At 57.9% G+C, this 53613-nt stretch carries 64 protein-coding genes and 1 tRNA gene (2 of these 65 running past the window's edge); 23 read left to right on the forward strand and 42 right to left on the reverse strand.

Translation table 11 applies throughout. The features are described from left to right. Nucleotides 1-453 carry the 3' portion of a CobW family GTP-binding protein gene (locus tag DY251_RS10020; RefSeq protein ID WP_116623741.1) on the forward strand. It extends 648 nt beyond the left edge of the window, so only the last 453 of its 1101 coding nucleotides appear in the window; its start codon lies off the left edge, out of view; the stop codon is at nucleotides 451-453. Between the two features lie 165 nt (nucleotides 454-618). Here DY251_RS10020 and DY251_RS10025 read toward each other — a convergent pair whose 3' ends face one another. The 5 genes from DY251_RS10025 to DY251_RS10045 all read right to left on the reverse strand — a co-directional run bounded on the left by DY251_RS10025 (nucleotide 619) and on the right by DY251_RS10045 (nucleotide 4469). Then, the gene (locus tag DY251_RS10025) at nucleotides 619-849 is read right to left on the reverse strand and encodes a sulfurtransferase TusA family protein (RefSeq protein ID WP_116623838.1); all 231 of its coding nucleotides are present in this window, start codon (nucleotides 847-849) and stop codon (nucleotides 619-621) included. Between the two features lie 10 nt (nucleotides 850-859). Further along, nucleotides 860-2206 carry a L,D-transpeptidase family protein gene (locus tag DY251_RS10030; RefSeq protein ID WP_116623839.1) on the reverse strand — a complete coding sequence of 449 codons (1347 nt, stop codon included), beginning with the start codon at nucleotides 2204-2206 and terminating at the stop codon, nucleotides 860-862. 188 nt (nucleotides 2207-2394) lie between these two features. Beyond that, nucleotides 2395-3345, reverse strand: coding sequence for an acetyl-CoA carboxylase carboxyltransferase subunit alpha (locus tag DY251_RS10035; protein WP_116623742.1), 951 nt, complete (start codon nucleotides 3343-3345; stop codon nucleotides 2395-2397). Nucleotides 3346-3384: 39 nt separating this feature from the next. Next, nucleotides 3385-4308: a site-specific tyrosine recombinase XerD gene (locus DY251_RS10040; RefSeq protein WP_116623743.1), complete on the reverse strand. Its 924-nt coding sequence runs from the start codon at nucleotides 4306-4308 to the stop codon at nucleotides 3385-3387. Beyond that, nucleotides 4305-4469 carry a histidine kinase gene (locus DY251_RS10045; RefSeq protein WP_116623744.1) on the reverse strand — a complete coding sequence of 55 codons (165 nt, stop codon included), beginning with the start codon at nucleotides 4467-4469 and terminating at the stop codon, nucleotides 4305-4307. Before DY251_RS10045 ends, DY251_RS10040 begins: the two co-directional genes overlap by 4 nt. 134 nt (nucleotides 4470-4603) lie before the next feature. Between DY251_RS10045 and DY251_RS10050 the strand changes: the two genes are divergently transcribed. The 5 genes from DY251_RS10050 to DY251_RS10070 are packed head-to-tail and all read left to right on the forward strand — an operon-like array spanning nucleotide 4604 to nucleotide 8257. Beyond that, nucleotides 4604-5197, forward strand: a complete 594-nt coding sequence (locus DY251_RS10050; RefSeq protein ID WP_116623745.1) for a shikimate kinase — start codon at nucleotides 4604-4606, stop codon at nucleotides 5195-5197. Continuing rightward, a complete protein-coding gene (gene aroB, locus DY251_RS10055) occupies nucleotides 5190-6305 on the forward strand; it encodes a 3-dehydroquinate synthase (protein WP_116623746.1) in 1116 nt (371 codons plus the stop codon). Before DY251_RS10050 ends, aroB begins: the two co-directional genes overlap by 8 nt. Next, nucleotides 6302-7204 carry a transporter associated domain-containing protein gene (locus DY251_RS10060; RefSeq protein ID WP_116623747.1) on the forward strand — a complete coding sequence of 301 codons (903 nt, stop codon included), beginning with the start codon at nucleotides 6302-6304 and terminating at the stop codon, nucleotides 7202-7204. Before aroB ends, DY251_RS10060 begins: the two co-directional genes overlap by 4 nt. 46 nt (nucleotides 7205-7250) lie before the next feature. Further along, on the forward strand, nucleotides 7251-7616 hold the full coding sequence (locus DY251_RS10065; RefSeq protein WP_116623748.1) for a response regulator: 366 nt from the start codon (nucleotides 7251-7253) through the stop codon (nucleotides 7614-7616). 2 nt (nucleotides 7617-7618) lie between these two features. Then, a complete protein-coding gene (locus tag DY251_RS10070; protein ID WP_116623749.1) occupies nucleotides 7619-8257 on the forward strand; it encodes a glutathione S-transferase family protein in 639 nt (212 codons plus the stop codon). A 1-nt stretch (nucleotide 8258) separates the two neighbouring features. Here the strand turns inward: DY251_RS10070 and DY251_RS10075 are convergent, their stop codons facing one another. The 4 genes from DY251_RS10075 to argH all read right to left on the reverse strand — a co-directional run bounded on the left by DY251_RS10075 (nucleotide 8259) and on the right by argH (nucleotide 13855). After that, on the reverse strand, nucleotides 8259-10808 hold the full coding sequence (locus tag DY251_RS10075; protein WP_116623840.1) for a TIGR02302 family protein: 2550 nt from the start codon (nucleotides 10806-10808) through the stop codon (nucleotides 8259-8261). Between the two features lie 96 nt (nucleotides 10809-10904). Then, a complete protein-coding gene (lysA, locus tag DY251_RS10080) occupies nucleotides 10905-12173 on the reverse strand; it encodes a diaminopimelate decarboxylase (RefSeq protein ID WP_116623750.1) in 1269 nt (422 codons plus the stop codon). Between the two features lie 14 nt (nucleotides 12174-12187). Continuing rightward, a complete protein-coding gene (locus tag DY251_RS10085; RefSeq protein ID WP_116623751.1) occupies nucleotides 12188-12394 on the reverse strand; it encodes a lipoprotein in 207 nt (68 codons plus the stop codon). Between the two features lie 60 nt (nucleotides 12395-12454). Continuing rightward, nucleotides 12455-13855: an argininosuccinate lyase gene (argH, locus tag DY251_RS10090; protein WP_116623752.1), complete on the reverse strand. Its 1401-nt coding sequence runs from the start codon at nucleotides 13853-13855 to the stop codon at nucleotides 12455-12457. Nucleotides 13856-13886: 31 nt separating this feature from the next. On the opposite strand from argH, the gene tlpA reads away from it, so the two are divergent. The 5 genes from tlpA (at nucleotide 13887) to DY251_RS10115 (ending at nucleotide 19168) form a co-directional block, all read left to right on the forward strand. Continuing rightward, on the forward strand, nucleotides 13887-14582 hold the full coding sequence (gene tlpA, locus DY251_RS10095; protein ID WP_116623753.1) for a thiol:disulfide interchange protein TlpA: 696 nt from the start codon (nucleotides 13887-13889) through the stop codon (nucleotides 14580-14582). A gap of 175 nt (nucleotides 14583-14757) precedes the next feature. Beyond that, a complete protein-coding gene (ugpB, locus tag DY251_RS10100; RefSeq protein WP_116623754.1) occupies nucleotides 14758-16053 on the forward strand; it encodes a sn-glycerol-3-phosphate ABC transporter substrate-binding protein UgpB in 1296 nt (431 codons plus the stop codon). Between the two features lie 301 nt (nucleotides 16054-16354). Continuing rightward, nucleotides 16355-17239 (forward strand): sn-glycerol-3-phosphate ABC transporter permease UgpA, encoded by an 885-nt coding sequence (gene ugpA / locus DY251_RS10105; RefSeq protein WP_116623755.1) that lies wholly within the window; start codon nucleotides 16355-16357, stop codon nucleotides 17237-17239. A 25-nt stretch (nucleotides 17240-17264) separates the two neighbouring features. Next, on the forward strand, nucleotides 17265-18113 hold the full coding sequence (ugpE, locus tag DY251_RS10110) for a sn-glycerol-3-phosphate ABC transporter permease UgpE (RefSeq protein WP_116623841.1): 849 nt from the start codon (nucleotides 17265-17267) through the stop codon (nucleotides 18111-18113). Between the two features lie 8 nt (nucleotides 18114-18121). Then, complete coding sequence (locus DY251_RS10115; RefSeq protein WP_116623756.1) at nucleotides 18122-19168, forward strand: sn-glycerol-3-phosphate import ATP-binding protein UgpC; 1047 nt, start codon at nucleotides 18122-18124, stop codon at nucleotides 19166-19168. Here the strand turns inward: DY251_RS10115 and DY251_RS10120 are convergent. The 4 genes from DY251_RS10120 to DY251_RS10135 are packed head-to-tail and all read right to left on the reverse strand — an operon-like array spanning nucleotide 19165 to nucleotide 21594. Then, nucleotides 19165-19650 carry a DoxX family protein gene (locus tag DY251_RS10120; protein ID WP_116623757.1) on the reverse strand — a complete coding sequence of 162 codons (486 nt, stop codon included), beginning with the start codon at nucleotides 19648-19650 and terminating at the stop codon, nucleotides 19165-19167. The two genes, DY251_RS10115 and DY251_RS10120, sit on opposite strands and share 4 nt — an antisense overlap. Beyond that, nucleotides 19647-20405: an HvfC/BufC N-terminal domain-containing protein gene (locus DY251_RS10125; RefSeq protein ID WP_116623758.1), complete on the reverse strand. Its 759-nt coding sequence runs from the start codon at nucleotides 20403-20405 to the stop codon at nucleotides 19647-19649. The genes DY251_RS10120 and DY251_RS10125 overlap by 4 nt, the downstream gene beginning before the upstream one ends. 1 nt (nucleotide 20406) lies before the next feature. Then, on the reverse strand, nucleotides 20407-21261 hold the full coding sequence (bufB, locus tag DY251_RS10130; protein ID WP_116623759.1) for an MNIO family bufferin maturase: 855 nt from the start codon (nucleotides 21259-21261) through the stop codon (nucleotides 20407-20409). Nucleotides 21262-21318: 57 nt separating this feature from the next. After that, a complete protein-coding gene (locus tag DY251_RS10135) occupies nucleotides 21319-21594 on the reverse strand; it encodes a BufA1 family periplasmic bufferin-type metallophore (protein ID WP_116623760.1) in 276 nt (91 codons plus the stop codon). Between the two features lie 191 nt (nucleotides 21595-21785). On the opposite strand from DY251_RS10135, the gene DY251_RS10140 reads away from it, so the two are divergent. Next, nucleotides 21786-22301, forward strand: coding sequence for a sigma-70 family RNA polymerase sigma factor (locus tag DY251_RS10140; RefSeq protein WP_116623761.1), 516 nt, complete (start codon nucleotides 21786-21788; stop codon nucleotides 22299-22301). Beyond that, a complete protein-coding gene (locus DY251_RS10145; RefSeq protein WP_116623762.1) occupies nucleotides 22298-22930 on the forward strand; it encodes an NrsF family protein in 633 nt (210 codons plus the stop codon). Before DY251_RS10140 ends, DY251_RS10145 begins: the two co-directional genes overlap by 4 nt. A 64-nt stretch (nucleotides 22931-22994) precedes the next feature. Here DY251_RS10145 and DY251_RS10150 read toward each other — a convergent pair whose 3' ends face one another. Beyond that, nucleotides 22995-24185 carry a vWA domain-containing protein gene (locus DY251_RS10150; protein ID WP_116623763.1) on the reverse strand — a complete coding sequence of 397 codons (1191 nt, stop codon included), beginning with the start codon at nucleotides 24183-24185 and terminating at the stop codon, nucleotides 22995-22997. Between the two features lie 63 nt (nucleotides 24186-24248). On the opposite strand from DY251_RS10150, the gene DY251_RS10155 reads away from it, so the two are divergent. Beyond that, nucleotides 24249-24677, forward strand: a complete 429-nt coding sequence (locus DY251_RS10155) for an HNH endonuclease (protein ID WP_116623764.1) — start codon at nucleotides 24249-24251, stop codon at nucleotides 24675-24677. Here the strand turns inward: DY251_RS10155 and DY251_RS10160 are convergent. The 9 genes from DY251_RS10160 to DY251_RS10200 all read right to left on the reverse strand — a co-directional run bounded on the left by DY251_RS10160 (nucleotide 24655) and on the right by DY251_RS10200 (nucleotide 31251). Further along, nucleotides 24655-25098 carry a GNAT family N-acetyltransferase gene (locus DY251_RS10160; protein ID WP_116623765.1) on the reverse strand — a complete coding sequence of 148 codons (444 nt, stop codon included), beginning with the start codon at nucleotides 25096-25098 and terminating at the stop codon, nucleotides 24655-24657. The two genes, DY251_RS10155 and DY251_RS10160, sit on opposite strands and share 23 nt — an antisense overlap. Before the next feature lie 3 nt (nucleotides 25099-25101). Beyond that, the gene (locus DY251_RS10165; protein WP_116623766.1) at nucleotides 25102-25944 is read right to left on the reverse strand and encodes an AAA family ATPase; all 843 of its coding nucleotides are present in this window, start codon (nucleotides 25942-25944) and stop codon (nucleotides 25102-25104) included. A gap of 8 nt (nucleotides 25945-25952) precedes the next feature. Continuing rightward, nucleotides 25953-26831 carry a 3-hydroxybutyryl-CoA dehydrogenase gene (locus tag DY251_RS10170; protein WP_116623767.1) on the reverse strand — a complete coding sequence of 293 codons (879 nt, stop codon included), beginning with the start codon at nucleotides 26829-26831 and terminating at the stop codon, nucleotides 25953-25955. A gap of 108 nt (nucleotides 26832-26939) precedes the next feature. Continuing rightward, the gene (locus tag DY251_RS10175; RefSeq protein WP_116623768.1) at nucleotides 26940-27869 is read right to left on the reverse strand and encodes an electron transfer flavoprotein subunit alpha/FixB family protein; all 930 of its coding nucleotides are present in this window, start codon (nucleotides 27867-27869) and stop codon (nucleotides 26940-26942) included. Between the two features lie 24 nt (nucleotides 27870-27893). Then, on the reverse strand, nucleotides 27894-28640 hold the full coding sequence (locus DY251_RS10180) for an electron transfer flavoprotein subunit beta/FixA family protein (RefSeq protein WP_116623769.1): 747 nt from the start codon (nucleotides 28638-28640) through the stop codon (nucleotides 27894-27896). Nucleotides 28641-28863: 223 nt separating this feature from the next. Continuing rightward, the gene (locus tag DY251_RS10185; protein WP_116623842.1) at nucleotides 28864-30510 is read right to left on the reverse strand and encodes an AMP-binding protein; all 1647 of its coding nucleotides are present in this window, start codon (nucleotides 30508-30510) and stop codon (nucleotides 28864-28866) included. 14 nt (nucleotides 30511-30524) lie between these two features. Beyond that, complete coding sequence (locus tag DY251_RS10190) at nucleotides 30525-30815, reverse strand: addiction module antidote protein (protein ID WP_116623770.1); 291 nt, start codon at nucleotides 30813-30815, stop codon at nucleotides 30525-30527. Next, nucleotides 30808-31113 carry a type II toxin-antitoxin system RelE/ParE family toxin gene (locus DY251_RS10195; protein ID WP_116623771.1) on the reverse strand — a complete coding sequence of 102 codons (306 nt, stop codon included), beginning with the start codon at nucleotides 31111-31113 and terminating at the stop codon, nucleotides 30808-30810. The genes DY251_RS10190 and DY251_RS10195 overlap by 8 nt, the downstream gene beginning before the upstream one ends. Nucleotides 31114-31166: 53 nt before the next feature. Then, nucleotides 31167-31251, reverse strand: a tRNA-Leu gene (locus DY251_RS10200). Between the two features lie 173 nt (nucleotides 31252-31424). Here DY251_RS10200 and DY251_RS10205 point away from each other — a divergent pair. Both DY251_RS10205 and DY251_RS10210 read left to right on the forward strand, forming a co-directional pair. Next, the gene (locus tag DY251_RS10205; RefSeq protein WP_116623772.1) at nucleotides 31425-32012 is read left to right on the forward strand and encodes a YqaA family protein; all 588 of its coding nucleotides are present in this window, start codon (nucleotides 31425-31427) and stop codon (nucleotides 32010-32012) included. Between the two features lie 18 nt (nucleotides 32013-32030). Further along, nucleotides 32031-32537, forward strand: coding sequence for a disulfide bond formation protein B (locus DY251_RS10210; protein ID WP_116623773.1), 507 nt, complete (start codon nucleotides 32031-32033; stop codon nucleotides 32535-32537). Here DY251_RS10210 and DY251_RS10215 read toward each other — a convergent pair. Together DY251_RS10215 and DY251_RS10220 are read right to left on the reverse strand one after the other, a co-directional pair. Continuing rightward, the gene (locus DY251_RS10215; RefSeq protein ID WP_116623774.1) at nucleotides 32534-33091 is read right to left on the reverse strand and encodes an HNH endonuclease; all 558 of its coding nucleotides are present in this window, start codon (nucleotides 33089-33091) and stop codon (nucleotides 32534-32536) included. The two genes, DY251_RS10210 and DY251_RS10215, sit on opposite strands and share 4 nt — an antisense overlap. 105 nt (nucleotides 33092-33196) lie before the next feature. Beyond that, nucleotides 33197-33856: a DNA-3-methyladenine glycosylase family protein gene (locus DY251_RS10220; protein ID WP_116623775.1), complete on the reverse strand. Its 660-nt coding sequence runs from the start codon at nucleotides 33854-33856 to the stop codon at nucleotides 33197-33199. 71 nt (nucleotides 33857-33927) lie between these two features. On the opposite strand from DY251_RS10220, the gene gluQRS reads away from it, so the two are divergent. Together gluQRS and ubiG are read left to right on the forward strand one after the other, a co-directional pair. Then, complete coding sequence (gluQRS, locus tag DY251_RS10225; protein ID WP_116623843.1) at nucleotides 33928-34773, forward strand: tRNA glutamyl-Q(34) synthetase GluQRS; 846 nt, start codon at nucleotides 33928-33930, stop codon at nucleotides 34771-34773. A gap of 94 nt (nucleotides 34774-34867) precedes the next feature. After that, entirely contained in the window at nucleotides 34868-35614 is a 747-nt protein-coding gene (gene ubiG / locus DY251_RS10230; protein ID WP_116623776.1) for a bifunctional 2-polyprenyl-6-hydroxyphenol methylase/3-demethylubiquinol 3-O-methyltransferase UbiG, read from the forward strand. Here the strand turns inward: ubiG and DY251_RS10235 are convergent. From DY251_RS10235 to DY251_RS10255, 5 genes are all read right to left on the reverse strand, one after another. Continuing rightward, nucleotides 35584-36483, reverse strand: a complete 900-nt coding sequence (locus DY251_RS10235) for a DMT family transporter (protein WP_116623777.1) — start codon at nucleotides 36481-36483, stop codon at nucleotides 35584-35586. The genes ubiG and DY251_RS10235 overlap by 31 nt on opposite strands. Nucleotides 36484-36546: 63 nt before the next feature. Further along, complete coding sequence (locus tag DY251_RS10240) at nucleotides 36547-36972, reverse strand: DUF1178 family protein (RefSeq protein ID WP_116623778.1); 426 nt, start codon at nucleotides 36970-36972, stop codon at nucleotides 36547-36549. Then, nucleotides 36969-37829, reverse strand: a complete 861-nt coding sequence (locus DY251_RS10245) for a carbon-nitrogen hydrolase family protein (RefSeq protein ID WP_116623779.1) — start codon at nucleotides 37827-37829, stop codon at nucleotides 36969-36971. Before DY251_RS10245 ends, DY251_RS10240 begins: the two co-directional genes overlap by 4 nt. Before the next feature lie 5 nt (nucleotides 37830-37834). Then, on the reverse strand, nucleotides 37835-38101 hold the full coding sequence (grxC, locus tag DY251_RS10250; RefSeq protein ID WP_116623780.1) for a glutaredoxin 3: 267 nt from the start codon (nucleotides 38099-38101) through the stop codon (nucleotides 37835-37837). Nucleotides 38102-38124: 23 nt separating this feature from the next. Then, nucleotides 38125-38898 carry a ComF family protein gene (locus DY251_RS10255; protein ID WP_116623781.1) on the reverse strand — a complete coding sequence of 258 codons (774 nt, stop codon included), beginning with the start codon at nucleotides 38896-38898 and terminating at the stop codon, nucleotides 38125-38127. Between the two features lie 71 nt (nucleotides 38899-38969). On the opposite strand from DY251_RS10255, the gene DY251_RS10260 reads away from it, so the two are divergent. Further along, entirely contained in the window at nucleotides 38970-39827 is an 858-nt protein-coding gene (locus DY251_RS10260; protein WP_116623844.1) for a methyltransferase domain-containing protein, read from the forward strand. Nucleotides 39828-39832: 5 nt separating this feature from the next. On the opposite strand, the gene DY251_RS10265 is transcribed toward DY251_RS10260, so the two are convergent. The 7 genes from DY251_RS10265 to argJ form a co-directional block, all read right to left on the reverse strand. Next, nucleotides 39833-40033: a Flp family type IVb pilin gene (locus tag DY251_RS10265; RefSeq protein ID WP_245415914.1), complete on the reverse strand. Its 201-nt coding sequence runs from the start codon at nucleotides 40031-40033 to the stop codon at nucleotides 39833-39835. A gap of 82 nt (nucleotides 40034-40115) precedes the next feature. Next, the gene (locus DY251_RS10270; protein ID WP_116623782.1) at nucleotides 40116-40421 is read right to left on the reverse strand and encodes a hypothetical protein; all 306 of its coding nucleotides are present in this window, start codon (nucleotides 40419-40421) and stop codon (nucleotides 40116-40118) included. A gap of 310 nt (nucleotides 40422-40731) precedes the next feature. Next, on the reverse strand, nucleotides 40732-41187 hold the full coding sequence (locus DY251_RS10275) for an Lrp/AsnC family transcriptional regulator (RefSeq protein ID WP_116623783.1): 456 nt from the start codon (nucleotides 41185-41187) through the stop codon (nucleotides 40732-40734). 68 nt (nucleotides 41188-41255) lie between these two features. Beyond that, nucleotides 41256-42464 carry a methionine gamma-lyase gene (locus DY251_RS10280; RefSeq protein ID WP_116623784.1) on the reverse strand — a complete coding sequence of 403 codons (1209 nt, stop codon included), beginning with the start codon at nucleotides 42462-42464 and terminating at the stop codon, nucleotides 41256-41258. Nucleotides 42465-42637: 173 nt separating this feature from the next. Continuing rightward, the gene (gene mutT / locus DY251_RS10285; protein ID WP_425373289.1) at nucleotides 42638-43051 is read right to left on the reverse strand and encodes an 8-oxo-dGTP diphosphatase MutT; all 414 of its coding nucleotides are present in this window, start codon (nucleotides 43049-43051) and stop codon (nucleotides 42638-42640) included. A 2-nt stretch (nucleotides 43052-43053) separates the two neighbouring features. Beyond that, complete coding sequence (locus tag DY251_RS10290) at nucleotides 43054-43839, reverse strand: GNAT family N-acetyltransferase (protein WP_116623786.1); 786 nt, start codon at nucleotides 43837-43839, stop codon at nucleotides 43054-43056. Continuing rightward, entirely contained in the window at nucleotides 43839-45080 is a 1242-nt protein-coding gene (gene argJ, locus DY251_RS10295; RefSeq protein ID WP_116623787.1) for a bifunctional glutamate N-acetyltransferase/amino-acid acetyltransferase ArgJ, read from the reverse strand. Before argJ ends, DY251_RS10290 begins: the two co-directional genes overlap by 1 nt. A gap of 213 nt (nucleotides 45081-45293) precedes the next feature. Between argJ and DY251_RS10300 the strand changes: the two genes are divergently transcribed. Beyond that, complete coding sequence (locus DY251_RS10300; RefSeq protein WP_116623788.1) at nucleotides 45294-46763, forward strand: hypothetical protein; 1470 nt, start codon at nucleotides 45294-45296, stop codon at nucleotides 46761-46763. Nucleotides 46764-46842: 79 nt separating this feature from the next. After that, nucleotides 46843-47250, forward strand: coding sequence for a hypothetical protein (locus tag DY251_RS10305; protein WP_116623789.1), 408 nt, complete (start codon nucleotides 46843-46845; stop codon nucleotides 47248-47250). Nucleotides 47251-47292: 42 nt separating this feature from the next. On the opposite strand, the gene DY251_RS10310 is transcribed toward DY251_RS10305, so the two are convergent. Then, a complete protein-coding gene (locus DY251_RS10310) occupies nucleotides 47293-48219 on the reverse strand; it encodes a peptidylprolyl isomerase (protein ID WP_116623790.1) in 927 nt (308 codons plus the stop codon). A gap of 253 nt (nucleotides 48220-48472) precedes the next feature. Here DY251_RS10310 and secA point away from each other — a divergent pair, with 253 nt between their 5' ends. Continuing rightward, nucleotides 48473-51178 (forward strand): preprotein translocase subunit SecA, encoded by a 2706-nt coding sequence (gene secA, locus DY251_RS10315; protein WP_116623791.1) that lies wholly within the window; start codon nucleotides 48473-48475, stop codon nucleotides 51176-51178. 10 nt (nucleotides 51179-51188) lie between these two features. Here the strand turns inward: secA and DY251_RS21755 are convergent, their stop codons facing one another. From DY251_RS21755 to DY251_RS10335, 4 genes are all read right to left on the reverse strand, one after another. Then, nucleotides 51189-51557, reverse strand: coding sequence for a DUF4440 domain-containing protein (locus DY251_RS21755; protein WP_116623792.1), 369 nt, complete (start codon nucleotides 51555-51557; stop codon nucleotides 51189-51191). A 118-nt stretch (nucleotides 51558-51675) separates the two neighbouring features. Then, nucleotides 51676-52155, reverse strand: a complete 480-nt coding sequence (locus DY251_RS10325; protein WP_116623793.1) for a hypothetical protein — start codon at nucleotides 52153-52155, stop codon at nucleotides 51676-51678. Then, the gene (locus DY251_RS10330; protein WP_116623794.1) at nucleotides 52136-52993 is read right to left on the reverse strand and encodes a hypothetical protein; all 858 of its coding nucleotides are present in this window, start codon (nucleotides 52991-52993) and stop codon (nucleotides 52136-52138) included. The genes DY251_RS10325 and DY251_RS10330 overlap by 20 nt, the downstream gene beginning before the upstream one ends. A gap of 77 nt (nucleotides 52994-53070) precedes the next feature. Continuing rightward, a complete protein-coding gene (locus tag DY251_RS10335; protein WP_137113627.1) occupies nucleotides 53071-53277 on the reverse strand; it encodes a hypothetical protein in 207 nt (68 codons plus the stop codon). A 302-nt stretch (nucleotides 53278-53579) separates the two neighbouring features. Between DY251_RS10335 and DY251_RS10340 the strand changes: the two genes are divergently transcribed. Then, a protein-coding gene (locus DY251_RS10340; RefSeq protein ID WP_116623796.1) for an oligosaccharide flippase family protein crosses the window boundary here: on the forward strand, nucleotides 53580-53613 show its beginning. The gene runs 1373 nt beyond the window's last position; 34 of the gene's 1407 nt are visible here — the first part of the coding sequence; the start codon lies at nucleotides 53580-53582; the stop codon falls past the right edge of the window.

Consider the following 53613-nt stretch of genomic DNA (forward strand, 5'->3'; position numbering starts at 1 on the left):
TGGCTCGGCGAGGCATCATCTCACCATCACGATCATCATCACCATGATCACGACCATGATCACGACCATCATCATGGGCATCATGATGATCGAATCTCATCGCTTTCCTTGCGATACGATCGGGCATTGCCGTTCAGCTCGGTTGAGACTTTTCTGGAACTTCTGCGTAGCGTTCACGGCGACGGCCTTCTGCGGTTGAAGGGCATTATTGAGGTTGCGGAGCGCCCCGAAAGGCCGCTGGTGCTGCATGCCGTGCAGAAGACTTTTCATCCGCCCGCATGGCTTGCTGAATGGCCGGATGCTGTGCGCGGCACGCGCCTGGTCATTATCGGCTTCGATCTACAGGAAGATCATGTGCGCAGATTGTTCGGTGCGATAACGAACCAGCCCGGTGTCGATCAACCCGACCGCGCCGCCATCGAGGATAATCCGCTGGCTGTCGGCAGATATTGAAATAATACCCCTCATTCGCCTGCCGGCACCTTCTCCCACAAGGGGAGAAGGCAGAAATTTAGATGTCTCGGCTTATTCTGCAACGTTTGCGATTGAAATCGGCGTTGCAATTATCCTTCTTCTCCCCTTGTGGAAGAAGGTGCCGGCAGGCGGATGAGGGTTAAATTACGCCCCGCGCTTGATCAAAAAGCGATGGCCGTCTGCCTGCGGCTGTGTGTCCACCAACACATGACCTGCTTCGCGGCAAAAGGCGGGGATATCGATCACGGCAAGGGGGTCGGTTGTTTCGACCCATAGCTGCGCGCCGGTCTGCATATCGGCAAGGCGTCGCCGCGCTTTGAGCACGGGCAGTGGGCAATTCAGCCCCTTGAGGTCATAGACCGGTGTTTCGGCCATGCTGTGTGCGTCAGCCGCCAAAGAGTTTGCCGAGGCGCTTGCGCACATTGCCGATCACGCCGCTTCCATCTTCGGCTGGCGCGGAGGCAACGGCCTCTGCCGGTGCTGCCTGCTCGGCAGCAGGCGCTGTTGGAGCGATGGCTGCCGTAGCCTCGCTTGCAGGCGCTGCATTGCTTGTGGATTGAGCTTCGGCCAGTGCCTGAGATTCTTCTTTCTGGCGTTTTGCCTCGGCTATTTGCGCAGCCTTTTCCTCTTCGGCGCGCTTTTTAGCGGCAATCTTCGCTTCGGCCTCGCGCTGCTTTGCCGCTTCTTCGGCCTCCGCGGCAGCCATTCTGCGGCCTGCCTCATTGGTTGCGCGGCCCATCTGCGAGGTCACGACCAGATTGCCGCTTGCGTCGAGCGATGGCGGGTCCATGGTGATCCGCTCGCCGCGCGCACGGCGCTTGGTCCAATCCTTAACCAGATTCGCTTCTTCGATGCCGTTGATGGAGTCTTTCGGCGGCGCACCCTTGCCGATAGCAGCCGTGAATGCGGCGTCATACTTCTGCTGGTAAGACTGATAGGCGGCGCCCATGGAGTCTGAGGCCGTCATGGTGGGGCATGCGCCAGTCGGCGAAATCTTGGTGCCAAGCGGCGTGCTCATGTTGAACACGTAGCGCTTTTCACAAACGTCCACCTTTGGCGGCACCTTGGTAATCTCGAAGGCGTCATAGCCCTCTTTCAGGTTCTTCCAGAATGCGAAATTGGTGTCGTTGCGATAGCGCGCCATATTGGTTGGCGTCATGCGAAACGGATAGGCCTGAATCTGGAATTCCTGCTGGCCGCCTTTGAACGACTCGCGCGCAATCGCGTAAATCTCTTCGATCTGCCCGTCCGTCATTGAGTAGCAGCCGGACGATGAACATGCGCCATGCACCATCAGGTTCGAACCGGTGCGGCCCAGCGCGCGGTCAAAAGCGTTCGGATAACCAATATCGAACGACAGATGATACTGCGAATTCGGGTTCATCTGGCTCGGGCGCACCGTGTAGAAACCTTCCGGAGCCTGACGGTCACCTTCTGTGAACTTGGGCCCAAGCTGGCCTGAATATTTGCAGATGTCATAGGTCGAGAGCAGACCATAGCGGCCATTGCTCTTCTGCTTCCAGATTTCGACCTTGGATTCTTCCTTGAAGACGCGCGCGACAACCGGCGAGCTGATCGGCATATCCTGCTTCTTCATTTCGGCAAGGGTTTTTGCGGAAATGTGAGGCTGGCCACGCGAAGCCATGCCGGAAATGCCGGATTTGTCATTGCAGGCAGCTGCGAGCAGCAGGGTCGCAACCAATACACTAGCCTTGAGTATTTTCGCTTCCATCATGTCGTTCGATCTGTTGTCCCGGCGAAACGCTGTTGGTTTCGCAAATCATGCACGACGCTAAACCTGTTAACCTTGAGAACTGGTTACCGTCACGCGCCCCCGAAGCCTGATCTTACCTCAATTAACCGCGTAGGCGGCGATTTTGTGGCCTCACACCATTTCGTCCCAATTAGCAGGCCCTGACCCTAGAGATGCCGCCCCATCGCCAGAAACTTCTCGCGGCGCTGCTCGCGGAAATCGCGATTTGACGCGGCAAGCTCCTTAAAAGCCTTTTCGATCTGGTCGCCGGTGTCCTTAATGATCTTTTCACGGCCGCGATGCGCGCCGCCCAGCGGTTCGGGAATAATCCCGTCGATGATTTTCAGATCAAGCAGATCGCGCGCGGTGATGCGCATGTTCGTTGCTGCATCTTTCGAGCGTGTCGTGTCTCGCCACAGGATGGAGGCGGCGCCTTCCGGCGAAATCACGGAATAGATCGCATGTTCAAGCATATAGACGCGGTTGGCCGTCGCGATGGCGATTGCGCCGCCGGACCCGCCTTCGCCCAGAACGACCGAAACGGACGGCACTTTCAGTGCCAGACAGGCGGAGGTGGAGCTTGCAATCGCTTCGGCCTGTCCACGCTCTTCCGCGCCGACACCCGGATACGCGCCTGCCGTATCCACCAGGGTTACCAGCGGTATGCCGAAACGGTCGGCCATTTCCATAATTCTGACGGCCTTGCGATAGCCTTCTGGCCGTACGGAGCCAAAATTGTGCTTGAGGCGCGTTTTGGTGTCCGAGCCTTTTTCCTGCCCCAGAATGGCGATGGATTCGCCCTTGAAGCGCGCAAATCCGCCAACCAGCGCTGCGTCCTCGCCAAATGCGCGGTCGCCAGCCAATGGCGTGAAATCAGTGAAAAGCTCAGCAACGTAATCAACGCAATGTGGACGATCCGGGTGGCGCGCAACCTGCACCTTCTGCCACGGGGTCAGCGAGCGGTAAGCGTCTTGCAGCGCTTCCTGCGAGCGCTTTTCCAGCCGCGCAATCTCATCGCCGACGTCGACGGCTTCCCCGCTCTCGGCGAGTTTCTTCAGCTCGATGATCTTGCCTTCGAGATCAGCGACCGGCTTTTCGAAGTCGAGATAATTGTACATGCCTTGCGCGAACCCTTGAAAATTCAGCCTGACATAGCGTCAGCCTGCCTTGTCGGCAAGCGGATGATGGTCCTGAACGAGCCTGACGAGCCGTTCTTCCAGAACATGCGTGTAAATTTGGGTGGTCGAAATGTCGGAATGCCCAAGCAATTGCTGAACTGCGCGCAGGTCCGCGCCGTTTTGCAGAAGGTGACTTGCAAATGCATGGCGCAGCACGTGCGGCGAGATTTTAGCGGCCGAAATTCCAGCGCGCGCAGCCAGCGACTTCAAATCTCGCGCAAAAATCTGTCGAGGAAGGTAGCCAGTTTCCGAATGTGCCGGAAACAGCCAGGTTTTTTCCTTTAGTTGCGGCACTGCGTTGCGTGCTTCCAGCCACAGACGCATCGCCTGTCGCGCTTTGGTGGAAAGCGGAACCATCCGGTCCTTGCTGCCTTTGCCGCGCACGATAAAAAAGCGGTCGTCGCGCGTCGCCACGCCAATCGGCAGCGCAACCAGTTCGGAAACGCGCAGGCCAGTTGCATACAACACTTCCACGAGAGCCTGCATTCGGATCGCTGCGAACCGCGCGGCATCAGGCAAATTCACGTCTGCTGCTTCTAAAGCAGCCCGGTCGAGCAATCGCCCTGTCTCGGCTTCGCTCATCGTCTTGGGCAGAGTGCGGTCGCGCCGGGGGCTGTCGAGCTTACCGGTGGGGTCGTCTTGTCGTAGCCCCTCCGCATAGAGAAACTTGAAGAACTGCCGAAGCGAAGAAAGCTTGCGTGCCTGCGACGAGGCCGCGAAATCGCGGTCCGCAATTGCATTGAGATAGGTGCGCAAATCCTCGGTAGATGCATCCGCCAGCCGTCCGCCCACATGCTCCGCAGCGTCTTCAAGGTCGCGCCGGTAAGATTGAAGAGTGTTTTCCGCCGCGCCCCGCTCGGCGCTCATCATTTCCAGAAACGCCTCGATTCGCGCGGCGCTCATGGTGTTTTTACCGGCTGCCCGGGCGGCGGCAGGTCCAGCGGCACGCGGTCGCTGATTTCCGTCTGCTTTGGCGTAACGAATTCCGCCAGCGAATACATCGCAGCGTAAACGAGGCCAGCTAATATTGCGATGACGGTCAAGAACCGGAACAGCGACGGCATTTTGGACGAATCGGCCTGTTTTCCTGTGTGCCGCCCTTATCGGTCGATGGAAAGGTCATTTCAAGACGACTGCGATACCTTGACGATCCTTTCGTTTCGTGTCGAAAGCAGCCACGGATAAGGCTGAGCCCGGTATGACCACAGATAACAGGGAAGCAACAGAGCAAATTCTTGCCGCTCTCAAGGGGCGCTCCATCGTATTTGTGGGGCTGATGGGCGCAGGCAAGACCGCGATCGGTCGCAAGGTCGCTCAAACGCTTGGGTTGCATTTTGCAGATAGCGACCATGAGATCGAAACGGTTTCGCGTATGACCGTGCCGGAATTGTTCGAGCGCTATGGCGAGCCGGAATTCCGCGCGCTCGAACAGCGCGTTATCCAGCGTTTGCTGGAAACGGGGCCACAAGTGCTTTCTACCGGCGGCGGCGCGTTCATGAATGAGCAGACGCGGGAGGCAATTCGTCTTGGAGCTGTGTCCGTCTGGCTAAAGGCTGACATCGATCTTCTGATGGACCGGGTTTCCAAAAAGCAGAACAGGCCCCTTCTGAAAGATCCTGATCCGCGCGGCGTGATGGAGCGGCTGATGTCCGCGCGCTATCCGGTCTACGCGACTGCGGATGTGACGGTCACCACTCGCGATGCGGGCAAGGAAATAATTGCTGCCGAGGCGGTCGACGCGATTGCCGAATATCTTGCTCACGAACCGAACGAGGCGACTGCGAATGTCTGATGCGGTGACAATCGAAGTCGGCCTTGGCGCTCGCGCCTATCAGATCCGCATCGGTAAGGGGCTGGTTGCGAAGGCGGGTTCAGAAATCGCGGCGCTCAAACCCGGTGCTCGAACAGCCATCGTAACAGACGAAAACGTCGCCTCGCGCCATCTCGAAACTCTGACGCAGGGGCTTGCGGAGGCTTCGATTGCGGCCACGCCAATCATTCTTCCGGCGGGCGAAAAGACCAAGAGCTACGCGATGCTTGAGCGCGTCGTGGAAGGTTTGATCGCCGCAAAGCTGGAGCGCAATGATCTGGTCATCGCATTCGGCGGTGGCGTTATAGGCGACCTTGCAGGCTTTGCCGCAGGTATTGCCCGTCGCGGAATGCCCTTCGTGCAAATGCCGACCTCGCTGCTCGCGCAAGTGGATTCCTCTGTTGGCGGCAAGACGGGCATCAACAGTCCGCAGGGCAAAAATCTGGTTGGCCTGTTCAATCAGCCCAAGCTCGTGCTTGCCGATACTGACGTCCTCGACACGCTCTCGCTGCGCGAGTTTCGTGCGGGCTATGCTGAGGTTGCCAAATACGGCCTCATAGACCGGCCCGACTTTTTCACCTGGCTGGAAAAGAATTGGCGCGAGGTTTTTGCTGGCGGCGCGGCGCGCACAGAGGCTATCGCCCAATCTTGCCGAGCCAAGGCCGATGTCGTCGCGCGCGATGAGTTTGAAACGGGCGATCGCGCTCTGCTCAATCTTGGTCACACCTTTGGTCACGCGCTTGAGGCCGCTACAGCCTACGACTCTTCGCGTCTTGTGCATGGCGAAGGCGTGGCGATCGGCATGGCGCTCGCGCACCGCTTCTCGTCGCGACTGAATCTCGCCAGCCCAGACGATGCCGCGCGCGTCGAAGCGCATTTGCAGGCGGTCGGTTTGCCTTATCGCATTTCCGATATTCCCGGCTCGCTGCCCCCTGCGGAAAAGCTGTTCGAATACATAACGCAGGACAAGAAGGTGACGCGCGGCGCGCTCACCTTTATCCTCACCCGCGGAATCGGCCAGTCTTTCATCGCGAAGGATGTGCCGCAGTCGGAAGTTCTGGCCTTTTTGAAGGATAATCTCGCGGAATGACGCCGCTTGCAGCCGTTGGACTGACGCTCTTTGTCGTCGCTTTTGCTGTGGCGTCGCTCGGGCGTCCGGTTCTGGAGGCACTAGGTTATCGCTTGATCCGTCGCAGAAAGCGCAAACCGTCTGAAACGGATTCGCCTGACACAGGCGTCGCTGCCGAAGCGCACGATGAAGAGGACGCAAAGCCTGCCGCGCCGCGCAATGTGCTTGCAGAGCTTTCCGAACTCGAAGTCTCAGACGTGATGGTGCATCGCCTCAACATGCGCTCTATCAACGCCGCCGATCCGCCGGAGCAGATCGTGCGCGCCATGCTCAACAGCCCGCACACGCGCATACCGCTTTGGGAAGGCTCGCTCGACAATATCGTCGGCGTGCTGCACGCGAAGGATGTGCTGCGTGCGCTCAATGATGCCGGAAATGATTTCTCCAAGCTCGACATCATGGCCGTCGCCATGAAGCCGTGGTTTGTGCCGGACACAACATCGCTGGAAGAACAACTCAATGAATTTTTGCGCCGCAAGTCACACTTTGCCATTGTCGTGGACGAATATGGCGAGGTCGAAGGACTTGTCACGCTGGAAGACATCATGGAAGAAATCGTCGGCGACATTGCCGACGAACACGACCTCGATGTGAAGGGTGTAAAGCAGGAGGCGGATGGGTCAATCGTGGTGGATGGCGGCGTGCCGATCCGCGATCTGAATCGCGCGCTTGGCTGGAATCTGCCGGATGACGAGGCCACCACGGTGGCTGGTCTGGTTATCCACGAAGCGCAGTCCATACCGGAGGAAAAACAGGCTTTTACCTTTCATGGTAAACGCTTTGTGGTCATGCGGCGCGAAAAGAACCGGATTACCCGCATTCGGATCCGCAATATCGGTAACGTTACCGTGCAGGCGTGATCAGCCATTCAGGGAACGTCAATTTTTGCGCGCGATAAGATCGCTCATGGCAAAGATTCTTATTGTTGAAGACGACGATTCAGTACGGGCGATGACCTCGCGCGCGCTCAAAAACATTGGCCACGCCATCGACGAGGCGGCGGATGGTGTTCAGGGGTTGGAGCGCATTCATGCCTGCGCTGCTGACTATGATCTTATCGTCTCCGACATTCGAATGCCGGAGATGGACGGCATCGCAATGGCGAAAGAAGCGGCGCGCGCCTATCCCGGCCTGAAGATCATGCTGGTAACCGGATATGCCGATCAGCGCGAGCGTGCGGATGAGTTGCATGGCATCATTCAGGACGTGCTGCTCAAGCCCTTCGCGCTGGCTGATTTCCGCACCCGCGTTTCAAAGCTTCTTGCTGCATAAATATGGAGCTTGTGCTCCACGGCTATCATTTCAGCGTCTATGTGCGGATTGTTCGCATGGTGATGATGGAGAAGGGCCTGAGTTGGACGCATGTCGAGGTCGATCCGTTTGGACCATTGCCGGCAGCCTATCTGGAAATGAATCCATTCGGCAGAGTGCCGACCCTGACGCATGGTGGTTTCGTCGTTTACGAGACCACCGCAATCACCCGCTATCTGGGTGAGGCGTTCGACGGTCCATCATTGCAGTCGCAAGACGCGCGGTGTCGCGCCCGAATGACACAGCTCATCGCGGTTGCCGATTCATATGCCTATTGGCCGTTGGTGCGTCAGGTTTATGCGCAGCGTGTCTTTCGGCCCGCCGAGGGGCTGAAGTCAGATGAGGCGGAAATAGCCAAAGGTCTTGTTGCTTCCCAGAAAGTCTTGGCTGCATTGGAAAATTTGGCCGGAAACGTTTGGCTCTGCGCAGACGAACCGTCGCTTGCGGACTTCCATCTCGGCGCAATGATTGGCTGCTTCACGGCTGCGCCGGAAGGAACTCAGCTTTTGAGCAGATATCCGAAGCTTCAGGCTTGGTGGGGTAGGTTGCGCGAACGGCAGTCCTATATTGCGACCGATCCTGGCCTGCCCAAGCTGAAGTGAATCATTTCATTTCCAGCAAGCGTTCCAGATAGCTCCGCTCCAGTTCGGGGCTGAGCGCGTTGCCAAGACGCTTACGAATCGCTTCCAGAATCTGCCGTGCGCGCTGTGCGTCGATTTCGTCAGGCACGCGGGTGGTGTCGCCATCGTCAGGTCCGCGCGTCGCGCGCGGCCTGCCAAGTGGGTCACGGTCGGAGCTTTGCTGGCGTCCGCCTTCCTGCCCGTCACCTTGGTCGCCCTGCATGGCCTGTTGCATTTGCTGCATCATGTCCTGCGCGCCGCGCCGCAGCGCTTCCAGCGCTTGACCTTGGTGGCCGGTCGCGCGTTCGCCTTCGCTTTGTCCAAGCGCGCCCTGCGCTTCGCCCATTTGCTTTCCGGCCTCTCCGAAGCCCTCGCCGGGCTTGATGCCCATGCCTTTCAGGCCCTCTGTCAGCTTTTCCAGTTCGCTTTGCAGTTTGCCTTGGCCTTCCTGCAATTGCTTCATGGCGTCGGCAAATTCTTCCGGCGTCATTGGCCGCTCGCCGTTCTGCCCTTGCTGCCCTTGCTCGCCCTGTTGACCGGGATCGCCCTGTTCGGATTGCTGTTGCTGCCGCTGATCAAGCCGATGCGTCTCGTTCATCATTTCCTGCTGACGCCGCATGATTTCGCCGAGCTTATTCATCTGCTGGCGCATTTCGCTCTGCTGGCCGTTTTGACCCTGCTGCGGTTTTGCGGCCTGCAAATTGTTCATCATGTCGTCGAGTTGCGCGAGCAAATCCTCAGCCGCGTCGCGATTGCCCGATTTCGCCTGCTTCTCGATTTCGTCCAGCATTTTCTGCAAATCCTGCTCGCGCAGCATCCTGTCAGACGGCTGCGCCTGCATATTGGGATTTTGCTGTGCGCGTTCGGCAAATTCGCGAAGATACTCGCTCATTGCCTGCCGGAGTTCCTTCATCAACTTTTCGATTTCCTGATCGCTCGCGCCGCGCTCCAGCGCCTGCTTGAGCGCCTCGCGCGCCTGCTTGAGCCGCTTTTCTGCATCGCTCAGATCGACGTTCTCGATGCCCAGCGCCAGATCCCAGAAATAGCTGGAAGCCTCGCGCATCTGGTCATCATTTTCGGCATGGTCCAGCATCGAACGACCCACCGACAGGCCAAGAAACTGCGCGGGCACATCGAACGTATCTTCAGGCCGCAGCGTGATGGCGTCGATCAAATCCAGCGCGTCTTTCTTGCGATTGGCATCCAACGAGAAAATCTTGCGCTGCTCGATCACCGCTTTCGCCAAAGGGTTTGTGAATGGGCGCTCTGGAAGGATGAACTCTTTCGTCTCGCTCAGTGCGGTCTGCCCGGCAGCATCCGTTGCCTGCAAGGTGAGCCGCACCTTCGAGCCTGCCCACACATGTTCGGTCAAATCGCGTGACGTCTTGGCGGTTGCTGGCTTCGCGCCTTTGCGCGGCAGAACAAGCTTTAGCTCGGGCTTTTCGTAAAGCGGCTTGGCTTGAAGTTCGGCAGCGTCGGCCAGTGCGAAATTAGCCTGCGCGGCTGTCGCGCCGTAATCGTCGGTAATTTCATAGTGCAACTCGAGCGTGCCATTGAGCGCTTGTGTTGGTTCGCCGGAAAAATGGATCGTCGGCGGATTGTCCGGTATGACCGTGAAATCCCACTGTGTGAGTTCCGCTTCACCGTTGCGCAAATGCGCGGAGCCATTTTCGCGCACCTTCATGACGAACTGACGGTTGGCAGACTTTGCCACCGCAGGGTCTTTTGCTGCGCCTGGCTGCTCTCCCTTGGGGTCGATAATGCGCTCGCCTGCAGGCGTCACATAGCCGAACGCCTCGTTGCCACTGCCGCCGGTAACGCGTAGCACCAGTTCGCTGCCTGCCGGAACAGTAAAGCTCTTGGTGTCACGGTGCGCCTCCGAGGTCAGGAATATCGGCGCCTTGCCGGTATAACCCGGCGGCGTAATCCACGCATCGACCCGTGGCGGTATCGTCACAACGCCAGCACCCGGCTGAAACGCATCGCTCAGGCGTCCGCCCGTCGAACCATAAGAGTAGGCAAAAGCGGTCGCGACAAGCAGGGCCGCGATGGAACGCAGCGCCCACGGGTCGCGCTCCGGCACGCGCGGCCGGGGCATGTCGCCGCCAAGGTTGCGCAACTTGTCCGCCATGCGCTTCTGGTGTTCGCGCCACAGCGCATCACCGAAACTGTCGGCTTTGCCACCCGGCTGCTCGAATTGCACCTGCACCGGCGTATGCTTGAGCTGGTTTGCTGCTTCAACGCGGCGGTCAACCTCCGTTGTGGTCGGAAACCGGAAACGCCGCAGCAGCGTCAGCGCGCCAAGGCCGCTCAGCGCGAAAATCGATAGCAGACCGAGCCGGATCTGTTCCTGCACCCCGCGAAACAGTCCAAACCACGAAGCCGCAAGAAATAGCGCAAGAACCAGCAGGAGAGGCAGAACAAGCGGCCAGAGCCGTTCGATGATGATTGACGCTCGCACGGCAAGACGCGATCCGCGCAGCGAGCGCAGCGCTTTTGTGTCTTGCGTGGTTTTCGTTGGCTCTATCGTCATCAAGCGTCCTGCGCGGCCCGCATTCGGACCGGCTCAGAAAGCAACATAACATCAATAAGGGCAGTGGCGAGGCGGAATAGCGAAATCGTGAACGCGCTATGCCAGCCAATCAGGCACGGAATCCTGCCCGATCAACTCGTCATAGCTCGGTCTCGGCCTCACCACATGGAAGCGGTCGCCATCCACCAGAACTTCCGGCACGAGCAGGCGCGTATTGTACGTGCCAGCCTGCACCGCGCCATAAGCGCCCGCCGTTCCCACGGCGATCAGGTCGCCTGATTTCAGTTCGGGCAGGTCCCGATCCTGCGCCAGAAAATCGCCCGTCTCGCAAACCGGCCCTACTATGTCCGCCAGAATGCGCGGCCCGCTGGCCGCCGTTTGCACGACGGGGCGAATCTCATGAAACGCCTCATAAAGCGTCGGGCGGATGAGATCGTTCATCGCCGCATCGACGATCACGAAGTTCTTCGCTTCGCCTTCCTTCACATAGATGACCTCGGCGACCAGAATGCCGGCATTGCCCGCAATCAGACGGCCCGGCTCAAAGATCACCTTCACGCCCAGTTCGGTGGTGTGCTTCTTCACGATCTGGGCATATTCGTCGGGGAGGGGAGGCGGGCTGTTGTCGAAGTGGTACGGCACGCCAAGACCGCCGCCGAGATCGATATGCTCAATCGCGTGGCCGTCCGCCTTCAGCGTCCCAACAAGTTCCGCCAGCAGCGCAAATGCGGAATCAAACGGCTGCAAATCGGTGATCTGGCTGCCGATATGCATGTCGATGCCGATGACCTTGATGCCCGGCAGCTTTGCTGCGCGCGTATAAACCTCGCGCGCTCGCTTCCACGGAATGCCGAACTTGTTTTCAGCCTTGCCGGTTGCGATCTTCTTGTGCGTCTTGGCGTCGACATCGGGATTGATGCGAACCGAAATATTTGCCGTACGCCCGGCCTTTACCGCGCGCTTCGACAGCAATTCCAGTTCCGGCTCGGACTCGACATTGAAGCAATGAATCCCTGCTTCCAGCCCGAAATCCATCTCGCGCGCCGTCTTGCCGACGCCGGAAAACATGATCTTCGAGGGCGGAATGCCAGCGGCCAGCGCACGGCGCAACTCGCCTTCCGAAACGACATCAGCGCCGGCGCCGAGCTTTGCAAGCGTGCGCAACACAGCCTGGTTGGAGTTGGCCTTCATGGCGTAGCAAACCAGCGAATCCAGCCCCTTGAACGCCTCGCTGAACACGCGGTAGTGGCGCGCCAGAGTCGCTGTGGAATAGCAATAAAAGGGCGTGCCGACTGCGGCCGCGATCTGCGGAACGGGTACATCTTCAGCGTATAGAACGCCGTCCCGATACTCGAAATGGTTCACTTGAATTGTTCCTGCTAAAGCAGCTTGTCGAGAATGAAGGGCCTGTCTTCCACTGGTGCCGGTTTTTCCGGTGGAAGCGGCTGTTTGTTGCGCTCAGCGTCTTTTCGGGCGTCGATGGACGCTTGATAGGGCGTGTCGAGCGCAGCCTTGCGCCCGCAGCCGGAAATGGCCGCAATCGCGCCGATCAGCACAAGTGATGCAAACAATCTGCTGCCGCTCATAGATCTTTCCCAATGCAATGCGCAGATGCTTCTAGCCGAGTTTTGGCCGATTTGCACCAGTTAGCTTTTGGTCATTCGCTTGCGCCAGTACCTTATCTGCTTGCGCACTTCGGAAGGCGCGGTGCCTCCGAACGACGTCCGGCTTTTCACCGAGTTCTGCACGGTCAGCACAGAAAACACGCCGTCCGTTATGCCATCATGAATTGAGTGGAAGTCCTCAATTGTCAGCCTGTCCAGCGGCAATTTCTTCTGCTCCGCCAGCGCCACGGCGCGACCCGTTACATGATGTGCCTCGCGAAACGGCAGGCCAAGCGTGCGCACCAGCCAGTCGGCAAGGTCTGTTGCAGTCGCGTATCCCGAGCCTGCGGCCTTCTTCATGGCAGCGGTGTTGATGGTCATGTCGCGCACCATGCCGGTCATGGCCGCCAGCATGAGGTCGAGCGTTTCGGCGGCGTCGAAAACTGCTTCCTTGTCTTCCTGCATGTCTTTGGAATAGGCCAGCGGCAGCCCCTTCATAACAGTCAGCAACCCGACCAGATGGCCATTGACGCGTCCCGTCTTGGCGCGCACCAACTCTGCGGCATCGGGGTTTTTCTTCTGTGGCATGATCGAGGAGCCCGTCGAATAGCTATCCGACAGCCGTACGAAGCCGAATTGCGGCGTGGACCAGATGACGATTTCTTCCGCCAGGCGCGAAAGATGGGTCGCGCAGATCGCCGCGAGTGACAGAAACTCCAGTGCGAAATCACGATCCGACACACTGTCCAGCGAATTGCGTGTCGGCTCGCGAAAGCCGAGCGCCTTGGCCGTCATATGCCGGTCAATCGGAAAGCCGGTTCCGGCCAGCGCCGCTGCGCCCAGCGGGCTTTCGTTCATGCGCTCCGCCGCATCCTTCGCCCGCGACAAATCCCGCGCGAACATTTCCACATAAGCCATGCAGTGATGGCCGAAAGTAACGGGCTGCGCGGTCTGCAAATGGGTGAAGCCGGGCATCACGGTTGCCGCGTGTTCTTCGGCGCGCTCCAGAAACGCTGCAATCAATTCTTTGAGAGCTTCCGCTACGCGCAAAGTCTCGTCTTTGACCCAAAGCCGGAAATCCACCGCGACCTGATCGTTGCGCGAACGTGCGGTATGCAGCCGTCCCGCAGCGGGTCCGATCAACTCAGCCAGCCGCGCCTCGACATTCATGTGAATGTCTTCAAGCTTTGCGGAAAACTCGATTTTTCCGGCCTCGATGTCCTTCAAAATGGCGTTCAGGCCGTCTTCAATCTTCTTCTGGTCGTCCGCCGTGATGATGCCTTTTTCAGCCAGCATTCGGGAATGCGCGATGGAGCCGCGAATGTCCTGACGGTATAGCTTCCGGTCGAATCCGATGGAGGCGTTAATGGCTTCCATGATTGCAGCCGGACCTGAGGCGAAACGTCCGCCCCACATCTGGTTGCTGGTCTTCTTGTCGCTCATTGCTATAACCCGCTACCGGAGAATTGACCGCATGCCCGAAGACAAGCAGACCAGATTGTTCCCACCGCTGAGGCTGATCGTGCTCGCGGCGCTCGCCGGTCTGGCTGTCGGCGCGGCTGCGGTATATGTCACTGGCGGGCTGGAACGCAACATGCCAGCCGATGCACCGCAAGCAATTGATGCCGCCGCCACACCGCAAGACACCGCCTGTGCCGCCAAGGCCGAGACGGCGAAGGCTGTCGCCGCGTCCGCAACTGGCGGCGTTGCCGCCATGTTGCCTGCCGATCCTCCGCGTTCGCTCGCATCGCTTGCCTTCAATGATCCAAGCGGCAAACCCATGACCCTCGCGGATCGTTCGGGCAAAACCGTACTGCTCAATCTATGGGCTACGTGGTGCGCGCCATGTCGTGCCGAGATGCCCGCACTCGATACATTGCAGCGGGAAAAGGGCAGCGATGCATTTGAAGTCATTGCCGTCAATGTCGATACAGGCGACGATACCAAGCCGCGAAAGTTTCTTGAGGAAACGAATGTGCATTCGTTGGCGTATTATCGCGAAAATACGCTTTCCCTTTTTGAGAGCCTGAAGAAGCAGGGGCTCGCGCTAGGTCTGCCCGTCACGCTCTTGATCGACAAGGAAGGCTGCCTCGTCGCCAGCATGAATGGCCCTGCCGAATGGTCCGGTGCGGATGCACATAGGCTGGTCGATAAAGCATTAGGCGGCTAATTTCCGTTACGTAAGATTTCTCTGGATAATTTCTACTTTTCCGTGTGGTTTCACAAAACCACAACAAAAGGATTGTGCGACCGTCACAATGCGGGAATACTCGCCTTGGCCGTTGGGAGCGAGGGCCACAAGTTGGTCCGGAGTTCCCTCCATTCCAACGACAAGGGAGTGAACAATGAATTTTAAAGGCGTTGCTGCCGGCTTTGCTGGCGTAGTCACCCTATTCTCCGCTTCATCCGCCTATGCCGTCACCGAAATAAGTTGGTGGCACGCCATGACCGGCGCAAACAACGAAGTCGTCGATCAACTTTCCAAGGAATTTAACGAGAGCCAGAGCGAATATAAGGTCACGCCGGTTTTCAAAGGCACTTATCCTGAAACGCTGAATGCTGGCATTGCCGCATTCCGTGCCAAGCAGGCTCCCACCATTATTCAGGTGTTCGATGCCGGAACGGGCACGATGATGGCCGCGGAAGGCGCCATCAAGCCGGTCGCCGATATTCTGTCGATGGGCGACAAACCGTTCGACAAGAGCCAATATCTGCCCGGCATCGTCGCTTATTATTCCAAGCCGGACGGCACGATGCTGTCATTCCCTTACAACTCTTCCTCGCCGATCCTCTATTACAACAAGGATATTTTCCAGAAGGCGGGCCTGGACGTCGACAATCCGCCAAAGACCTGGAACGAGGTTTGGGACGCAGCCAAGAAGATCAAATCTTCAGGTGCCGCGCCGTGCGGCTTCACCTCCACTTGGCTGACATGGATTCACACCGAGAACTTCGCCGCCTGGAACAATTATCAGTGGGGCACGCAGGAAAACGGGATCGCCGGCCCGAACGTCGAATTGAAGGTCAACGCCGAGCCATTCGTGAAGCATTTTCAGGCGCTTGCCGATCTCGCCAAGGATGGAACCTTCAAATATGGCGGGCGCACCTCCGAGGCGAAGCAAATCTTCCTTGCTGGTGAATGCGGTATCTTTACCGAGTCCTCCGGTGGCCTTGGCGATGTCATCAAATCCGGCATGAACTACGGCACGGGCATGTTGCCTTACGACACCGAGCCGCAGAACACGATCCCCGGTGGCGCGTCGCTTTGGGTTTTCGGAGGCAAGAGCGATGAGGAATACAAGGCTGTCGCAGCCTTCTTCAACTTCCTCTCGCAGACCGACATTCAGGCACGCCTGCATCAGGTTTCCGGCTATCTGCCTGTGACCATCGCAGCCTACGAAAAGACCAAGGCAGACGGATTCTATGAAAAGAACCCGGCCCGCGAAATTCCGATCAAGCAGATGATGGGCAAGGCTCCGACCGAAAATTCCAAGGGCGTGCGCCTGCCGAATCTTCCGCAGGTTCGTGACATCATGAACGAGGAATACGAGAAGATGTTGGCCGGTCAGGAAACGGCTCAGCAGGCAATGGACAATATCGTTGCGCGCGGCGACGCGGCCATCAAGGAAGCGAGCCAGTAAGCGGCGCGTTCTGGCGGGCAGGATTTGGGGTTTATTGACCCCTCATCCGCCTGCCTGCACCATCCCGCCCTCCGCTATGGTTCCGGGCGTTCGTCATTTGAAAAGCCCATTTTGGGGCTTTTCATCCGCTATGCGGACCATTCCTCACCCCCCAAGGGGAGAAGGGGCGTCGCAAGCGCTGGCTTTAATGGCCAACGTTGCAAGGTTTGTGGGGCGTTGGCGCTGCTCCCTTCTCCCCTTGAGGGAGAAGGTGCCGGCAGGCGGATGAGGGGTAGCAATTGAGCAACCAGCGGAGCACCTGTTGACCCCACGCGTTGTATTCCCGAACAAAATATTGCCGTATCTGTTGGTTGCTCCGCAGCTGGCAATCACGTTGGTGTTTTTTTATTGGCCTGCGAGTCAGGCACTTTACCAATCCATGCTGCGGGAAGACCCGTTCGGGCTGAAATCGAAATTCGTATGGTTCGATAATTTCAAGAAGGTTCTGGCGGACCCGAACTACATCAATTCCATTCACGTCACGGCTATATTCTCCATCGCGACTGCTTTGCTCTCGATGGTCGTCGCGCTGATCCTCGCCGTCATGGCCGACAAGGTGGTGCGCAGCCGCAATCTCTATCGCACACTGCTCATCTGGCCATATGCGGTTGCACCTGCCATTGCGGGCATGTTGTGGCTATTCCTGTTCAACCCGTCGATCGGCTCGCTGGCCTATGCACTTCGCTGGATGGGCATCCCTTGGGACCCTCTCCTGAAGGGCGATCAGGCAATGGTGCTGGTCGTCATGGCCGCGGCGTGGAAGCAAATCAGCTACAATTTCCTGTTCTTCGTCGCGGGGTTGCAAGCCATCCCCAAAACGTTGATCGAAGCTGCCGCCATTGACGGCGCGCGCGAGTTCAAGCGCTTCTGGACAATCGTATTTCCGCTGCTCGCCCCCACCACATTCTTCCTGCTGGTGGTGAATACCGTTTACGCCTTCTTCGACACCTTCGGCATCATTCATGCCGTCACCGGCGGCGGTCCCGGCAAGGCCACCGAAACGCTGGTCTACAAGGTCTACAATGACGGCTTCGTCAATCTGATCCTCGGCGATTCAGCCGCCCAATCGGTGATCCTGATGGTCATCGTCATCGCACTCACCGCCGTCCAGTTCCGCTATGTGGAAAGGAAGGTGCATTATGGCTGAGCCGAGCAAAGGCCACGACAAGCTGATGATCGGCCAGTCGCCGACCGGCATCTATATCGCCCATGCGATCTTGATTCTCGGCGTCATCGTCGTCGCCTTCCCGATTTATTACACCTTCGTTGCCTCAACCCATTCGCTGCAGACCATCCTGCGCCCGCCGCTGCCATTGCTGCCCGGCGATCGCTTCATCGAAAACTATTCAGAGGCGCTGTTCGGCGGGGTAGGGCGCATTGGCGGCGTGCCGGTCTGGACGCTGTTGTTCAACACGACCGTCGTGGCCTTGGGCATCGCCATCGGCAAGATCATCATTTCGATCCTGTCGGCCTATGCGATTGTGTTCTTTCGCTTTCCGCTGCGCATGACGTTTTTCTGGATCATCTTCATTACGCTCATGCTGCCGGTCGAGGTTCGCATTCTGCCGACCTATAAGGTGATGGTCGATCTCGGCCTGATCGACACCTATGCCGGCCTGATCGTGCCGCTCATCGCGTCGGCCACCGCAACGCTTCTGTTCCGGCAGTTTTTCCTTACCATTCCGGGCGAACTGGTCGAGGCCGCGCGCGTCGATGGCGCGGGGCCGTTTCGCTTTTTCAAGGATATTCTGCTGCCGCTGTCGCGCACCAACATCGCGGCGCTTTTCGTCATCCTCTTCATCTATGGCTGGACGCAATATCTTTGGCCGCTGCTCGTCACCAACGACAACCAGATGAACACCATCGTCATAGCGTTGAAGAAGATGGTCTCCTTCGCCGATGCCGACACCGAATGGCATCTGGTCATGGTCACGGCCATGCTCGCCATCGTGCCGCCCATCCTCGTGGTGGTGCTCATGCAGCGCTGGTTCGTGCGCGGTCTGGTCGATACTGAAAAGTGAGTTTTTGAATGGCCACTGTCGATTTGAAAGATGTGCGCAAGGTCTATCCCGGTGGGGTAGAGGCGGTTAAGGGCGTCTCGATCGCCATACCAGACAAGGCTTTGTGCGTATTGGTTGGTCCGTCCGGCTGCGGCAAGTCCACGCTGCTGCGCATGATCGCTGGGCTGGAAACCATCAGTGACGGCACCTGTGCATTTGACGGCAAGGTCGTCAACACCATTGGCCCGACCGAGCGAGACATCGCCATGGTGTTCCAGAACTACGCGCTCTATCCGCACATGAAGGTCTACGACAACATGGCATATGGCTTGCGCAATCGCGGCACGCCGAAAGACGAGATCGATCGCCGCGTTCGCGAAACCGCGAAGATCCTCGAACTCTCGCATCTTCTCGACCGCCGTCCGCGCGAGCTTTCCGGCGGGCAACGGCAGCGCGTTGCGATGGGCCGCGCCATTGTGCGCCAGCCGAAAGTGTTCCTCTTTGACGAACCGCTCTCCAACCTTGACGCCAAGCTGCGCGGGCAAATGCGTGTCGAAATCAAGAACCTCCAGCGCGCGCTCGGCGTGACCTCCGTTTACGTCACGCATGACCAGCTCGAAGCCATGACGCTCGCGGATATTCTGGTTGTGATGAACGCTGGAAAAGTGGAGCAGATGGGCAATCCGCTCGACATTTACGAGCAGCCCGCCTCCACCTTTGTCGCCAGTTTCATCGGCGCGCCGCCCATGAATCTCCTGCCGATCACTAATGGCAAATTCACGGATGGCTCGGCGCTATCGATCACCGCGCCCGCCGGTGCGACGATACTCGGCTTCCGGCCCGAAGATGCAGACGTCACCGAAAGCGCTCCAAAGCAAGGTCTCACGCTCCCCGCAAAAGTCGAGGGCGTCGAGCCGGTCGGCGCGGAAAGTTTTCTCTATTGCGCCGCCGCTGGCCAGCGCATCGTGGTGCGCGTAAGTGGTCGCGCCCTGCATGAAATCGGCGCAAAACTCACCGTCTCAGCCCCGCTCGAAAAGCTCCATTGGTTTGACAAGGATGGCAAGCGCGTCGGTTAAGACCAGCCAAGTACACGTTCAAGCGCAAGCTTTCCGCCTCCGAACACAACGAGGGTCAATGCCATCGCTGCCCACGGCAGATGGAAGTTTGCCCAGCCTTCCGGCACCGTGAGTTGAATGATTGCTGTCATTGCCAAAAGGCCCAACGCTGCAAACCGTGTGCCCAGACCGAGCACCAGCAATATGGGCAGCGTGATTTCCGCGATGCCCGACAGATGCGCCATCAGCGATGGGAACGGATAGGGATATTCGTTGCCAAGAATGTGCAGCTTGAACTCTTCGGAGAACAGATATTGCGCGCCCGCAGAGAGCGTCAGAAAGCCTTCCCATTTCGTCAAGCCCGACTTGAAGAATGGCACGGCCAGCGCAACGCGAAGCGCCAGCAGCGGCAGGCAGGAGGGTATTGCGGCAAGCGCGGCCTCCAGGCGCTTTATCGCGCTTCCGCCGAAATACCATGTGCCTGTTTGAGATATGTCGCTCATGTCGTTCCCTTTTCCTCAATGGCAGCGAACGCGCCCAGCGCGACAAGACCAACAAGCGCTGTCCCGAAATCGAAATGATCGTTCCGAGACAGCGCCTCTTGCCCCGCATCGCCAAGGTTGAAACCTGTGAAAAGTCGCTCCGCAAACAGCGCGTCTTGCACCGGGAGAATATGAACGTGAACGTCGGCAAATGGCCTCACGATAAGAATCGTTTCGGCTCCGCTCGCCGCAATGGGCGAAACTTCCGCCAGTTGATTTGCCGCCCAGATCGTACCGGCAGGATGGCTGCATTTGACGAGCATGGCCGAGGGATGCGCAATAAACCGGCATTGCATGGGCTGCCTCATCGCACCCAGATCACTTGCGGCAAGCACCGGCCCTTCGGCGGCGTGATATGCGTCGGTCCATCCGGCTTCCAGCCGTGCGACATCGGCAAGATATGACAGCCCGGCTGCTGGTTCGAAATTCTCGATGAAGCTTGGCAGCGCGTCGCCATACTCGAAAATGAGCGGTGATTTCGGCTTGTTTTCCGCAATGAAGGCGTGCGCCATCGCCCGGAAAAATACGTCCCCAACAATGCGCCGCGTCACGGGAAAGCGGCCTTCAAGCGCCTTTATCAGAGCCACGGATACGTTGTTTCGATACACGGCAAAGCGGCTTTGATCCGCTTCTCCGCGCGCCGTGGTCAGGCCGAGCGGCATTGTCTCCGGCCCGAACAACGCGGCTGCAAATTGCGCCTGGCTGGTTGCAACCATCTCACGCAACCTTGCGAGCAGACGCGCGCGCGAGCACGCCGTCAGCCTTGAGCGCTTCCGCGAAAAGTGTCTGCCAGTCCGGAATATTGTTGTCCCATTCGACCAATGTCGGTCGCGGCCCGCCGCGAGCAATTGTGTGTCGATAGAGTTTCAGAACATCATCCAGAACTGCGCTTCCATGCGCGTCGATCAACAGCCGTTCGCCCGCGCCGTCGAATGCCTCGTCATATCCAGCAAGGTGAATTTCGCCAACCCGATGCAGCGGAAACCGGTCAATATAGGCATACGGATCGAGGTGATGATTGACTGCTGAAACCATCACATTGTTTACGTCCAGAAGCAGGCCGCAACCCGTTCGCGCGGCAACAGCTTCCAGAAAGTCGATCTCATCAATCGTGCTTTCTTCAAACAGCACATAGGTCGAGGGATTTTCGAGCAGCATCTTGCGACCAAGCGCTTGCTGAACCTCGTCCACATGTTCTGCGACGCGATGCAACGTCGCCAGCGTATAGGGCAGGGGCAGGAGGTCGCTCAAAAATGCTGACTCATGCGTAGACCAGGCAAGATGCTCGGAAAAGCTGGCTGGCCGGTAACGCTCGTTGAGGTGCTTCAGTCGCGCAAGATGCGCTGTGTCGAGCGGGCCTTCTGCGCCGATTGAGAGCCCAACGCCGTGCAGGGAAATCGGATAGAGTTCCGAAATCCTTTCGAGATAGCGGTGCGGTGGTCCGCCTGCGCCCATATAGTTCTCTGCATGCACTTCAAAGAAGCCGATGTCTGGCTTCGTCTCGATTATGTCGCCGTAATGCTCGGGCTTTAACCCCACGCCCGCACGAATGGGCAGTGTGAAATCGCTCATCAGCCGCACTCCTCTAATGTGAAAGGGGAGCCGCGTGCGGCTCCCCATCGCATATGGTCACATCGGTTCGAGGGTGCCCTTGTGCCCGTCGACATTCATCGTCGTGCAGGTGCCAGCCGGTACGGCTTTCCAGGCCTTAGTGTTGTAGTCCATTTCAGAAGTTCCGGCGCAGCTTGTGCCTGCACCTGCGGCGCAGTCGTTCTGCCCTTTCAAGGCAATTCCGTAACACTTCTCCATACCCACCATCTTTTCGGCAGGCAGCGGAGCGGCGGACGCGGCAAGTGCAGTTGCGAGCGAACCAGCCAGAGCCAGTGCGAGCGTATTGCGGTTCATAGGAAACTCCTCTCTCGTTTGGCGAGGCTACAGTCGCCTCACCGTCAAGACTTCGCTGCCCCGCGCGAGGTTGTTACAGTCTGCCGAAATTTTTTCTTGCGACTTGGCTAATCGTGGCCGGGTGCGTAACAAATGACTGATGGTTGCGAATAGAAGGAAAGCGGGTAAGCGTGGAGCCTGATACCGAAGCCATGTTGGCGGGTTTGTTGCGGGCTTCGCTTGCCGGAGACGAAAAGGCTTACGCTGAGTTTTTGCACCGTGCCGCCGCGCTTGTTCGTGGCTTTGTGCGGCGCAAGGGCGGAATGGATACAGAGGACGTGGTGCAGGAAACGCTGCTGGCAATTCATCTCAAGAGGCACACATGGCGGCAGGAATCGCCCGTGCTGCCTTGGCTGTTTGCCATTGCTCGCTACAAGTTGATCGATGCATGGCGTCGTCGTGGTCGGCGCATCGATGTGGACATTGATGATTTCCGCGAAGTGATTGCCGCGCCAGAGCCGCAGGAGGCGCTGAACGAGCGCGATCTGGGGCGTGTGCTCGACGCCCTGCCTGCCGGACAGCGATCTGTGGTTTCGTCCATTTCGGTCGATGGCAACAGCATCAGCGAAACGGCTGAAAAGCTTGGCATGAACGAAACTGCTGTGCGTGTGGCACTGCACCGTGGTTTAAAGGCGCTCGCCTCGAAGTTTGGACGGGGGGGCGCATGAAGACCGACGACCTCATCTCCGCTTTGCAAGCCGACAGCGCTGTTCGTGACATGCAGCTTGCGAACGTTTGGAAAGCCGCGTTTGCCGCTGCTGTACTTGCTGCCGCGCTGGTCTTTTTTGCTATGCTCAGCCCGCGCGCAGACATCGCCGCTGCGCTGACTACAATGCGTTTTCCCTTCAAATTCGTGGTAACCATCGCGCTCGTGGTCAGTGCCGCACCCTTGCTCTTTTTGCTGGCGCGGCCTGGTCAGCGCTGGACTGCATCCACGCTTCTGGTCGTACCCGTTATAATCGCGCTTGGTGTGGGTATGGAGCTTTTCACGCTGCCGGCTGACGCGCTCAAATCCGCGTGGATCGGCAAAACCGCAATGTTCTGCATGGTTCTAATTCCGCTGATCGGCTTGGCGCCGCTTGCTATTTTTCTGGCAGCCCTGCGCTACGCCGCGCCTACTCGGCCTGTGCTTTCTGGAGCTGTCGCGGGCCTTCTGGCGGGGGGCATCGCCGCAACATTCTATGCCGCCCATTGCACGGATGACTCGCCGCTGTTTGTCGCCACCTGGTACACGCTGGGCGTGCTCGGCCTCGCCGCTATCGGCGCTCTTGTCGGCAAGTTTGTTTTGCGTTGGTAAAACATACCCCTCATGCTCCTGCCAGGTGGTGTCGGCAGGCGGATGAGGGGTAATGCCGGTAACATCAATGCTTTCGCGACAACTCACGCGTGGCGCTTTCCAGCCCTGACAGTGTCAGCGGAAACATGCGGCCGCCGAAAATATCGCTGACCAGCTTGGTGGAGTGCGTGTAGCCCCAATGTTCCTGCCGGGTCGGATTGATCCACACCGCATTCGGCCATTGCAGGAGCGCGCGTTGAAGCCACACCGCACCTGCCTCCTCATTCCAATGCTCGACCGAGCCACCGGGCGTCACGATCTCATACGGGCTCATCGCGGCGTCGCCGACAAACACCACCTTGTAGTCGTGCCCATATTTATGCAGCACGTCTAAGGTTGAAATCTTTTCGCCGTGTCGCCGCCTGTTGTCCTTCCACACGCCTTCATACAGGCAGTTGTGAAAATAGAAGAACTCCAACTGCCGAAATTCTGCCCGTGCCGCGGAGAACAATTCTTCCACGACCCGAATGTAATCGTCCATTGAGCCGCCCACATCGAAGAACATCAGCAACTTCACCGCATTGCGCCGTTCAGGTCGCGTCTGCACGTCGAGATAGCCATGCTCAGCAGTTGCGTGGATTGTGCCGGGCAGGTCCAACTCCTCAACCGCGCCATCGCGCACCCAGCGCCGCAGGCGTTTCAACGCGACCTTGATGTTGCGCGTGCCAAGCTCGACCGAATCGTCGAAATTCTTGAATTCGCGCTTGTCCCAGACCTTCACCGCGCGGCGGTGGCGGCTTGTCTCCTGACCAATTCGAATGCCTTCCGGGTTGTAGCCATAAGCGCCGAACGGCGAAGTCCCGCCCGTGCCGATCCATTTGCTGCCGCCCTGATGTCGCCCTTTCTGCTCTTGCAGACGCTGCTTCAAGGTTTCCATCAGTTTGTCGAAGCCACCAAGCGCCTCTACCAGTTTCTTCTCTTCCTCGGTCAGATGTTTTTCCGCGAGCCTGCGCAGCCACTCTTCCGGTATGTTGGCAACGTCCACACCACCATCCCCAGCGATACCCTCGACGCCTCGAAACACATGCGCGAAAACGCGGTCGAACCGGTCGATATGCCGTTCGTCCTTCACCAATGCCGCGCGCGCAAGATAGTAGAAGCCCTCTACATCATAGGTGACGAGGTCGGCCTCCATGCCTTCCAGCAATGTCAGATATTCGCGCAGCGAAACGGGCACGCGAGCCATTTTGAGTTCAAGGAAAAAATGTATGAACATAAACGCTAAACTTGTCTCTATCGCTTCTACGGAATCTTAGCGCGGCTGGTTTATTAGGTCATCATGGATTTAAGCAGTCTCGAAACGCTAAACCGTGTTGCCTATCAAGCGCTTGGCGATTGGTGGCAGGATGAACGCCGTAACTGGTGTGCCTATTGCGGCATCGAGATGCAGCGATGGTGCGGCAAGGGAACAATTCCGGGCCGTCAGGCCACGCGCGACCACGTCATCTCCAAGGCACATCGCGGCGGGCGGCTCACAATTCCAGCCTGCCGTGCATGCAATGAAGCCAAAGGCTCCAAATTCGTAGCAGAGTTTCTGGACAGCGAATATTTGAAAGAGAAGCGCGAAGGCCAGAACGTACATTGCTGGCCTATCGAAGCGCTGTGGGCGGTCGCCGGAATTTCCGCAATCAGAACGGCGCTAAGCCTGTCGATCTCAACTGCACGAATTGCGCCTGCGCGACAGTTCAAAGCAGATCATATTCAATAAAGCCGGTTCGCCGCGACACCCGATCATAGAGCGCGCGTGCCGTGTCGTTTGTCTCGTGCGTCATCCAGTAAACATTGGTAACGCCGCGCTCTGCCGCCGCCTGTCTCACCGCTTCGATTAAAGCCGCACCGACGCCTTTGCCACGCGCGGAGGCATCGGTGAAAAGATCCTGCAAATAGCAATTGCCTTCCGGCGACCACATCGAGCGATGGTATAGGTAGTGCACAAGCCCGACAGCTTTGCCATCGACAAAGGCGATAAAGCCGCGCGGCTCAAACTCGCCCTCGGTGAACAGCCGTTGCCAGCTCGTTTCGTACACCTGCTCCGGCACTTTTGTTTTGTAAAATTCGAGATAGGCAGTCCAAAGCCGCTTCCATTCGGCGTGGTCGCCTTTTTCTATCGGTCGAATCTCAACGCTCATACCTCAGCCTCCCTGACGGCGTGCCATGAAAGCCAGCCGCTCAAACAAATGCACGTCCTGTTCGTTCTTCAGCAATGCGCCATGCAGGCGGGGCAGGGCGTTTTTAGCGTCGCCGCGCAGGTCCGCCGGGTCCACATCCTCTGCGACCAGCAGCCGAATCCAGTCCAGCGCTTCCGAGGTCGAGGGACGCTTCTTCAATCCCGGTACGTCGCGGATTTCATAGAACTGCGTCAGCGCCTCACGCACCAGCCTCTGCTTTATCCCCGGATAGTGCACCTCCACGATGCGCTGCAGCGTCTCCACATCGGGGAAGCGGATATAATGGAAGAAACAGCGGCGCAGGAATGCATCCGGCAGTTCCTTCTCATTGTTCGAGGTAATGATGACGATCGGGCGCTGCCTTGCGCGGATCGTCTCGCCTGTTTCGTAGACGAAGAAATCCATGCGGTCGAGTTCCTGCAGCAGATCGTTCGGAAACTCGATGTCGGCCTTGTCGATTTCATCGATCAGCAGCACGACTTTCTTGTCGGCGGCAAACGCATCCCACAGCTTGCCGCGCTTGATGTAGTTGTGAATGTCGTTGAAGCGCTCATCGCCCAATTGGCTGTCGCGCAGGCGCGAAACAGCGTCATACTCGTAAAGACCCTGCTGCGCCTTGGTGGTGGATTTCACGTTCCACTCGATCAGGTCCAACCCGAGCGCCGAAGCCACCTGTCGCGCAAGCTCGGTCTTGCCAGTGCCTGGCTCGCCTTTCACCAGCAGTGGCCGCTCCAGCGCGATAGCGGCATTGACAGCCACCATCAAATCCTTGTCCGCAACATAGTCGCGGGTGCCTTCAAAACGCATGGCCGTCCTCAGCGCGTGGGAACGGGATGTTCGCCGCGATAGTCGTAGAAGCCGCGACCGGCCTTGCGGCCCAGCCATCCGGCTTCAACATATTTCACCAGAAGCGGGCAGGGGCGATATTTCGAATCGGACAGCCCATCATGCAGAACCTGCATGATCGAAAGGCAGGTATCCAACCCGATGAAGTCGGCCAGTTGCAGCGGCCCCATCGGATGGTTTGCACCCAGCTTCATCGCCGTATCGATGGCCTCGACCGAACCCACTCCTTCATACAGCGTGTAGATCGCCTCATTGATCATCGGCAGCAAAATGCGATTGACGATGAACGCCGGGAAGTCTTCCGAGAGTGTCACCGTCTTGTCGAGCCGATGGACAAATTCCTTCGCGGCTTCAAACGTCGCGTCTTCCGTCGCTATGCCGCGCACCAGTTCCACCAGCTTCATAACCGGAACCGGGTTCATGAAGTGGATGCCGATAAAGCGCTCGGCGCGGTCGGTCTGCGCCGCGAGCCGCGTGATCGAAATCGAAGACGTATTGGTCGCCAGAATGGCTTCCGGATTGAGCTGCGGGCAAAGCTCCTGGAAAATCTTGCGCTTCACCTCTTCATTCTCGGTCGCAGCCTCGATCACGAGGTCGGCGCCAGCCAAGTCGGCCATGGAATGCGCGGGCGAAATATGCGCGAGCGCATCCTTGCGCACTTTATCGTCCAGCTTGCCGGACGCGACCTGCCGGGCAAGGTTCCCGTTAATCGTCGCCAGCCCCTTTTCTATGCGATCTTCGGAAACGTCATAGAGCAGCACGTCATAGCCAGAGGTCGCAGCCACATGGGCGATGCCGCCGCCCATTTGGCCCGCACCGATGATGCCGACCGTCTTGATTTTCGTCATTTCCGATACCCGCCGGATCTGTCTGATTAATGTTGCAGCGCAAACTAAAGGGCCGGAGTGGCTTTCGTCCACCCCGGCCCATCAATTTTGCGTGTCGCCGACCGAAAGTCAAAGCGCCTTTTGCAGTTCCGGCAGGATGACGAAGAGGTCGCCCACGATGCCGTAATCCGCAACCTGGAAGATCGGCGCTTCTTCGTCCTTGTTGATAGCCACGATGACCTTGGAGTCCTTCATGCCCGCAAGGTGCTGGATCGCGCCCGAAATACCGGCTGCGATGTAAAGCTCAGGCGCAACAACCTTGCCGGTCTGGCCTACCTGCCAGTCGTTCGGGGCATAGCCCGCATCGACCGCTGCACGGCTCGCGCCGACCGCCGCACCGAGTTTATCCGCTACCGGCAGGATGACTTCCTGGAACTTCTCCGCCGAACCCAGCGCACGACCACCGGAAATGATGATCTTTGCCGACGTGAGTTCCGGGCGGTCGCTTTCAGAAAGCTTGTTTTCGATGAAGGTCGAAAGACCGGGGTTGGCCGCAGCCTTTACCGTCTCCACCTTGGCCGACCCGCCTTCACCCGCTGCCGGGAAGGAAGCCGTGCGAACCGTTACGACCTTTTTGCCATCGGTTGCCTGCACCGTCTGGATCGCGTTGCCTGCATAGATCGGGCGCTTGAACGTGTCCGGCGAAACGACTTCGATGATTTCCGAAACCTGCATCACGTCCAGCAGCGCAGCAACGCGCGGCAGCACGTTCTTGCCTGTCGTGGTGGCCGGCGCGACGATGGTGTCATAGTCGCCAGCCAGCGAAACGACGAGATCGGCTGTCGGTTCTGCGAGACGCTCGGCCAGTTCATCGGCCTCGGCCAGCAGCACCTTGCGCACGCCCTTCAGCTTGGCCGCCGCATCGGCAGCGGCCTTGGCGCCCTTGCCGGCAACCAGCACATCCACATCCGAACCGATTTTCAGTGCAGCAGAAAGCGCTTTTGCCGTCTGATCCGACAGCGAAGCATTGTCATGTTCAGCGACGAGAAGAATTGCCATTATGTCTATTCCTTTCTATCGCTCTTAAATCACGCCAGCGGATTTCAGGCTGGAAACCAGTTCCGCCACATCCTTGACCTTGACGCCTGCCTTGCGGCCACCCGGCTCCTCGGTCTTCACCACTTTGAGGCGCGGCTTGAGGTCAGCACCGAAATCAGCAGCCGATTTTTCGTCCAGCGGCTTCTTCTTTGCCTTCATGATGTTCGGCAGCGAAGCATAGCGCGGCTGGTTCAAGCGAAGATCGACCGTCACAATCGCCGGCATCTTCAGGTCAATCGTCTGCAAGCCACCGTCGACTTCGCGCGTGACCTTGGCCTTGTCGCCGTTGATCTCAACCTTGGAAGCAAATGTGCCCTGTGCCCAGCCGAGCAGCGCGGCCAGCATCTGGCCCGTCTGGTTGGCGTCGTCGTCAATGGCCTGCTTGCCAAGGATCACAAGACCCGGCTTCTCGGCATCCACAACGCCTTTCAGCACCTTGGCGACGCCCAGCGGCTCTGCCGTCTCGTCCGTTTTGACGAGAATGGCACGGTCGGCACCCATGGCAAGCGCGGTGCGCAGCGTTTCCTGCGCCTGTGCCGGGCCAATGGAAACCACGATGATTTCCTCAACCTTGCCTGCGTCCTTCAGACGGATCGCTTCTTCGACTGCAATCTCATCAAATGGGTTCATCGCCATTTTTACATTGGCGAGTTCGACCCCGGAACCGTCGCCTTTGACGCGGACCTTAACATTGGCATCAACAACCCGCTTAACCGGGACGAGAACTTTCATCTGTCAATCACCTCTTATCCGGGACTTGGTGGCGAATATCACCACACCGGTCCTGTCGCTTGCCGATCGCCGACATTTTTGGCGTCAATCATGTCGCTGTCATTCGCTGGACGCCCACATTCAAGGGGCGGATGGCTCGAAAGCGCGCGGGACCGTAGTTTGCGCATTTCGGCGCGTCAATATCGTTGGGGCTCTGCAAATCGGTTGAATCACACTTATAGCGTCAATGCCTATCAGCAGAGCCCATCTCGGCCTCTTGTTTGGCCTGCTCGCGAAAAATTCGGCGGATAACTTTTCCTGTCGTGGTCAGTGGAACCTGTTCAACAAATTCGATCTCGCGCGGATATTCATGAGCCGACAATCGTTCGCGCACCCAAAGCTGGATTTGTCGCGCAAGCTCCTCTGTCGGCTGCACGCCCTGCTTCGGCACGACATAGGCTTTCACGATTTCGGTGCGCACCTGGTCTGGCTTCCCCACTGCCGCAGCCAGCGCCACATCGGGATGGCCAATAAGGCAATCTTCGATCTCGCCGGGTCCGATGCGATAGCCCGCAGAGGTAATCACATCGTCGTCGCGCCCGAAGAAATGAATAAAGCCATCAGTATCCACATGGCCTTGGTCGCCGGTCAGCATCCAGCCGTCGACGAATTTCTTTTCGGTCGCAGTTTCATCCTGCCAGTAACCCAGAAACATCACCGGGTCTGGCCGCAGCACCGCGATCTGTCCTGTTTCGCCCTGTGGCAAAACCTTGCCGGCCGCGTCGATAATTTCCACCCGATGGCCGGGAACGGCGCGGCCCGTCGCGCCAGCCTTGGCGGCGCCCAGTTGTGCGCAAGAGCCTATCACCAGATTGCATTCCGTCTGGCCGTAAAACTCGTTCACAGTCAGGCCGAACTCGCGCTCAGCCCATTCAAAGGTTTCGCGGCCCAGCTGCTCCCCGGCAGACATGATTGCGCGCAGGCGCAGCGATTTATCTTTCGCGCGGCTATCTGAATTTTTCATCATGCGCAGTGCGGTCGGCGGCAGGAAAGCCAGCGTCACGCGCATGTCTTCCATCAGCCGTAGCGCGGTTTCCGGTGAAAAGCGCTCGAACCGCCCCGCAACCACAGGAATCCCGAGAAAAAGCGCGGGCAGCATCGAATTCAGTAATCCGCCAGCCCACGCCCAGTCGGCGGGTGTCCACATCACATCGTCCGGCTGCGGCGGAAACTGATACGCCATCTCGAAACCCGGCATATGGCCGAGCAACACGCGATGTCCGTGCAACGCGCCTTTCGGCGGTCCGGTGGTTCCAGATGTAAAAATCATCAGCGCCGGATCGTCAGGTGTCGTTTCTGCTGCCCTATATCCGTTTCCGCTGGCCAGCAATTCATGAAAGGGGAGGCCGGCGCCATTTCCTTCGGTCACCATCACATGCATGAGTTCGGGCAGCTTTGCGCGAATTGGCTCCAGTGTGGCCGCGCCGCGGGCATTGGTAATAACTACCTTCGCGCCACACGCGCGCAGCCTGTATTCAAGCGCCTCCATCCCGAACAGAAGCGCGAGCGGCACTGCAATCGCGCCCATCTTGTAGATCGCGACATGGCTGATTGCCGTCTCGAATGATTGGGGCAGCAGCAGCGCAACGCGGTCGCCTCGCGCAATTCCCAATCCTGTTAACGCGCTTGCGAGCGAATCGGATTGCTGTGCCAGCGCGCCGAAGGTGAGGGCGGTTGAATTGCCTTCGCCCTCGTAGGAATAAACCGCGGTTCGATCTGGGTCGATGTCCGCCCAGCGATCTGAAACGGCGACGCCGATGTTGAATTTCTGCGGAATCTGCCAGCGGAAGTCCCGATAAAGCGCATCGTAGCTGTCGCGTTCTTCGAGCATGGAAAGTCTGGTTTTCATAACGTTTTTTGCTGACTTTTTAACTGAAAGCCAAGAGCGTTAAGAACTGTGAGCATTGTTCCCAGGGTCGGATTACCTGCTGCGCTCAATGATTTGTACAGATGTTCCCGGGCCAATCCAGTTTCGCGCGATAGTTTTGTCATGCCCTTTGCGCGCGCAATGACGCCCAGCGCATTGGCTATATAGGTCGCGTCGCCAGTCTCGAAGGCATCGTCTAGAAAAACCTGTATTGCCTCATCGCTTTTCAGCAAATCGGCTGGATCAAAGGTCGAAAAGCTTTCAGCCATTTTCAGTCCTCCATTCCAATGCGATTTCCTTTGCCCGGCGAATGTCGCTTTGCTGAGTGCTCTTGTCACCTCCGCAAAGCAATAGAATCAAAACTGCACCTGCATCGACAAAATAGACACGGTAGCCCGGCCCATAGTGAATTCGCAGTTCGCTGATCCCGGCACCAACTGGTTCGACATCGCCGGCATTTCCTGCAGCAAGGCGATTCAGGCGTGCAGCTATCAATGCCTTGGCGCGCTCATCCTTCAGTTTGCTGACCCACTTCTGGAAGCTGGTCGATTGCAGCAATGATTTCATGGGAAATGTAACTTATAAAATACAGATTTTCAAGCAATAGCTGAGATGAGAAATGGTGCCCCTAGCCGGAATCGAACCAGCACTCCTTGCGGAATCCGATTTTGAGTCGGACGCGTCTACCAGTTCCGCCATAGGGGCCCGAGGTGCAAAATCGCACCGGACGGGAGCGGCAGTACACGAATGCGGCTTTCCTCGTCAACAGTGCTTATCAGGAATCAATCACGAGGCGTTTATGTTGTTCATTGCGCGCCGCCATTGCTCCGGGCTCGAAATCTCACTAGACACGCGACATCGCCAAATTCGGATGCGCAATGCTTCGCAAACTTTATGACTGGACGCTGTCGCTGGCGGCGCGCAAATCGGCAGAGTGGTGGCTTGCCATCATCGCTTTCGTGGAAAGCTCCGTCTTTCTGGTTCCTGCCGACGTTCTCTACCTGCCAATGGCGTTGTCGAGGCCAGATCGCGCCTATCGCTATGCATTGGTCGCGACTATTGCCTCGGTGCTCGGCGGCATCGCCGGGTGGTTCCTCGGCCATTACGCTTATGAGGGCCTGGCAAAGCCGATACTGGAATTTTACGGCAAGCTGGATGAATTCGAGCACCTGAAAAACTCGACCGGCATCGGGCTCATCATCATTCTGCTGGTTACGTCCGGCCTGGCGCATTTGCCGCCCATCAAGGTGGTCACGATTCTGTCCGGCGTCGTCGGCGTCAATATCTGGCTGTTTATCCTGCTGGCTATTGTCGCGCGTGGTGCGCGCTTCTTTGCATTGGCGTGGCTGCTCAAGCGCTATGGCGAGCCGATTCGGCATTTCATCGAAAAACGTCTCGGAACAATTGCGGCGCTTGCTGCCGCTGCCGTGATTTTGCTCTACATCGCCATCAAATATCTGCACTAGCTAACAGGACTGCCTGACATGAATGCCGTCACGCCTTCGTCGACTCATCTGCGCGTCGCGCTTTTTCTTGCAGTGGCGATGGCGATCACGGTCGGCACGGCGCTCGGGTTCCAGCACATTGGCGGCTACATTCCCTGCAAGCTTTGCTATGCGCAGCGCACGCCATACTACGTCGGTGCGCCGCTCATGTTGCTGGCTGCGTTGTCGGCCTATCTGCGCTGGCCGCCCATGTTGACGCGCGTCCTCTTGTGGATCGGTGCGGCCATCATGGCCTACAGCCTCTATCTGGGCGTGAAGCACGCAGGTGTCGAGTGGAACTGGTGGGCCGGTCCGACTGATTGCGGCGCGGTTGCGCCTGTCGACACAGGCGGGAAGGGCGTGCTCGATGCCATCAACACTGTCATCCCGCCATCCTGCGACACCGCTGCACTGCGCGTACTCGGCCTGTCGTTCGCTGGCTGGAACGCAGTCGTAAGCTTTGTGCTGATGTTGGTTGCGGGTTGGGCTGCAGCGAAGCGCGCTTAAGGCTCCAGTTCGACATCCCAGTAGAGATAGTCCATCCAGCTTTCGTGCAGATAGTTCGGCGGGAAGAGCCTGCCATTATTGTGCAGGTCATGAACGGTTGGCTGGTATGGCTTTTGGCGCGGCCACATTTTGGCCTGTGCGGGTAGCAATCCGCCCTTGCGCAAATTGCAGGGGGAACATGCGGCGACTACGTTCTCCCACGTCGTCGCGCCGCCGCAACGCCGTGGGATAACATGATCGAATGTGAGGTCCTGGTCGGTCCCGCAATATTGGCAATGGAATCTGTCGCGCAGGAAAACGTTAAAGCGCGTGAAGGCTGGATAGCGCGAAGGCTTCACATAGGATTTCAGGCACACGACGCTCGGCAGCTTCATCGAGAAGGTCGGCGACGAAACCATGTGCTCGTATTCAGCGACAATATTCACGCGATCAAGGAACACAGCCTTGATTGCGTCCTGCCAGGACCACAGCGACAATGGATAGTAGCTGAGCGGGCGGTAGTCCGCGTTCAGCACCAGAGCCGGTAGCCCATCGGGAGACACGGCGATCGTCACTCGTTCACCTCCGCCCAAATCACTGGTGCTGACAATGTATGCCTGACGTGACGAGATTGTGAAGCGCTCTTGCGCATTGCACCATCGTCCAAACGTAGAAATTCTTCAGTTTTGTTGTGGCGCGGGCGCAGTCATCAGGCCGTCGCGCCCCTTTATGGAGCGGTAATAGGCCCAGAACAGCCGCGCCGCGACCGCGCGCCATGGCGACCATGATTCGGCCATTGCCGCCAGAGCCTTATCGCCGGGGCGTGATTCGAGGTTCAACGCGTGGTGCACGGCTGCCTGCAAAGCCACATCCTTGGAGGGGAACACGTCGGGATGCCCGGCAGCCGTCAGCAGATAGACCTCCGCCGTCCACGGTCCTATTCCGGATACGGAAGTCAGCGCAGCCATTGCCGCTTCGCCGTCCAGATCAACAACGCTTTCGAGGTTGAGACCGTCTTCGATTGCCCGGGCAATTGCGATCAGCGCCTTTTGCTTCGGTCGCGAAAGCCCCGCCTGCCGGAACGCTTCATCATCGGCCGATAGCAATGCCTGCGGAGTCAGCGGATGAAACAGCGCGCTGAAACGCGCGTGGATAGCCGCAGCACTGGCCGTGGAAACCTGCTGCGATACCACCACCGCTGCAAGGCTTGCGAAGCCCGGCGGGTGCAGTCGTAGCGGGATGCTGCCCGCTGCTTCGCGCACGCCAAGCAGCCGCGCATCTGCCTTGCAAAGCGCCTCCAGCCCTTCCGCAATGTCTTCAAGCGTTGCTATCCGCCGCATGAGTCTTTCCCGTTTCGGCGTGTTTGCACTATCTATCTCACATCGTTCCGCACAACCCGATTCTGGCAGCAATGAACGCGCCTACCTTTCGTTTCGCACCAAGTCCAAACGGAGAGCTTCATCTGGGCCACGCCTGTTCGGCGCTGCTCAACCAGCGCCTCGCCAAAGAATCAGGCGGGCGCATGTTGCTGCGCATTGAGGACATCGACATCACGCGCTGCACGCCGGAATTTGAGCAAGGCATATACCGCGATCTCGAATGGCTCGGCGTCGGGTGGGAACAGCCTGTTCGTCGGCAGTCGGAGCATTTTGATACCTACAGCGAAGCGCTGGAAAAACTGCGCAAGACGGGTCTCATTTACCCCGCCTTCCTGAGCCGCGGTGAAATTCGCGCCTACATCACCGAGCAGGAATATTGGCCGCGCGATCCTGACGGTGCGCCGCTCTATCCGCCGCTAGACCGCCACGCGAGCGCGGCTCATCGTCGCGAAAAAATCGCGTCCGGCGTGCCGTTTGCCTGGCGTCTGGACATGGAAAAGGCAATCGCTGCCGTTGGGCCGCTCCACTGGAACGAGCTTTCATCCAACGAAACCATCAGCGCCGAGCCGCAGCTTTGGGGAGACGTCATCATCGCGCGCAGCGACATCCCGACGAGCTACCATCTTGCGGTCGTGGTAGACGACGCGCTTCAGAACGTAACGCATATCGTGCGTGGTCGCGATCTCTTCGCGGCAACCTCGGTGCAGCGCGTCCTGCAGACGCTGCTCGGCTTGCCTGCTCCAGCCTACCATCATCACAAGTTGATCCTTGGGCCGGATGGCAGAAAGCTTTCGAAAAGCGAGCAAAGCACTGGTTTGCGTGCGCTGCGCACAGCCGGCAAAACGCCTGCAGATATCCAGCGGATGCTGGACCTTTGAAGAAAGCGCGCATTGAAGGGGCAGCGGAAACGACCACGCCACCTTGACATTTGTGGCCCAAGACCCGACTTCCTTGCCTCCCAAGGAGAAACGCATGGCGCAGGCAGAACGCTCAACCATCGACCCCGAAGAAGTCGAACGCTTTTCGCGCATCGCAGCGCAGTGGTGGGATCCTGTGGGCAAATTCCGCCCGCTGCACAAGTTCAACCCCGTCCGACTGGCCTATATCCGCGATCAGGTCGCGGAGCGCTTCGGGCGTGATCCGCTGGCGGCGCGTCCGTTGGATGGCGTGCGTATCCTCGATATCGGCTGCGGCGGCGGCTTGTTATGCGAGCCCATGGCGCGTCTTGGCGCGACTGTCGTCGGCGTCGATCCAGCAGAGCGCAATATCGAGGTCGCGCGTTTGCACGCCGCCGAGGGCGGTCTGAGCATCGATTACCGCGCAACCACTGCGGAGGCTCTGGCCGATGCAGGCGAGAAGTTTGACGTCGTGCTCAACATGGAAGTTGTCGAGCATGTTGCCGACATCGACCTCTTTATTGCCCGCACCAGCGAGATGGTGAAACCCGGCGGGCTCATGTTCGTCGCCACCATCAACCGCACGCTAAAGGCGCTCGGCCTTGCAATTATCGGTGCGGAATATGTGCTGCGGTGGTTGCCGCGCGGCACGCATCGTTACGAAAAGCTGGTGCGGCCGGAAGAATTGGAAACTGCAATTTCCAGCGCCGGATTGACTGTGATCGACCGGGCGGGCGTTTCCTATAATCCGATTGCAGACCGGTGGAGCCGCTCCAAGGATATGGACGTGAACTACATGCTGCTTGCCGAGCGCGCGACCTGAGCCTTTGTCGTCATGGCAATGCCTGCTGAAATCACCAACGCACCGAGCCAAGTCAGCAGGCCATAGCTTTCGCCCAGAAACAGCATTCCGGAAATCAGGCCAACGGCAGCAGCGACGTAGCCGATCTGGCTAAGATAGACCGGCCCACCAACTGCTTGCAGCCGGAAGAAAAACGCAAACATCAGCGATGATGCGGCGACCTGTGCGGCCACGACCAATGGAATCGAGCCGAGCACGGCGAAATGCGGCCCACCAGTCGCGAGCATCGCAATCACCAGCATGAGTGCTGACGCCAAATGGCTGCCGACTGCAAGCTCGATTGGTCCAGCGCCCCCCGGCCAGGCAATCGTGCGATAAACATTGCCCGCGGCCAATGCGAGCGGAATGCAAAATCCGATCAGAACCCAGTGCAATTCTGCGGGGCGTCCCGCTTCACCGCGCGTCCACGCAACGACCAATGCGCCGATAAAGCCAACGGCTATTCCTGCAATGCCGAGCGCTGTCGGTTTGCGCACTTTCAGGAGAATGGAAAGTACCAGGGTAAAAACAGGCGAAAGCGTGAACATGATGCCCGTGTAGCCCGCTCCAAGGTGCGAAATGACAGAGAACATCACAATGTTCGGGATTGCGTAGGAGATTGCAGCGACACCAAAGAAATAGCGCAGCTTTTGGCCATTCAGCGAAATTCGCTCGCCTCGCATAAGCAGGGCAATGAGAAGCACAGTCCCCGCACCGAATGAAACCACGAAGGCCCACATAAGCGGCGCAACGCCCACGGCTGTTGCTACCTTGCCAAATGGCAAAACCAGCCCCAGCAGCGAGCCGGTGACAACGAGCAGGGCGAATGCCGAATCCCAGATGAATTTCATGCGCGCTTTCTAGACGGCGCAGGCTCGCCAGCAAATCGCAAGGCGATATGCCAGCTCCCGGCCCTAGTTGCGGTCTTCAGGTACAACCGGCAGAGGCATGAATTCCACGCCATCTTCGACGAGCGAGCGAGCTTCCTCTGGTGTCGCCTCGCCATAGATGCCGCGCTGGTCAGCCTCGCCGAAATGAATCTTGCGCGCCTCTTCGGCAAAGCGGTCGCCAACATAGTCTGCATCCGCTTTCACCTTTTCGGCAAACGCTCTCATCTCGGCCATCACCTGCCGCTGCTGTTCGCCCATCGCCAGCGCTATTTTTTCCTGCTTGCGCGAGGTGGAAACCGCAGGCGCCATCAGCGCCTTTTCAATCTTTGTGCTGTTGCAACGCGGACAATCGACAAAGCCGCGTTTTTTCTGGGTGTCGAAATCATCGTTTGAGCGAAACCACCCCTCAAACTCATGCGCATTGTCGCAAATGAGAGAGAACCGGATCAAGATGCGGCTCCCTTGAGTTCAATCGCCGCAACCTCATCCACCTCAAACGCACGCGCGTTTTTGAGGTTCGGAATTTTGGCGCGCGCCGCCGCCACCTGCGCGGTGTCTATTTCCGCAACGATGGTGCTGGGTTCGTTGCTGTCAGCCTCCGCAAGGGTTCGCCCCCACGGATCGATAATCAGCGAATGGCCATAGGTTTCGCGGCCGTCTTCGTGCACGCCACCTTGCGCGGAAGCTATGACAAACGCTCCATTCTCGATTGCGCGGGCGCGCAGCAGCGTGTGCCAGTGCGCCTCGCCCGTCTGGCGGGTAAAAGCCGCGGGAACGGTGAGCACCTGCGCGCCAGCCAACGCCTCGGCGCGGAACAGTTGTGGAAAACGCAAATCGTAGCAGATCGCGAAACCGAGCTTTGCAAACGGCAAATCCGCAACGACCGCACGTGTTCCCGGCTCGTAGGCTGATGACTCGCGCCAGCTTTCGCCGTTGTCGAGATCGACGTCGAACATATGAATCTTGTCGTAGGTTGTGATCAGCGCGCCATCGGGGCCATGCAACAGCGCGCGGTTCGCCAGCTTCCCGTCTTCGCGCAGAATTGCCGTCGAGCCCACATGCACGAAAATGCCGAGTTCAGCCGCAAGGCGCGAGGCGGTTTTGGCAATCACATCGCGCTCAACCGAAGTGAACAGCGCAGCGCGCGCATCCTTGTTGCGGATAAGACCGCCGGTCATTTCCGGCGTCTGGATGTAGCGCGCACCTTTGGATGCGGCCTCCCGCACCAGTCGCTCGAAATCCACCGCGTTGCGATCCGGGCTTGTGCCCGAGCGCATCTGAACGGCGGCAGCGAGAAAAACACTCATCTCAATCAACCCAGTTTGCCATTTGCGAGAAGTCCGTCGAGCCTGCCCTGATCTTCCAGGGCATGAAGATCGTCACTGCCGCCCACATGCACGTCGCCAACGAATATTTGCGGGAATGTGCGTCGGCCAGAGCGCGCCATCATCTCTGCGCGCAGTTCTGGACTAAAGCTTGCGTCATGCTCGGTGTAAGCAACGCCCTTCCTGTCGAGAAGGCGTTTGGCTGCTGCACAATAGCCGCATAACGCGCGCGTATAGATCGTTACTTCAGGCATGTATCACCAGTTCCGTTGCCGACTTATATAGTCTCAGGCTCATCTGGCCGAAAGTCCCCCGGCAAAACCCGCGCAAATGTGAGCACATCGACCGCCGTTGCGCCACCCTTCAGCAGTGCTTTGGTTACGGAATAGACCGTCGCGCCTGTCGTGTAGACATCATCTATCAGCAGCACGCGGCGTCCCTCTATCTCGATCCGGTGTTGCTGTGGCACTGAAAAGGCGGTCCGCACGTTTTCCTGCCGCTCTGCAAGTTTAAGTCCCACCTGCTGCCGCGTGTTCTTTGTACGCACCACGACATGCGGCGCAAACGGCTTCTTCGACAGCCCTGCAAGCGCACGGGCAAGCTCCGCCGATTGATTAAAGCGCCGCCAGAAAAATCTCGAACGATGCAGCGGAACCGGCACGATCATGTCTGCATCACGCACCAGTTCTGAACCAGCGCGCAGCATCCATTGCGCCATGCGCGGTGCGAAATCGGTCTGGTCGCGATATTTCAGGCTTTGCACCATCACACGCGCCAAACCGCTATAGGACACGGCGGCTCGCGACCTCTGAAAAGGCGGTGGATTTGCAATTGCATCGGCCGAGAGAAACCCCTTGCCCATATCGTGAGAGAAAGGCGTACCCATAACCTCGCACCACGGCTTTTCTAAAAAGCGAATGCCAGGCCAGCATCCGGCGCATAGAGTGCCGGGAGCAGAAACAAGACGCGCACAACCAATGCAGGTCGCCGGGAAAAGAATTTGAGCGGTACGATCCGCAAATGAACTAAAAAAAGCCTTGAGCGCAGTCATCGCTTGCTTCACCAGAAACCGCGCTGGTATTGCGCAAGCAAGCGCGCGGCACAACAGGAAAGAAACGGCAATTGCAGCCACTCTTCGACACGGATCTTTTGCTCGCTCGCAAGCTGCGCGCCTTGCGTTCGCGTGTCGATGGTGCAGATTTCCTCATGGCGCGCGTTGCTGAAGATCTCGCCGAGCGGCTTGCCACGGTCGAGCGTAAATTCAAACGTGCCATCGCCGTTTTCTGCACCACAGACGACGCAGCGCGGGTGCTTATGGAAAGCGGCAAAGTCGGCAGCGTCGTCCGTGTTGAGCGTGACCCTGCTTTGCTGGGTACGAGCGAAGGCATTGTGGCTTCAGCCGAGGTATTGCCAATTGAACCGGAAAGCGCCGATCTGGCTGTTTCCTTGCTGGCATTTCAGGAAATCAACGATCTGCCCGGCCTTCTGTTTCAGATTCGACGCGCGTTGAAACCCGATGGGCTTTTGCTGGCCGCAATGGCGGGCGGCGAAACCTTGCGGGAATTGCGCGAGTGCCTGCTCATCGCCGAGACGGAGCTGACCGGTGGCGCTGCTCCGCGTGTCGCGCCGTTTACGGACGTTCGCGATGCCGGTGCCCTGTTGCAACGCGCGGGCTTTGCCCTGCCGGTTGCCGACATTGAGATCATAACCGTGCGCTATGCGCATTTGTTCGCGTTGATGGCTGATCTGCGTGCGATGGGGGCGACGAACGCATTGATGGACCGTAGCCGCAGGCCGGTTTCCCTCCGACTTTTTACGCGTGCAGCGGAAATCTATGCAGAACGTTTTGCCGATCCCGACGGACGGATTCGCGCTACGTTTTCGATTGTATGGTTGTCCGGTTGGGCACCGGATGCGTCGCAGCCGAAACCGCTGAAGCCGGGCTCAGCGCAGGTTTCGCTCACGCAGGTGCTGAAGTAGCTTCCCTATTGGGAATTGGCCAAGGCGTCGCCTACAGTTTGGGCGTTGTTGTTCCAAAGCGCATTTACCGAGAAGCCTGCACTCTTTGCTCCGCCAAGGAGCGCGACACAAATCAGCGCAGCAATCAATCCATACTCGATCGCTGTCGCGCCACTATCATCAATTAAAAATATTCGCGCTATATGTAGCATGAGGTTTCCGCCCATCTATGACTCGACGGTAGCAGGCGGTTGTTAAAAAGCTTGATGCGGCTTTGCTAAGATTGCAGCGGAATAGTCGCGCATCCGTTCAGCATGTGCCGGTGCTCGTGCCGTCTTGCCGAATAATGCACACAGCATCCGGGGACGGTTGCAGCACGCTTCTGCGGATCGTGTAGGTGTTGCCTTTATCGATAGAGCCAACCTGCATCGCGTCGATACCAGCGCCATCGGCCCATTCGCTGCTCCGCTTGTCCAGAGCCGGAACGATAATGACTGTCAGTGCGGCTATGCCGAGACCAAACAGCAGCGTGGCGCGCAAAAGCCCCATGCCAGCTTCACGCATGCTCCAACCCCTTTCGCTGCGAACGATGTCCCAGCCGCTTTCCTGCTCCATAATATCCCTCACCACGCCGTTTCGCGCATAGGTTGTGGATTTTGAAGAGAATTTTCACGTTCGGCTCAACGACTCGTTAACAAACCACCGATGATCGAAATACCGTTAACAGGCGGTGAATCGGCGCCGCCATCAGAGAGGCGATGTACCCCCTCATCCACCTGCCGCGACCTTCTCCCCTTGGGGGTGAGGAGTGGTCGGCGGAGCGGATGAAAAGCCCAAAAATAGGCTTTTCAAATGACAAACGCCCGGAGCCATCGCGCAGGGCAGGGTGGTGCCCGCAGGCGGCTGAGGGTATGTTAGCCAACCCTTACACTTTTGGAAACACCGTCGAGCGCTTAACCACGCCATAGGCGAAGCTCGTATCAATCGACGCTATGCCTTCAATCCTGTGCAGCTTGGTGCGCACAAATTGCTCATAGTCGTGGAGGCTCTCGATCAGCACGCGCAACAGATAGTCCGCGTCACCGGTCATGACGTAACAATCGAGGATTGAATCCAGATCGCGAATCTTGCGCTCGAATGCCGCGATAACATCTTCGGAATGGCGCTCTAGCCGGATGCGCACAAAGGCAGTGATGGGCAGGCCATATGCCTGCTCGTCGACAATCGCCGTATATCCCTTGATAACGCCTGCTTCCTCAAGCAGACGCAGGCGTCGCAGACAAGGCGAGGGCGAAAGCGCTACGCGCTCCGACAGCTCCTGATTGGTCAGGCGGCCATCCTGCTGCAGAGCCGCGATAATTTGTCGATCTTTGCTATCCATTGAGCAATCCTTTGGCAGAATCTGCCAAAGGAAATGCCATGCGCAGCTTGGATTTGAAACAGCGAATATTACGCCGCGAGCGCGGACGGGACATTCGGCAGCGCCTGCTCCAGATCCGCGATAATGTCCTCAATGTCTTCGAGGCCCACCGACAGGCGGATAAGCCCTTCCGAAATGCCGTGTGCGGCGCGCTCTTCGGGCGTGTAGGTGGAATGCGTCATGGAAGCCGGATGCTGGATCAGCGTCTCGGTATCGCCAAGGGACACCGCGCGATGGATCATGTTCAGCCGATCCATCATCGTGCGCCCCGCATCGTGGCCGCCCTTGAGTTCAAAGGCGATCATTCCCCCAAACCCCGGCATCTGCCGCAGCGCCAGTTCATGTTGCGGGAAGGAAGCAAGGCCCGGAAAGTAGACCCGGCCAACCGCCGGATGCGCTTCCAGCATCTTCGCGACAATCATCGCATTTTCGCAATGGCGTTCGACGCGTAGCTTGAGCGTCTTCAATCCACGCAGCACCAGCATGGCGTTGAACGGAGCCATTACCGCGCCGGTCATATCCTTCATGCCGACGAGCCGAACCTGCGTCATATCCTCGGCGGAACCAACCGCGATGCCGCCGACCAGATCGCCATGACCGCCCATATATTTGGTCGCTGAGTGCACGACGATATCGGCACCCAGTTCAATCGGGCGGGTCAGCACCGGCGTTGCATACGTGTTGTCCACGACAACCTTGGCGCCCCGCGCCTTGGCAATCTTCGAAATCGCCGCAATGTCGACCAGGCGCATGTTCGGGTTCGCTGGCGTCTCGAAATAGACGATGCGCGTCTTGTCGGACATAGCCGCTTCAACAGCCTGCGGATCGGTCATATCAGCGTAGGTGATCTTGATGCCGAACCGCGCAAGACCCGTGCGCATATAGGCAAATGTGCAGCCATAAAGCGTCTTGTCAGTGATGATCTCATCGCCCGGCACGAGAAAAGTCCACAGAACCGACGTGATCGCGCCCATGCCGGATGCGAGCGCCAGCCCTGCCTCTGCGCCTTCCAGATCGGCACAGCGACGTTCCAGCAGATCGAGCGTCGGGTTGGAAATGCGCGAATAGAAATAGCCGGGACGCTCGCCAGCAAAGATCGCAGCGCCCTGATCGACATTCTCAAACGTAAAGGTAGATGTCAGGTGCAGCGGCGGCGTCAGCGCGCCTTCGTGGTCGTTCGGATTATAGCCAAGGTGAATGGCACGCGTTGCAAAACCAGCAGACTTGTTCGACGCCACGAGAAACTTCCTCCCAATATCGCCCGAAATCGGACAATCGTTTACGGTCGAAGTCTCTCACCAATCGCGGGGCAAGTGCTGCCAAACTCTGCTTATAATCGTGCGGTTTTTAGCAGATGTGATAGCTCGATGAGTATACCACTAGCGAAATATGCTAAAGCTCTGATTTTCAGCTAAAGCAGGTCGATAAGGAAAGGAATGAGCGGTGCGTCGGCCGGTGGCATGTCATAGTCGCGCAGCTTCGTCGGCTTCACCCATTTCAGTGCCTGCGCGTCCAGCGGCTGCGGAATGCCCGTAAATTTGCGGCAAACATAAAGCGGCATCAGCAGGTGAAACTTTTCATAGCTGTGACTGGCAAAGGTCAGCGGCGCGAGGCAGGCGGTCTGCGTCTCAATACCAAGCTCCTCACGCAACTCGCGAACCAGCGTTTCCTCCGGGGTTTCGCCGGGTTCGACCTTGCCGCCCGGAAACTCCCAAAGCCCCGCGAGTTGCTTGCCTTCGGGGCGCTGCGCGATGAGCACGCGACCATCGGCGTCAACGAGCGCGCAGGCAACGACGAGCAGAATCGGACGAACTGGCGTTTCCAATCTCATGCTCCCGGCGGACGACGATAGTGATAGCGATAGACTTCCGAGAAGCCGATTGCGTTGTAAAGCCGAAGCGCAGGTGCATTGTCGGCTTCAACCTGCAGCCACGCCTGTTGCGCGCCGCGCAAACGCGCCCAGCGCAAAGCAGAGAGCACGACGCGGCGGCCATAACCTTTGCCGCGTTCGCGCGGACCGGTCGCAATCTCGAAGAGCCCCGCCAGATCGCCGTCATGCACGCAGACAGCGGTCGCCAGTGGCGTGCCCTGATCTTCAAGCACGAACAGCCCGGCTTCCGCATGGATTGAACTGATGATCTCGGTAAGACCGGGGCGAAGGGCTGGGTCTATCGCGTGAACTGCCATCGCAGCATTGATGAAGCGGCCGATGTCCTTCAGCGGAATTTGCAGGATCGCGTTATCTACGGGCAGATCATCCAGATTTGCCCGCATCACCAGCGATTCAGACATTGTCTGCCAGTTCTGACTGTCGAGATAATCGGAGATCGGTCGGCCCGATAGGGGCGAAAGTCGAAATGTCGGCGCACGCCCATACGCCTCAAACCAGCGTGCTGCGCGCTCGACGCGCTCTTCAATGTTCTGCACGTCGCCGGGGTCGAGCGGATTGACCGAGTTCAGCCGCTTGGCCGGGTGCCCCGCATTGAGCCGCACGACCCATGTGCCGTCATAATGCACGGAGGCCGCCGGCCACGCGCGAAATCCTGCCGCCTCAAACCGCCGAACCAATGGAAGGCTTGTGCCTCCCGTGGCATTGGTGCCGGTTGTAATCATCAGCTGCGGTAATCGCCATTAATGGCGACATATTCCTTTGTCAGGTCGCAGGTCCAGACCGTCGCCTTACCGCGACCGATGCCGATATCGGCGCGAATGCGGATTTCATCACTCTTCATATATGTAGAAGTCGCTTCTTCGGAATAATTCGGGTCGCGTTCGCCCTGATGCGCAAGGCGATTGTCGCCGAACCAGATTGAAAGAAGGTCGCGATCGGCAGGCTCGCCGGATTTTCCGACAGCCATCACGACACGTCCCCAATTGGCGTCTTCGCCGGCAACGGCAGTCTTCACAAGCGGCGAGTTTGCAATTGAAAGCGCGATGCGTTTTGCCGAACGTGCAGAACGTGCGCCGGTTACAGTGATCTCAACCTGTTTGCGCGCGCCTTCGCCGTCGCGAACAACCTGAAGCGCAAGGTTCTTCAATATCTTGTTCAAGCCACGCTTGAAAGGCATCAGCGCCGGATCGCGCGGGTCATTGATCCGCTTCGCGCCGCGCTTGGCCGCTGCGCCCGTGGCAAACAGCAACAGCGTGTCGCTGGTGGACGTATCGCTGTCCACGGTGACGGAGTTGAATGTTGCGCCCACACCTTTCGAGAGAAGCTGCTGCAGCACCGGGGCGGCAATGGGCGCATCGGTCGCGATGAACGAGAGCATGGTCGCCATGTCGGGCGCGATCATGCCTGCGCCTTTCGCAATACCGTTGATGGTTACATCAACATCGCCCAGCTTCACCGTAATGGTCGCCACTTTCGGATATGTATCCGTGGTCATGATGGCCTTGGCCGCATCCAGCCAGCGATCTTCCGTTGCCTGTCCCACCATTTCGCCCAGCAAATGGGTAAACTTTGCGGGGTCGAGGGGTTCGCCGATAACGCCTGTCGAAGCTTGAAATACTTCCGACACCTTGCAGCCCGCCGCGCTGGCCGCAGCTTTGCCGGTTGCAGCGGTCGTTTCGCGGCCCTTTTTGCCGGTAAAGGCATTGGCATTGCCCGAATTCACCACAAGTATGCGCGCTTTGCCGCCGGGCAGGTTTTCGCGGCAGTAATCGACTGGCGCCGAAGGGCATTTCGAGCGCGTGAAAACGCCCGCAACTTCGGTGCCCTCATCCAGCAACATTGTCAGCAAATCGGTGCGGTTGCGGTATTTTATGCCCGCTTCGGCTGTCGCGATGCGCACACCTTTGATCGCTGGCATCTTGGGGTATTTCCGAGGTGCGAGAGGCGAAATCTGATCAGACATGGTGACAATCGACCTGTTTGAGATGTGTGTTCCGTTTGCCTTAGACCGGCGCGGCACGCAAGTATCGCGAGGTTCTTTCATGTTCGAAAAAAATGGCCTGAAAATGCCTGTCGCCTCTCCGACCTTGCGCATCGACGTTTGCAACAGGTTGTAGATATTATATTTCTAATATATAAGCCTCTTCTAATAGTGCTAGACGGAATGAGAGGCAATATGGGCGATCAAGGGCTCGGCGCCCAGCATGTCGACGAAGAGCAAGGCTTGTCCTTCAAGGAAGTTATTCGGAGACTTTGGGCACATCGGGTGGTGCTCGCATTATTGCCACTGTTTTTTCTGGGCTTGGGAATTGCGGCGACCTTGGCATTCAAGGCACATGATCGAAGCATTATATCCTATCAGGTCAAGCTTCTCGGTATACGCAACGGCACATACCCAAACGGTACAGCCTTTTCGCCGAATGATTTGAAATCTGGCGCAACGCTTGCAAGACTGGCCGAAAAGTTCGGGCTGGAGGCTGAGGAACTGGAAGCCGCCATCGCCATAAATTACGACAACCCGGTGTCCACCGGCATCACCAGCAAATACGAGCAGAAACTCAGTGTTCGAAATATGCAGCCTGCTGTTATCGACAGCATCAATACTGCATACGCGGACGAACTGGCCACATCTATGCGTAGCGGTTTGCGCATTGATGTTAATAACGCGATATTGGGGCTCACCTATAACGATGCCATTTCATTGGCGTTCGCGATACCGCCCACCTGGAACGAAACTTATCTAAAAAACAACCGCGTGCTTGCTGATACCAAGCTCAGCGAGATTGCGGTCACGCCAATTCCGCAGGCTATTTCCGGCAGTGCCAGACTATTGGTGGCGGGCGAGCAGCTCTATCGCATTGAGGATGGGCTGAAAATAATCAGCGAGGATAACCGGCTCTCCGGCCTTACGACTTCGGAAGGCATGAACGCCAACGATCTGAAAAATATGGTGACGGAGTTTCGAACGGCCTACTTCAATCCCTTGATGGCCGGCGGGTTTTCGGCGCAAGACCCGGTTGCCGTTACCTATCGGGAAGCGATGACGCGTCAGATCGAAATTCTCAAAAATCTCATATCCGGCCTTGATGGAAATCTGGCTCGCTTGACGGGTCGTGAGATATCCCAGTCCGCGGATTTCGGCTTCGCTCAAGGGCCGAATCTCGATCAAGGTGCATTGGAAACGGTCATATCGCTCGTCAAGGACAGCACTTATGCCTCTTACGTTGAGGAACAACTGGATAAGCGTCAAAGTTTGATCGGCGAAATGTCTACGGTGCGCTCCCGCTTAGATACGCTCATCTTCCAGAAAGATTCGGAAAATCTGGCAATGCCGACGCTTACACTTCCGGTCGAGAACAGACTGGCCGAACTGGGCCTCAAATACCGGGATCTGTTTGCCGCGGCCCAGTCCCGCTTGATCCAGACAAGTGGTCGTTTTTACCGGGTGGCAAGCACGCCTGCCGCGTCTTCGCGCAGCATTATCGAAAACATTGCGGTGCCGGGTGCTGCTTTCATTGCGGGCCTTATTATCGCACTAATTTATGCGTTGCTCTCGCATTCGGTTCGGTCGGCGTTGCGGGAGAAGAGAAGTGTGGCACCTGTGCCAATCCGCATGATCGCCAAGACGGAGCGCGCCCAAAATTAGCAGGTACTGACCCTGGGCGCTTGACGTTACCGGAATATAAGAGTGTGCTAACACTCAATTATATCTGCGGAGAGCCTCGATGAAGAGGTTTGCACTTTTTGGGGCGGCTGCCCTTTTCTTCTGTGCGTCAAGCCATCCTGGCTTTGCGCAGGAAAAATCATGCCGCCAAAACAATCCCGTAAATACGCTGGAAGCGATGTGGGATGCCCTTGGTCGATGTTGGCAGGCACCGGTCGGTAGCAAGGGAATGGAAGTTACGGTCCGGTTTTCGCTAAAGCGCGACGGCTCACTCTATGGCAAGCCGCAAATTACTTGGCTCAAGAAAGATGGCAGCGAGAGAGAACGCAAGGATTTCGTTGCTTCGGTATTCGGTGCGCTCGAAACCGTACTGCCAATTCCTTTCACCGAATCAATGGGCAAAGCGGTTGCAGGTCGCCCGCTGACAATACGTTTCAGCAGTCGCGATCCAAATGAAAAGACGCTCTAGGAGGCCCAGAGCGTCTTTCTGAAATTCCGATGCGCATTTAGATCAGGGCTTAGGCGCTTCCATGCCTTCGACCGACTTTTTCAAAGCCGGGTCATCAATCTGGATCTTCGCAGCTTCGCGCAGGCTCTTGATCAGCGCGAGATACTTGTCGCGAAGCACGAGCGAACGAACCTGGTCCTTTACTTCGTCAAAAGCAGGCGGTTGCTTGGCGCGCTTGTCTTCAACCTTGATGACGTGGAAGCCGAACTGCGTCTGCACCGGCGTCTTTGTATAGGTGCCCGGTGCGAGCGCGAAAGCGGCCTTCTCGAATTCAGGCACCATCTGGCCAGCGGAGAAATAGCCAAGGTCGCCGCCATTGGCGCCCGAACCTGGATCGGTCGACTTTTCCTTGGCTATATCTTCAAATTTCTTGCCCGCATCGAGGTCCTTGATGATCGCTTCGGCCTCTTCCTTGGTCTTCACGAGAATGTGGCGAGCGTGCACTTCGTTTTCGGCAGGCTGCGCCGCGATTTCCTTGTCATAGCGGGCGCGAATCTCATCATCCGTGATCTTCGCCTGCACTTCCTTGTCGATCACAGCTGCGTGCAGGGCGCGCTGTTGCAAGAAAGCAAGACGGCGCTGCATATCCGCATCTTTATCGATACCCTTGGCTGCGGCCTCGGCGGCCATCAGTTTGATTTCGATCACTGCCGACAGGGCCGCGGCGCGCTTCTGCTCTTCCGGCAGGCGAGCAAATTGTTGGTCCAGATCCTCGATAGCCAGATCAAGATCGGCTTCCGTGATCGATTGCCCGTTTACTTTGGCAAGAACTGTGTCTGGCGCGGGTTTCGGCGCGGGTTGCGCTGCTGCGGGCGGCGGCGTTTCTGCCGGCTTTGCGTCCTGCGCGTAAGCGGCAAAACCTGCGCCGGATGACAGCATAATTGCAAGCGAAAGCCGAATAAGGGACGCACGGCGGTTGGAGGAGGGCATCTACGGGGACTCCGATAAGAAAGGAGCGGGCACCTACCCGCTGAAAACGGCTAAAAATGTGGCGGAATCGCAAGTGCAACAGCGTTTAGTTGCCACGTTGACATCGCCTCTGCCCCCTCTTATCTGTCCACCACCTCTGCGTCCAGAAGCGATTTTGGGCGCTTTTCGTTTTGCTTCGAATCCGGCCCTGTAAAAACTGTGTGTCGGTTTCGCCCGGTTCCCAACCGGTGAGCGTCAATTGAAAGGGCCATTGATGGTCAGCTTCGGCAACCTCGCTCGCAAGATCTTCGGTTCATCGAATGATCGGCGCGTAAAAGGCATGCGTCCACGCGTTGACGCAATTAACGCGCTGGAGCCCGAAATTTCCGCACTCTCGGATGAAGCGCTGCGGGCAAAGACCGAGGAGTTCAAGAATCAGTTGGCCAATGGCGCCACGCTGGACGATATCCTGATCCCGGCCTTTGCGACTGTACGCGAAGCCGCGAAGCGCGCCCTCGGCCTGCGTCCCTTCGACGTGCAGCTCATGGGTGGCATGGTTCTGCATGGCGGAAACATTGCCGAAATGCGCACCGGCGAGGGCAAGACGCTGGTCGCCACTTTGCCCGTCTATCTGAATGCGCTTGCAGGCAAGGGCGTGCATGTCGTTACGGTCAATGATTATCTCGCCAGCCGCGACGCAGAGTGGATGGGCCGTGTTTACGGGTTCCTCGGCTTGACAACCGGCGTGATCGTGCACGGGCTGGACGATGAGCAGCGCCGCGCCGCTTACAATTGTGACATTACTTACGCGACGAACAACGAACTTGGCTTCGATTATCTGCGCGACAACATGAAATATGAGCGCGCGCAAATGGTGCAGCGCCCGCATTTCTACGCGATCGTCGACGAGGTCGACTCGATCCTTATCGATGAAGCGCGCACGCCGCTCATCATCTCCGGGCCGCTCGAAGATCGCTCGGAAATGTATAACACCGTGGACGCGTTGGTCACGAATCTGGAGCCCGCAGACTACGAGGTTGACGAAAAGCAGCGCACGGCCATCTTCACCGAAGAAGGCACTGAAAAGATGGAGACTTTGCTTAACGAGGCTGGGCTCCTGCGCGGCGAATCGCTCTACGACGTCGAGAACGTCGCGATGGTTCACCACGTCAATAACGCGTTGAAGGCACATAGGCTTTTCCAGCGCGACAAGGATTACATCGTCCGCAACAATGAAGTCGTCATCATCGACGAATTCACGGGCCGCATGATGCCGGGTCGCCGCTATTCCGAGGGTCTGCATCAGGCGCTGGAAGCGAAAGAGCATGTTGCGATCCAGCCGGAAAACCAGACGCTGGCTTCCATTACGTTCCAGAACTATTTCCGCATGTACAAGAAGCTGGCCGGCATGACCGGCACGGCGCTGACCGAAGCGGAAGAGTTCGCGAATATCTACAATCTCGGGGTGACCGAAATTCCGACCAACGTAACGGTCCAGCGCATTGACGAGGACGATGAGGTTTACCGCAGCGTCGAAGAAAAATATCGCGCCATCGTTCGCGAGATTCGCGAGGCCAACAAGAAAGGCCAGCCGATCCTCGTCGGCACAACCTCCATCGAAAAGTCCGAACTTCTCGCTGACCGGCTGCGCCAGGAAGGCATCAAGGATTTTCAGGTGCTGAACGCCCGTTACCACGAGCAGGAAGCCGCGATTGTTGCGCAGGCTGGCCGTCCCGGCGCTGTCACCATCGCGACGAACATGGCCGGTCGCGGCACCGACATTCAGCTTGGCGGCAACGCAGACATGCGCATCGCCGAAGAACTGGCTGATGTGCCTGCCGGGCCGGAGCGCGATGCGAAGGAAAAGGCGATCCGCGCCGATATCGCGAAGCTGAAGGAAGCCGCGTTGGGCGCTGGCGGCCTTTATGTGCTTGCGACGGAGCGGCACGAATCACGCCGCATCGACAACCAGCTACGTGGTCGCTCGGGTCGTCAGGGCGATCCCGGACGTTCCAAATTCTACCTGTCCATTCAGGACGATCTGATGCGGATTTTCGGGTCCGACCGTATGGATGGCATGCTGCAAAAGCTCGGCCTGAAAGACGATGAGGCGATCATCCATCCCTGGATCAACAAGGCGCTGGAAAAGGCTCAGAAGAAGGTCGAAGCCCGCAACTTCGATATCCGCAAGAACCTGCTGAAATATGATGACGTCATGAACGATCAGCGCAAGGTCGTGTTCGATCAGCGCCTTTCGCTCATGGATGGTGAAAACCTCACCGAAACCACTGCCGAGATGCGGCAGGACGTCGTTGACGACCTGATCCAGCGCTTCATCCCGGAAACGGCCTACGCCGAGCAGTGGGACATTCAGGGCTTCAAGCAGGCTGTTCTCGAACAGCTCAATCTCGATCTGCCGGTCGATGAGTGGGCCAAGGAAGAGGGTATCGCCGAAGAAGAAATGAGTGAGCGCCTGACCAACGCCGCCAATGCTGCCGCGGAAGACCGAGCAACGCGCTTCGGCCCGGAAATCATGGCCTATGTGGAGCGTTCCGTCGTTCTGCAAACGCTCGACCAGCTATGGCGCGAGCATATCGTCAATCTCGACCATCTCCGCTCGGTAATCGGTTTCCGCGGCTACGCTCAGCGCGATCCGTTGAACGAATACAAATCCGAATCGTTCGAGATGTTCCAGGCCATGCTGTCGAACCTGCGGCAGGCGGTTACTGCGCAGTTGATGCGTGTCGAACTCGTGCGAGAGGCTGCCGATGCACCGCCGCCGGCGGCGCCCCAGACTTTCGGCCATCACATCGATGCGACGACCGGTGAGGATGATTTCGGCGAGGGCGCGGAAGACGCCTATGTCGATCCGACGCAGCGCGATCCGAACAATCCTCGCACTTGGGGCAAGGTTGGGCGCAATGAGCCATGCCCATGCGGATCGGGCAAGAAGTTCAAGCACTGCCACGGAGCATTCTAGGAGCCTTCAATCAGGCTCCAGACTTGCTGGCTTTCATCTGCTCGTGAAATGCGAGGCGCAGCCTCCCATTGCGGCGCATATAGAGGCTCGTGCAGCGGGCGGATAATTCGGAGTTTTTGCCTGTCACGCTGCCTCGCGCGCGATAAGTTATGATCGCCGCATCATTGTCGAGCGCCAGAAATTCCATCTCGTCGAGTTCGACATTTGCCCAGCGCTGACCATCTGCATCCAGTCGCTTGATGCGCGCCAACGCGTCCTCCCGCGTGATCGGGGCGTCGCTATTCATATAGATTACCGCGTCTTTCAACACATAAGATCGACAGACTTCGGCTTTACTTTTCCAAAGCAGCCGCTCCAAGGCGAGTAACTTGTCGCGCATGGTGAAACCTAAAATATGAATCGAATTGCTATTAGGCAAATATAGGTAATCACAGAAGCATTGCGTCCGCAATTCATAATTCACTTATAATTGATAAGTAATATTGACTGAGCTATTTTCAGCCAGACAGAGCTGCCAGTTCGGCATCGGGAATCGGCTGTGAGCCGCAAGCCTGATCCATCAGCACGGCGCGTACACGCACCGCTGGCGCATCAAGCCCGGCATAGCGCTTCAACCTGTTCAGGTAGTGTTGGGTGAGCGGGCCGATCAAGGGCTGTTGCGCAGCGAGCGCGCCGCTGGCGGAATAGACCAGTGTTCTATCCTTCGAGGCCCAGCTTACGATATTTCTATGCCAGCCCTGCGGCGAAACATTTGCGATCTGGATGCGGCAGCCATCGCGCGTGCCGGTAATCCATTGTGGATCGGTGTTCGGCGGGGCCATCTGAACGGCGAAATGATTGTTTTCGAGCAAGGCGACAATGTCGTCGTCGCCCGGATACATCAAAGCATCGTTGGCGCGGCCGTCGGCCTGCACCTTCAGCCCCAGGCTGACGACGCCGACAAGCGCGAGCACTAGACTAAGCGCGAGCCGGGACATCGGGCGTAATCCATTTATAGTAGATCGAGAGAACTGCAACGATTGACAGCCACTCGGCAGCCGTCGCGCCCACTGTACCGTGGATCAGATCGTAATAGGTTGGAAAGAAGGCAATCGCGCTCATACGGGTCACGTTGATCGCTACGGTCGTAGCGCAAGCAAGCACAACTGCTTTCAGCACTGAAAACGACCAGGAGCGGTTAGCCAAGCTCATGAACAGCAAGCCGCAGAGCATCGAGAGCGAAACATTGGTCAGCGATGAGCAAGCAGGCTCGAGAAAGAGCACGCCCGTTCCATCCCAGAACGGAATGGTGTTGCCGGAGGAGCCGGTGCCCACCACCAGCCCGACCATTTTGGCGTCTATCGAGAGAATGGTGTTGCTCATGCTGGCAAACAGCAACCGCGCCCACAGCATTGGAATTGTTATGCCGAACATAAGCATGCCTGCGCGGCACAGCGTTTCGCCCCGGCTGCTGGTCCATATCAGATAGATCGAAAGAAGGGCGACGCCGATCCAACTCGCCGCTGCCATGGGGAACAGGAATGCGAGGCATGCCGCGACTGCGACTGCATAATCCGGCAGGCGAATAGGCGAATCTTCAGCTTGCCTGAGCAGCCAGAACACGCCGCCTGCAGCAACCCAGATAAGGGCGCTTACGCCAAAGGTGTCGAAAAATGCGCCGAGAAACCCGCTGCTTGCGATAGACTTCAACACGCGTTCGCTGATGCCGTTGGCAAAGCCTACAGCAAATAGCGCAGCATAGAACTGAGCGCGCGTCATGCGCGTAGTTGCAGATATTCCCGTCGCCCCCGCGAGGGAAAGAGATTGCGCCGCCATTTCCGTATCCCGCCCAGAATACTCGTCACGCCATTAGCTTGGGCAAATGGCGTGACATTTATTGTTGCCCCCGGAAATTACTTCTTCCCACGGCGGCGGAACAATACATATCCACCAGCAATTGCGAGTGCCGGGATTCCAAGGCCAAGGATCGGACCAGGGGCGGAGTGTGAACTGCCACCACCATCGCCGCCCTTCGGCGGAATCACGCCAAAGGCGTTAGCCGGAACAATATACATGAGAGCCACGACGGCTCCCGCGATGAGCGCTTTTGAAAGTTGCACTTCTAACCCTTCCTGAGACATGAGTAGCACGACAACAGTTTTATGCGCACGCGCGCGAGTTGAAAGCCTAGGAAAGGGTGTAATAAGGCTTATGCATTGGGCGTAGAACAAAGTCGCTATGCGAGCGGCAATATAGCTACCAATTCACTAATGACTGCGCATAAAACGTAGCAAAGTCACTGATTTGGCAGTTTCTCAGCCGGAAAATCTTTGGTCTACATACATCATTTGATCTGCTAGCCGAACCGAATGTTAAAAACTCTTCGATACGGCCTGCTGTGGCCTGAACCGGAGAGTTCCATTTGCGATTTTCCGCCGAAGCAACTGCGGAACGCT

Source organism: Mesorhizobium denitrificans, assembly GCF_003403035.1.
GTDB classification, from domain to species: domain Bacteria; phylum Pseudomonadota; class Alphaproteobacteria; order Rhizobiales; family Rhizobiaceae; genus Mesorhizobium_G; species Mesorhizobium_G denitrificans.

What these genes read in the sequence shown, in the direction of transcription:
- DY251_RS10175 (WP_116623768.1), bottom strand. Translation starts at nt 27,869, where the DNA reads ATGGCAATTCTTCTCGTCGCTGAACATGACAATGCTTCGCTGTCGGAT.
- DY251_RS10275 (WP_116623783.1), bottom strand. Translation starts at nt 41,187, where the DNA reads ATGGATAGCAAAGATCGACAAATTATCGCGGCTCTGCAGCAGGATGGC.
- DY251_RS10265 (WP_245415914.1), bottom strand. Translation starts at nt 40,033, where the DNA reads ATGGGCGGAAACCTCATGCTACATATAGCGCGAATATTTTTAATTGAT.
- DY251_RS10190 (WP_116623770.1), bottom strand. Translation starts at nt 30,815, where the DNA reads ATGGCTGAAAGCTTTTCGACCTTTGATCCAGCCGATTTGCTGAAAAGC.
- DY251_RS21755 (WP_116623792.1), bottom strand. Translation starts at nt 51,557, where the DNA reads ATGCGCGACAAGTTACTCGCCTTGGAGCGGCTGCTTTGGAAAAGTAAA.
- DY251_RS10180 (WP_116623769.1), bottom strand. Translation starts at nt 28,640, where the DNA reads ATGAAAGTTCTCGTCCCGGTTAAGCGGGTTGTTGATGCCAATGTTAAG.
- DY251_RS10025 (WP_116623838.1), bottom strand. Translation starts at nt 849, where the DNA reads ATGGCCGAAACACCGGTCTATGACCTCAAGGGGCTGAATTGCCCACTG.
- secA (WP_116623791.1), top strand. Translation starts at nt 48,473, where the DNA reads ATGGTCAGCTTCGGCAACCTCGCTCGCAAGATCTTCGGTTCATCGAAT.
- DY251_RS10120 (WP_116623757.1), bottom strand. Translation starts at nt 19,650, where the DNA reads ATGAGCGACATATCTCAAACAGGCACATGGTATTTCGGCGGAAGCGCG.
- DY251_RS10245 (WP_116623779.1), bottom strand. Translation starts at nt 37,829, where the DNA reads ATGAGTGTTTTTCTCGCTGCCGCCGTTCAGATGCGCTCGGGCACAAGC.
- DY251_RS10045 (WP_116623744.1), bottom strand. Translation starts at nt 4,469, where the DNA reads ATGCCGTCGCTGTTCCGGTTCTTGACCGTCATCGCAATATTAGCTGGC.
- DY251_RS10035 (WP_116623742.1), bottom strand. Translation starts at nt 3,345, where the DNA reads ATGTACAATTATCTCGACTTCGAAAAGCCGGTCGCTGATCTCGAAGGC.
- DY251_RS10290 (WP_116623786.1), bottom strand. Translation starts at nt 43,839, where the DNA reads ATGATTACAACCGGCACCAATGCCACGGGAGGCACAAGCCTTCCATTG.
- DY251_RS10185 (WP_116623842.1), bottom strand. Translation starts at nt 30,510, where the DNA reads ATGCTCGAAGAACGCGACAGCTACGATGCGCTTTATCGGGACTTCCGC.
- aroB (WP_116623746.1), top strand. Translation starts at nt 5,190, where the DNA reads ATGTCTGATGCGGTGACAATCGAAGTCGGCCTTGGCGCTCGCGCCTAT.
- DY251_RS10050 (WP_116623745.1), top strand. Translation starts at nt 4,604, where the DNA reads ATGACCACAGATAACAGGGAAGCAACAGAGCAAATTCTTGCCGCTCTC.
- DY251_RS10170 (WP_116623767.1), bottom strand. Translation starts at nt 26,831, where the DNA reads ATGACGAAAATCAAGACGGTCGGCATCATCGGTGCGGGCCAAATGGGC.
- DY251_RS10235 (WP_116623777.1), bottom strand. Translation starts at nt 36,483, where the DNA reads ATGAAATTCATCTGGGATTCGGCATTCGCCCTGCTCGTTGTCACCGGC.
- DY251_RS10155 (WP_116623764.1), top strand. Translation starts at nt 24,249, where the DNA reads ATGGATTTAAGCAGTCTCGAAACGCTAAACCGTGTTGCCTATCAAGCG.
- DY251_RS10065 (WP_116623748.1), top strand. Translation starts at nt 7,251, where the DNA reads ATGGCAAAGATTCTTATTGTTGAAGACGACGATTCAGTACGGGCGATG.
- ubiG (WP_116623776.1), top strand. Translation starts at nt 34,868, where the DNA reads ATGGCGCAGGCAGAACGCTCAACCATCGACCCCGAAGAAGTCGAACGC.
- DY251_RS10255 (WP_116623781.1), bottom strand. Translation starts at nt 38,898, where the DNA reads ATGACTGCGCTCAAGGCTTTTTTTAGTTCATTTGCGGATCGTACCGCT.
- DY251_RS10310 (WP_116623790.1), bottom strand. Translation starts at nt 48,219, where the DNA reads ATGCCCTCCTCCAACCGCCGTGCGTCCCTTATTCGGCTTTCGCTTGCA.
- argJ (WP_116623787.1), bottom strand. Translation starts at nt 45,080, where the DNA reads ATGTCTGATCAGATTTCGCCTCTCGCACCTCGGAAATACCCCAAGATG.
- DY251_RS10040 (WP_116623743.1), bottom strand. Translation starts at nt 4,308, where the DNA reads ATGAGCGCCGCGCGAATCGAGGCGTTTCTGGAAATGATGAGCGCCGAG.
- DY251_RS10150 (WP_116623763.1), bottom strand. Translation starts at nt 24,185, where the DNA reads ATGTTCATACATTTTTTCCTTGAACTCAAAATGGCTCGCGTGCCCGTT.
- DY251_RS10195 (WP_116623771.1), bottom strand. Translation starts at nt 31,113, where the DNA reads ATGAAATCATTGCTGCAATCGACCAGCTTCCAGAAGTGGGTCAGCAAA.
- DY251_RS10125 (WP_116623758.1), bottom strand. Translation starts at nt 20,405, where the DNA reads ATGGTTGCAACCAGCCAGGCGCAATTTGCAGCCGCGTTGTTCGGGCCG.
- DY251_RS10165 (WP_116623766.1), bottom strand. Translation starts at nt 25,944, where the DNA reads ATGCGTTTTGAAGGCACCCGCGACTATGTTGCGGACAAGGATTTGATG.
- DY251_RS10030 (WP_116623839.1), bottom strand. Translation starts at nt 2,206, where the DNA reads ATGGAAGCGAAAATACTCAAGGCTAGTGTATTGGTTGCGACCCTGCTG.
- tlpA (WP_116623753.1), top strand. Translation starts at nt 13,887, where the DNA reads ATGCCCGAAGACAAGCAGACCAGATTGTTCCCACCGCTGAGGCTGATC.
- DY251_RS10300 (WP_116623788.1), top strand. Translation starts at nt 45,294, where the DNA reads ATGGGCGATCAAGGGCTCGGCGCCCAGCATGTCGACGAAGAGCAAGGC.
- DY251_RS10330 (WP_116623794.1), bottom strand. Translation starts at nt 52,993, where the DNA reads ATGGCGGCGCAATCTCTTTCCCTCGCGGGGGCGACGGGAATATCTGCA.
- DY251_RS10140 (WP_116623761.1), top strand. Translation starts at nt 21,786, where the DNA reads ATGTTGGCGGGTTTGTTGCGGGCTTCGCTTGCCGGAGACGAAAAGGCT.
- ugpB (WP_116623754.1), top strand. Translation starts at nt 14,758, where the DNA reads ATGAATTTTAAAGGCGTTGCTGCCGGCTTTGCTGGCGTAGTCACCCTA.
- DY251_RS10060 (WP_116623747.1), top strand. Translation starts at nt 6,302, where the DNA reads ATGACGCCGCTTGCAGCCGTTGGACTGACGCTCTTTGTCGTCGCTTTT.
- argH (WP_116623752.1), bottom strand. Translation starts at nt 13,855, where the DNA reads ATGAGCGACAAGAAGACCAGCAACCAGATGTGGGGCGGACGTTTCGCC.
- DY251_RS10205 (WP_116623772.1), top strand. Translation starts at nt 31,425, where the DNA reads ATGCTTCGCAAACTTTATGACTGGACGCTGTCGCTGGCGGCGCGCAAA.
- gluQRS (WP_116623843.1), top strand. Translation starts at nt 33,928, where the DNA reads ATGAACGCGCCTACCTTTCGTTTCGCACCAAGTCCAAACGGAGAGCTT.
- DY251_RS10085 (WP_116623751.1), bottom strand. Translation starts at nt 12,394, where the DNA reads ATGAGCGGCAGCAGATTGTTTGCATCACTTGTGCTGATCGGCGCGATT.
- DY251_RS10070 (WP_116623749.1), top strand. Translation starts at nt 7,619, where the DNA reads ATGGAGCTTGTGCTCCACGGCTATCATTTCAGCGTCTATGTGCGGATT.
- DY251_RS10115 (WP_116623756.1), top strand. Translation starts at nt 18,122, where the DNA reads ATGGCCACTGTCGATTTGAAAGATGTGCGCAAGGTCTATCCCGGTGGG.
- DY251_RS10210 (WP_116623773.1), top strand. Translation starts at nt 32,031, where the DNA reads ATGAATGCCGTCACGCCTTCGTCGACTCATCTGCGCGTCGCGCTTTTT.
- ugpE (WP_116623841.1), top strand. Translation starts at nt 17,265, where the DNA reads ATGATCGGCCAGTCGCCGACCGGCATCTATATCGCCCATGCGATCTTG.
- DY251_RS10305 (WP_116623789.1), top strand. Translation starts at nt 46,843, where the DNA reads ATGAAGAGGTTTGCACTTTTTGGGGCGGCTGCCCTTTTCTTCTGTGCG.
- DY251_RS10135 (WP_116623760.1), bottom strand. Translation starts at nt 21,594, where the DNA reads ATGAACCGCAATACGCTCGCACTGGCTCTGGCTGGTTCGCTCGCAACT.
- bufB (WP_116623759.1), bottom strand. Translation starts at nt 21,261, where the DNA reads ATGAGCGATTTCACACTGCCCATTCGTGCGGGCGTGGGGTTAAAGCCC.
- DY251_RS10075 (WP_116623840.1), bottom strand. Translation starts at nt 10,808, where the DNA reads ATGACGATAGAGCCAACGAAAACCACGCAAGACACAAAAGCGCTGCGC.
- DY251_RS10270 (WP_116623782.1), bottom strand. Translation starts at nt 40,421, where the DNA reads ATGGAGCAGGAAAGCGGCTGGGACATCGTTCGCAGCGAAAGGGGTTGG.
- DY251_RS10160 (WP_116623765.1), bottom strand. Translation starts at nt 25,098, where the DNA reads ATGAGCGTTGAGATTCGACCGATAGAAAAAGGCGACCACGCCGAATGG.
- grxC (WP_116623780.1), bottom strand. Translation starts at nt 38,101, where the DNA reads ATGCCTGAAGTAACGATCTATACGCGCGCGTTATGCGGCTATTGTGCA.
- DY251_RS10325 (WP_116623793.1), bottom strand. Translation starts at nt 52,155, where the DNA reads ATGTCCCGGCTCGCGCTTAGTCTAGTGCTCGCGCTTGTCGGCGTCGTC.
- DY251_RS10220 (WP_116623775.1), bottom strand. Translation starts at nt 33,856, where the DNA reads ATGCGGCGGATAGCAACGCTTGAAGACATTGCGGAAGGGCTGGAGGCG.
- DY251_RS10145 (WP_116623762.1), top strand. Translation starts at nt 22,298, where the DNA reads ATGAAGACCGACGACCTCATCTCCGCTTTGCAAGCCGACAGCGCTGTT.